General features: G+C 68.5%; 54 protein-coding genes (1 of these 54 cut by a window edge). 21 read left to right on the top strand and 33 right to left on the bottom strand.

Annotated features, from left to right (window positions below; all coding sequences use genetic code 11):
* The 9 genes from ABZV44_RS38840 to ABZV44_RS38880 form a co-directional block, all read right to left on the bottom strand.
* On the bottom strand, positions 1-817 hold an 817-nt coding region (locus tag ABZV44_RS38840; protein WP_354848092.1), incomplete at its 3' end, for an AMP-binding protein.
* A gap of 113 nt (positions 818-930) precedes the next feature.
* Positions 931-1722 (bottom strand): ethanolamine ammonia-lyase subunit EutC, encoded by a 792-nt coding sequence (gene eutC, locus ABZV44_RS38845; protein ID WP_354848095.1) that lies wholly within the window; start codon positions 1720-1722, stop codon positions 931-933.
* The gene (locus ABZV44_RS38850; RefSeq protein ID WP_354848097.1) at positions 1719-3131 is read right to left on the bottom strand and encodes an ethanolamine ammonia-lyase subunit EutB; all 1413 of its coding nucleotides are present in this window, start codon (positions 3129-3131) and stop codon (positions 1719-1721) included. Before ABZV44_RS38850 ends, eutC begins: the two co-directional genes overlap by 4 nt.
* Positions 3128-4558 (bottom strand): ethanolamine permease, encoded by a 1431-nt coding sequence (gene eat, locus ABZV44_RS38855; RefSeq protein WP_354848100.1) that lies wholly within the window; start codon positions 4556-4558, stop codon positions 3128-3130. Before eat ends, ABZV44_RS38850 begins: the two co-directional genes overlap by 4 nt.
* Positions 4559-4583: 25 nt before the next feature.
* The gene (locus ABZV44_RS38860; RefSeq protein WP_354848103.1) at positions 4584-5141 is read right to left on the bottom strand and encodes a DUF779 domain-containing protein; all 558 of its coding nucleotides are present in this window, start codon (positions 5139-5141) and stop codon (positions 4584-4586) included.
* A complete protein-coding gene (gene adh, locus ABZV44_RS38865) occupies positions 5141-6664 on the bottom strand; it encodes an aldehyde dehydrogenase (RefSeq protein WP_354848106.1) in 1524 nt (507 codons plus the stop codon). The genes ABZV44_RS38860 and adh overlap by 1 nt, the downstream gene beginning before the upstream one ends.
* Before the next feature lie 92 nt (positions 6665-6756).
* Positions 6757-7944 carry a transcriptional regulator gene (locus tag ABZV44_RS38870; protein WP_354848109.1) on the bottom strand — a complete coding sequence of 396 codons (1188 nt, stop codon included), beginning with the start codon at positions 7942-7944 and terminating at the stop codon, positions 6757-6759.
* Between the two features lie 265 nt (positions 7945-8209).
* The gene (locus ABZV44_RS38875) at positions 8210-8332 is read right to left on the bottom strand and encodes a hypothetical protein (RefSeq protein WP_354848112.1); all 123 of its coding nucleotides are present in this window, start codon (positions 8330-8332) and stop codon (positions 8210-8212) included.
* Positions 8333-8612: 280 nt separating this feature from the next.
* Positions 8613-9650: a beta-ketoacyl-ACP synthase III gene (locus tag ABZV44_RS38880; protein ID WP_354848114.1), complete on the bottom strand. Its 1038-nt coding sequence runs from the start codon at positions 9648-9650 to the stop codon at positions 8613-8615.
* 97 nt (positions 9651-9747) lie between these two features.
* On the opposite strand from ABZV44_RS38880, the gene ABZV44_RS38885 reads away from it, so the two are divergent.
* From ABZV44_RS38885 to ABZV44_RS38895, 3 genes are all read left to right on the top strand, one after another.
* Positions 9748-10332 (top strand): TetR/AcrR family transcriptional regulator, encoded by a 585-nt coding sequence (locus ABZV44_RS38885; RefSeq protein WP_354848117.1) that lies wholly within the window; start codon positions 9748-9750, stop codon positions 10330-10332.
* Positions 10333-10444: 112 nt separating this feature from the next.
* Positions 10445-11428 carry an aldo/keto reductase gene (locus ABZV44_RS38890; RefSeq protein ID WP_354848120.1) on the top strand — a complete coding sequence of 328 codons (984 nt, stop codon included), beginning with the start codon at positions 10445-10447 and terminating at the stop codon, positions 11426-11428.
* Between the two features lie 33 nt (positions 11429-11461).
* On the top strand, positions 11462-11938 hold the full coding sequence (locus ABZV44_RS38895) for an RpiB/LacA/LacB family sugar-phosphate isomerase (protein ID WP_354848123.1): 477 nt from the start codon (positions 11462-11464) through the stop codon (positions 11936-11938).
* Here the strand turns inward: ABZV44_RS38895 and ABZV44_RS38900 are convergent.
* The 4 genes from ABZV44_RS38900 to ABZV44_RS38915 form a co-directional block, all read right to left on the bottom strand.
* A complete protein-coding gene (locus ABZV44_RS38900; RefSeq protein WP_354848126.1) occupies positions 11900-13495 on the bottom strand; it encodes an acyl-CoA synthetase in 1596 nt (531 codons plus the stop codon). The two genes, ABZV44_RS38895 and ABZV44_RS38900, sit on opposite strands and share 39 nt — an antisense overlap.
* Positions 13496-13529: 34 nt before the next feature.
* Complete coding sequence (locus ABZV44_RS38905) at positions 13530-14033, bottom strand: gamma-glutamylcyclotransferase family protein (RefSeq protein ID WP_354848129.1); 504 nt, start codon at positions 14031-14033, stop codon at positions 13530-13532.
* Positions 14030-14806: an MBL fold metallo-hydrolase gene (locus ABZV44_RS38910; RefSeq protein ID WP_354848132.1), complete on the bottom strand. Its 777-nt coding sequence runs from the start codon at positions 14804-14806 to the stop codon at positions 14030-14032. Before ABZV44_RS38910 ends, ABZV44_RS38905 begins: the two co-directional genes overlap by 4 nt.
* A gap of 163 nt (positions 14807-14969) precedes the next feature.
* Complete coding sequence (locus ABZV44_RS38915) at positions 14970-15878, bottom strand: hydrogen peroxide-inducible genes activator (protein WP_354848135.1); 909 nt, start codon at positions 15876-15878, stop codon at positions 14970-14972.
* Between the two features lie 108 nt (positions 15879-15986).
* Here ABZV44_RS38915 and ABZV44_RS38920 point away from each other — a divergent pair, with 108 nt between their 5' ends.
* The 3 genes from ABZV44_RS38920 (at position 15987) to ABZV44_RS38930 (ending at position 17999) form a co-directional block, all read left to right on the top strand.
* Entirely contained in the window at positions 15987-16574 is a 588-nt protein-coding gene (locus ABZV44_RS38920) for a peroxiredoxin (RefSeq protein ID WP_354848138.1), read from the top strand.
* Between the two features lie 23 nt (positions 16575-16597).
* Entirely contained in the window at positions 16598-17137 is a 540-nt protein-coding gene (locus tag ABZV44_RS38925; RefSeq protein WP_354848140.1) for a carboxymuconolactone decarboxylase family protein, read from the top strand.
* Between the two features lie 169 nt (positions 17138-17306).
* Complete coding sequence (locus ABZV44_RS38930) at positions 17307-17999, top strand: PhzF family phenazine biosynthesis protein (protein WP_354848142.1); 693 nt, start codon at positions 17307-17309, stop codon at positions 17997-17999.
* A gap of 45 nt (positions 18000-18044) precedes the next feature.
* Here the strand turns inward: ABZV44_RS38930 and ABZV44_RS38935 are convergent, their stop codons facing one another.
* Positions 18045-18410 carry a VOC family protein gene (locus tag ABZV44_RS38935; protein WP_354848145.1) on the bottom strand — a complete coding sequence of 122 codons (366 nt, stop codon included), beginning with the start codon at positions 18408-18410 and terminating at the stop codon, positions 18045-18047.
* Positions 18411-18536: 126 nt separating this feature from the next.
* Between ABZV44_RS38935 and ABZV44_RS38940 the strand changes: the two genes are divergently transcribed.
* A complete protein-coding gene (locus ABZV44_RS38940; RefSeq protein WP_354848148.1) occupies positions 18537-20096 on the top strand; it encodes an MFS transporter in 1560 nt (519 codons plus the stop codon).
* A 26-nt stretch (positions 20097-20122) separates the two neighbouring features.
* On the opposite strand, the gene ABZV44_RS38945 is transcribed toward ABZV44_RS38940, so the two are convergent.
* Complete coding sequence (locus ABZV44_RS38945; protein WP_354848151.1) at positions 20123-21349, bottom strand: aminotransferase class III-fold pyridoxal phosphate-dependent enzyme; 1227 nt, start codon at positions 21347-21349, stop codon at positions 20123-20125.
* Between the two features lie 105 nt (positions 21350-21454).
* Positions 21455-22075, bottom strand: a complete 621-nt coding sequence (locus tag ABZV44_RS38950; protein ID WP_354848154.1) for a DUF5134 domain-containing protein — start codon at positions 22073-22075, stop codon at positions 21455-21457.
* A 472-nt stretch (positions 22076-22547) separates the two neighbouring features.
* On the opposite strand from ABZV44_RS38950, the gene ABZV44_RS38955 reads away from it, so the two are divergent.
* Positions 22548-23615 carry an MspA family porin gene (locus tag ABZV44_RS38955; RefSeq protein WP_354848157.1) on the top strand — a complete coding sequence of 356 codons (1068 nt, stop codon included), beginning with the start codon at positions 22548-22550 and terminating at the stop codon, positions 23613-23615.
* A gap of 29 nt (positions 23616-23644) precedes the next feature.
* On the opposite strand, the gene ABZV44_RS38960 is transcribed toward ABZV44_RS38955, so the two are convergent.
* From ABZV44_RS38960 to ABZV44_RS38970, 3 genes are all read right to left on the bottom strand, one after another.
* On the bottom strand, positions 23645-24193 hold the full coding sequence (locus ABZV44_RS38960; RefSeq protein WP_354848160.1) for a hypothetical protein: 549 nt from the start codon (positions 24191-24193) through the stop codon (positions 23645-23647).
* 266 nt (positions 24194-24459) lie between these two features.
* Positions 24460-25188, bottom strand: a complete 729-nt coding sequence (locus ABZV44_RS38965) for an IclR family transcriptional regulator C-terminal domain-containing protein (protein WP_354848163.1) — start codon at positions 25186-25188, stop codon at positions 24460-24462.
* 5 nt (positions 25189-25193) lie between these two features.
* Positions 25194-26633 (bottom strand): APC family permease, encoded by a 1440-nt coding sequence (locus ABZV44_RS38970; protein ID WP_354848166.1) that lies wholly within the window; start codon positions 26631-26633, stop codon positions 25194-25196.
* 278 nt (positions 26634-26911) lie between these two features.
* Between ABZV44_RS38970 and ABZV44_RS38975 the strand changes: the two genes are divergently transcribed.
* Both ABZV44_RS38975 and ABZV44_RS38980 read left to right on the top strand, forming a co-directional pair.
* Entirely contained in the window at positions 26912-28429 is a 1518-nt protein-coding gene (locus ABZV44_RS38975; protein WP_354848169.1) for an APC family permease, read from the top strand.
* A 374-nt stretch (positions 28430-28803) separates the two neighbouring features.
* Positions 28804-29265: a GNAT family N-acetyltransferase gene (locus ABZV44_RS38980; protein ID WP_354848172.1), complete on the top strand. Its 462-nt coding sequence runs from the start codon at positions 28804-28806 to the stop codon at positions 29263-29265.
* A gap of 21 nt (positions 29266-29286) precedes the next feature.
* On the opposite strand, the gene ABZV44_RS38985 is transcribed toward ABZV44_RS38980, so the two are convergent.
* Positions 29287-29910 (bottom strand): Pr6Pr family membrane protein, encoded by a 624-nt coding sequence (locus ABZV44_RS38985; protein WP_354848175.1) that lies wholly within the window; start codon positions 29908-29910, stop codon positions 29287-29289.
* A gap of 137 nt (positions 29911-30047) precedes the next feature.
* Here ABZV44_RS38985 and hrpA point away from each other — a divergent pair, with 137 nt between their 5' ends.
* Entirely contained in the window at positions 30048-34460 is a 4413-nt protein-coding gene (gene hrpA, locus ABZV44_RS38990) for an ATP-dependent RNA helicase HrpA (RefSeq protein WP_354848178.1), read from the top strand.
* Between the two features lie 180 nt (positions 34461-34640).
* Here hrpA and nrdR read toward each other — a convergent pair whose 3' ends face one another.
* From nrdR to ABZV44_RS39005, 3 genes are all read right to left on the bottom strand, one after another.
* A complete protein-coding gene (nrdR, locus tag ABZV44_RS38995) occupies positions 34641-35117 on the bottom strand; it encodes a transcriptional regulator NrdR (RefSeq protein WP_354848181.1) in 477 nt (158 codons plus the stop codon).
* Positions 35118-35223: 106 nt separating this feature from the next.
* Positions 35224-36447, bottom strand: a complete 1224-nt coding sequence (locus ABZV44_RS39000) for a hypothetical protein (protein ID WP_354848184.1) — start codon at positions 36445-36447, stop codon at positions 35224-35226.
* A gap of 187 nt (positions 36448-36634) precedes the next feature.
* Positions 36635-37039 carry a hypothetical protein gene (locus tag ABZV44_RS39005; RefSeq protein ID WP_354848187.1) on the bottom strand — a complete coding sequence of 135 codons (405 nt, stop codon included), beginning with the start codon at positions 37037-37039 and terminating at the stop codon, positions 36635-36637.
* 318 nt (positions 37040-37357) lie between these two features.
* Here ABZV44_RS39005 and lexA point away from each other — a divergent pair, with 318 nt between their 5' ends.
* A complete protein-coding gene (gene lexA / locus ABZV44_RS39010; RefSeq protein ID WP_354848357.1) occupies positions 37358-38050 on the top strand; it encodes a transcriptional repressor LexA in 693 nt (230 codons plus the stop codon).
* A 70-nt stretch (positions 38051-38120) separates the two neighbouring features.
* On the opposite strand, the gene ABZV44_RS39015 is transcribed toward lexA, so the two are convergent.
* The 5 genes from ABZV44_RS39015 to ABZV44_RS39035 all read right to left on the bottom strand — a co-directional run bounded on the left by ABZV44_RS39015 (position 38121) and on the right by ABZV44_RS39035 (position 43000).
* Positions 38121-38585: a DUF2231 domain-containing protein gene (locus ABZV44_RS39015; protein ID WP_354848190.1), complete on the bottom strand. Its 465-nt coding sequence runs from the start codon at positions 38583-38585 to the stop codon at positions 38121-38123.
* Positions 38586-38715: 130 nt separating this feature from the next.
* Complete coding sequence (locus ABZV44_RS39020; protein ID WP_354848192.1) at positions 38716-39507, bottom strand: hypothetical protein; 792 nt, start codon at positions 39505-39507, stop codon at positions 38716-38718.
* A 255-nt stretch (positions 39508-39762) separates the two neighbouring features.
* A complete protein-coding gene (locus tag ABZV44_RS39025; protein WP_354848194.1) occupies positions 39763-41334 on the bottom strand; it encodes an alpha/beta hydrolase in 1572 nt (523 codons plus the stop codon).
* A gap of 305 nt (positions 41335-41639) precedes the next feature.
* Entirely contained in the window at positions 41640-41948 is a 309-nt protein-coding gene (locus ABZV44_RS39030; RefSeq protein WP_354848197.1) for a hypothetical protein, read from the bottom strand.
* Between the two features lie 104 nt (positions 41949-42052).
* Positions 42053-43000 (bottom strand): acyl-ACP desaturase, encoded by a 948-nt coding sequence (locus tag ABZV44_RS39035; protein ID WP_354848200.1) that lies wholly within the window; start codon positions 42998-43000, stop codon positions 42053-42055.
* Positions 43001-43505: 505 nt separating this feature from the next.
* Here ABZV44_RS39035 and ABZV44_RS39040 point away from each other — a divergent pair.
* Entirely contained in the window at positions 43506-44543 is a 1038-nt protein-coding gene (locus ABZV44_RS39040; RefSeq protein WP_354848202.1) for a lysylphosphatidylglycerol synthase domain-containing protein, read from the top strand.
* Between the two features lie 34 nt (positions 44544-44577).
* On the opposite strand, the gene ABZV44_RS39045 is transcribed toward ABZV44_RS39040, so the two are convergent.
* Positions 44578-44832, bottom strand: a complete 255-nt coding sequence (locus ABZV44_RS39045) for a hypothetical protein (protein WP_354848205.1) — start codon at positions 44830-44832, stop codon at positions 44578-44580.
* Positions 44833-44924: 92 nt separating this feature from the next.
* Between ABZV44_RS39045 and ABZV44_RS39050 the strand changes: the two genes are divergently transcribed.
* Positions 44925-45278, top strand: a complete 354-nt coding sequence (locus tag ABZV44_RS39050) for a YggT family protein (protein WP_354848207.1) — start codon at positions 44925-44927, stop codon at positions 45276-45278.
* On the opposite strand, the gene ABZV44_RS39055 is transcribed toward ABZV44_RS39050, so the two are convergent.
* Positions 45268-46515 carry an MFS transporter gene (locus ABZV44_RS39055; RefSeq protein ID WP_354848209.1) on the bottom strand — a complete coding sequence of 416 codons (1248 nt, stop codon included), beginning with the start codon at positions 46513-46515 and terminating at the stop codon, positions 45268-45270. The two genes, ABZV44_RS39050 and ABZV44_RS39055, sit on opposite strands and share 11 nt — an antisense overlap.
* Positions 46516-46640: 125 nt before the next feature.
* Between ABZV44_RS39055 and ABZV44_RS39060 the strand changes: the two genes are divergently transcribed.
* The 3 genes from ABZV44_RS39060 to ABZV44_RS39070 are packed head-to-tail and all read left to right on the top strand — an operon-like array spanning position 46641 to position 48551.
* On the top strand, positions 46641-47573 hold the full coding sequence (locus ABZV44_RS39060) for a LysR family transcriptional regulator (protein ID WP_354848212.1): 933 nt from the start codon (positions 46641-46643) through the stop codon (positions 47571-47573).
* A 29-nt stretch (positions 47574-47602) separates the two neighbouring features.
* Positions 47603-48115: a DUF664 domain-containing protein gene (locus tag ABZV44_RS39065; protein ID WP_354848215.1), complete on the top strand. Its 513-nt coding sequence runs from the start codon at positions 47603-47605 to the stop codon at positions 48113-48115.
* 31 nt (positions 48116-48146) lie between these two features.
* A complete protein-coding gene (locus ABZV44_RS39070; RefSeq protein WP_354848217.1) occupies positions 48147-48551 on the top strand; it encodes a VOC family protein in 405 nt (134 codons plus the stop codon).
* Positions 48552-48564: 13 nt separating this feature from the next.
* Here the strand turns inward: ABZV44_RS39070 and ABZV44_RS39075 are convergent, their stop codons facing one another.
* On the bottom strand, positions 48565-49542 hold the full coding sequence (locus ABZV44_RS39075) for an oxidoreductase (protein ID WP_354848220.1): 978 nt from the start codon (positions 49540-49542) through the stop codon (positions 48565-48567).
* 297 nt (positions 49543-49839) lie between these two features.
* Between ABZV44_RS39075 and ABZV44_RS39080 the strand changes: the two genes are divergently transcribed.
* On the top strand, positions 49840-50007 hold the full coding sequence (locus ABZV44_RS39080) for a hypothetical protein (RefSeq protein WP_354848222.1): 168 nt from the start codon (positions 49840-49842) through the stop codon (positions 50005-50007).
* A 288-nt stretch (positions 50008-50295) separates the two neighbouring features.
* Here the strand turns inward: ABZV44_RS39080 and ABZV44_RS39085 are convergent, their stop codons facing one another.
* Positions 50296-51072 (bottom strand): GntR family transcriptional regulator, encoded by a 777-nt coding sequence (locus tag ABZV44_RS39085; RefSeq protein WP_354848225.1) that lies wholly within the window; start codon positions 51070-51072, stop codon positions 50296-50298.
* 155 nt (positions 51073-51227) lie between these two features.
* On the opposite strand from ABZV44_RS39085, the gene ABZV44_RS39090 reads away from it, so the two are divergent.
* Entirely contained in the window at positions 51228-52676 is a 1449-nt protein-coding gene (locus ABZV44_RS39090; protein WP_354848228.1) for an AarF/ABC1/UbiB kinase family protein, read from the top strand.
* A gap of 84 nt (positions 52677-52760) precedes the next feature.
* On the opposite strand, the gene ABZV44_RS39095 is transcribed toward ABZV44_RS39090, so the two are convergent.
* On the bottom strand, positions 52761-54194 hold the full coding sequence (locus ABZV44_RS39095; protein WP_354848231.1) for a DUF1254 domain-containing protein: 1434 nt from the start codon (positions 54192-54194) through the stop codon (positions 52761-52763).
* A 347-nt stretch (positions 54195-54541) separates the two neighbouring features.
* Here ABZV44_RS39095 and ABZV44_RS39100 point away from each other — a divergent pair, with 347 nt between their 5' ends.
* Together ABZV44_RS39100 and ABZV44_RS39105 are read left to right on the top strand one after the other, a co-directional pair.
* On the top strand, positions 54542-55108 hold the full coding sequence (locus ABZV44_RS39100) for a DJ-1/PfpI family protein (protein WP_354848234.1): 567 nt from the start codon (positions 54542-54544) through the stop codon (positions 55106-55108).
* A gap of 117 nt (positions 55109-55225) precedes the next feature.
* Positions 55226-55990, top strand: the 5' portion of a protein-coding gene (locus tag ABZV44_RS39105; protein WP_354848237.1) for a TDT family transporter. It continues 384 nt past the right edge of the window; only the first 765 of its 1149 coding nucleotides appear in the window; it begins with the start codon at positions 55226-55228; the stop codon falls past the right edge of the window.

The raw sequence follows: 55990 nt of genomic DNA on the forward strand, positions 1-55990 counted from the left end.
GCAGGATGCCCTTGGGCTTTCCGGTGGTGCCGGAGGTGTAGAGGATGAACAGCGGGTGCTCGGCGTCGAAGGCCTGCGCCTCGTGCTCGGGGGAGGCGTCGGAAACCGTGTTGTGCCACCACAGATCACGCCCCTCGGTCCAGGGCGTCTCGATTCCCGTGCGCTGCACTACCAGCACGTGCTCGACACTCGAATCACCCTCGGCCAGGGCTTCGTCCACGGCAGCCTTGAGCGGGGCCGGCTTGCCGCGCCGCCACTGGCCGTCGGTGGTGACGACCAGCTTGGCCGCGGCATCGTCGATTCGCTGCCGTAGCGCACTCGCCGAGAAGCCCGCGAACACCACCGAATGCACCAGACCGAGCCGGGCGCAGGCCAGCATCGAGACAATGGCCTCGGGCACCATCGGCATGTAGATGGCGACGCGGTCGCCCATGGACAGCCCGAGGTCGGTGAAAGCGTTTGCCGCCCTGGATACTTCAGCGAGCAGCTCGGCATAGGTGATGTCGCGGGAGTCGCCGGGCTCGCCCTCCCAGTGGATGGCGACCCGGTCGCCGTGCCCGTCGAGCACGTGCCGGTCCACGCAGTTGTAGGCGACATTGAGCTTGCCGTCGGCGAACCACTTCGCGAAGGGCGCGTCGTCCCAGTCCAGCACCTGGGTGAAGGGCTGATGCCAGTGCAGGCGCCGGGCCTGCTCGGCCCAGAACCCGTCCCGGTCCGCTTGGGCTCGAGCATAAAGAGAGGCGTCGCCGTTGGCGGCGGCCGCGAACTCAGCGCTGGGCGGATAGGCATCCAGGTGGTCGGCGGTGGTTTCGGTCATCTCGTCTCTTCTTCTCTCGCATGCAGGCCACGTGGGGGTGACGGCGGCACTACAACACTGGATGGCGATCATGTCGGCTGCCGCCGTGTCCGGGGTCGGCGGCGACCCTTCTTCTATTCGGCTGTATCCAAAATCGTCAGCGCCGCAGTGGAAGCCAATTCTTGGGCGCGGGAGGTGTCCTTGAGGTCCACGCCGGATCTGCCGAGCTTCCGCGCGCCGGAGATCAAGCTGGACACCACCTTTGCCGCCTGGTGGTAGCCGAGGCCTTCGGGCGGATGAATATTGGAGATGCAGTTGCGGTCGGCGTCGGCTCGGCCGGGCCGTGGTAGGTGAGTGAGGTAGATGCCGAGGCTGTCGGCCACCGAGAGGCCGGGGCGTTCACCGATGAGGACGACCAGGGTGCGTACGCCCATGGCGGTGGCGATGTGATCCCCGAGGGCGACACGGGCCTGGGTGGCGATGACCGGTGGCGCGATCGAATAGGTGTCGGCGAGTTCTTCGGCGATGGCGGCAAGAAGAGGTGCGCCGTGGTTCATGAGGGCGCGCGGTGACAGTCCGTCGCCGAGAACGAAGCCGAGGTCGGCACCGGTGTGGGGGACGGCGGTCAGGTCGTCGGGGAGTCGGCCGAGGTCGGGGCGGCGCAGGTATTCGGGACGAGAGGTGGCCCGGCTGCGAATGGTCACGGGTGTGCCGAGGCCGACCGCTTCGACCCGAGCTGCCAAGACGGGCACGTCGAGTGGCAGGTGTACTGCATCGCGGGCCGCAGCGTGTGCCGAGCGGAGTTCGAGCACATTCGCCGTCGGCAGTGCGTCGCCGACGCGGCCCAGACCGATCCTGGACTGGGTGCTCGGGCGCAGCATGTCCCAGAAGTCTTGCGGCGTTCGGTCTCCGCGTTCGACGCTCATAGCGCTCCGGTCAATTCGCGTAATGGGGAGGAGGCGATTTCGACAGGCAGTATCCGCCCGCACGCGTCGGCCATGCCAAGTCCTTGCAGCCACGTCTCGAACTCCGGTGCGACGCGCAGGCCGAGTACCCGCCGCGCGTATAGGGCATCGTGGAAGCTGAGGCTCTGGTAGCCGAGCATTACGTCATCGGCGCCTGGCACCGCGATAACGAACGCCGCTCCGGCCGCGCCGAGGAGAGTGACCAGGGTGTCCATATCGTCTTGGTCGGCTTCGGCGTGGTTGGTGTAGCAAACATCGACGCCCATGGGCAGGCCGAGCAATTTGCCGCAGAAGTGGTCTTCGAGGCCGGCGCGGATGATCTGTTTGCCGTCGTAGAGATACTCGGGGCCGATGAAGCCGACGACGGTATTCACCAAGAGCGGCTGCAGATCTCTCGCCACGGCGTACGCGCGGGCCTCCAGGGTCTGCTGGTCGACGGGTTTGCCATCGGTGCCCAGATGCGCGTTCGCCGACAGCGCCGATCCCTGTCCGGTTTCCAGGTACATCACATTGTTGCCGACGGTGCCGCGATGCAGCGATCGCCCCGCTTCGTTGCCTTCGCGCAGCAGCGCAATATTCACTCCGAAGCCGGTATTCGCACCTTCGGTGCCCGCGACGGATTGGAAAACCAGATCCACCGGAACACCTTTCTCGATCAGCTCGATCGTCGTGGTCACATGCGAGAGCACGCACGACTGGGTGGGAATGGCGAAGCGCTGACGGATCTCGTCGAGTAGATGGAGCAGATCCGCGGTGGCATGCGGGGAATCTGTCGCCGGATTGATGCCGATCACCGCGTCACCGCAGCCGAGGAGCAGTCCATCGAGAGTCGCGGCGGCGATACCCCGCGGGTCGTCGGTCGGATGGTTGGGCTGCAGACGAGTGCTCAGTCGCCCGGGCAGCCCGATCGTTGTACGGAAGCCCGCCGTCACCTCGGTGGCACGGGCTACCGCAATCAGGTCCTGATTGCGCATGATCTTGCTGACCGCGGCCACCATTTCCGGTGTCAGCCCCGGGGATACGGCCCGCAGCCTGGCGGCGGCATCGTCGCGGGCCGATGTCTCCATCAGCCAGTCCCGCAGGCCGCCGACGGTCAGATGCGAGAGCGCTTGGAAGGCAACGCGATCGTGCGAGTCGATGATCAGTCGGGTGACCTCGTCGTCCTCATAGGGCACCAAGAGTTCTCGGAGGAACCGGTCGAGCGGCACCTCGGCGAGCGCCCACTGCGCGGCCGCGCGTTCGGCGTCCGATGCCGCCGCACAGCCGGCCAGTTCGTCGCCGCCACGCCGTGGCGTCGCCTTGGCCATCAATTCGACGAGACCGTCGAAGGTGTAGTTGGTGCCGCCGATCTGCTGGTGGTAGACCGTCATTCGAGCTCCTCCTCCGCCTTGGCCAGGGCGGCGAATTCCTCGTCCGGCGAGTTGGCGACCAGGTGATGGCGGCTGTAGAGACCGAAGTAGGCCATGAACCCGGCGAAGGCGAGCAAGGCCCAGGTCGCGGCCGTGCGGTCGACGAGGAAGGTGGCGATGACGGCCGCGCAGGCGATCACGAGGGCGAAGGCCGTGGTGAGAATCCCGCCTGGGGTGCGATACGGCCGGGGCATGTTCGGCTCCCGGAGGCGCAGCACGATGTGGCTGATCATCATGAGGACGTAGCTCAGCGCCGCGCCGAAGACGGCCATGTTCAGCAGCATCGCGCCCTCACCGGTCAGCGAGAGTGCGAATCCGATGATGCCGGGCACGATGAGCGCGAGCATGGGCGCTTTGCGCGCGTTGGTGACCGACAGGCTCGTCGGCAGATATCCGGCTCGCGAGAGCGCGAAGGTCTGCCGCGAGTAGGCGTAGACGATCGAGAAGAAGCTCGCGACCAACCCGGCCAGACCGATGTAGTTGACGAGCTTGCCGGCACCCGAATCCCCGAGCGCCGCGACCAGCGGGTTGCCCGAACTCGAAATCGCTTTGGCGCCGAGAGCCCCGGTCGCAAGGAACAGCACCGTCGCGCCGGTGGTGATCAGCACCAGCATGCTGATGATGATGCCCTTGGGCACGTTCTTCTCCGGTTCCCGTGCTTCTTCGGCGGCCAACGGCACACCCTCCACCGCCAGGAAGAACCAGATCGCGAACGGCACCGCAGCCCAGATCCCGAAGTACCCGAACGGCAGGAACGACGAACTGCCCACCGCCGCAGGATCTGCCGGAATGTCGGTCAGGTTCCCAGCGTCGAACAATCCCCACGCCGACACCACGAAGACGGCCAACCCGACCAACGCGATCGCGGTGATGACGAACATCGCCTTGAGCGCCTCACCGGCACCGGTGAGATGAATGCCGATGAACAGCGCATACACGGCCAGATAGACCCACCAGCCGTCCGTGATCCCGAACAGATTCAGCGATTCGACATACGCACCGATAAAGGTCGCGATGGCCGCGGGCGCGATGGCGTACTCGATGAGGACGGCCGCGCCAGTGGCGAATCCGCCCCAGGGCCCGAGCGCGCGCCGGGCGAAGGTGTAGCCACCGCCCGCCGCGGGCAATGCCGAGGACATCTCGGCCATGCCCAGCACCATGGCCAGATACATGCCCGCGATCACCACGGTGGCGATGAGCAAGCCTCCGAAACCGCCCTGCGCCAAGCCGTTGTTCCAGCCGGCGTAGTCGCCGGAGATCACATAGCTGACGCCGAGACCGGCGAGAAGCAACCAGCCCGCAGACCCCGATCTCAGGGTTCGCTTCGCAAGGTAAGCACTGTCCTGGTTGTGGTCGTCGTGGGTGGGCTGATCAGTGGGGATCGCCATCGCGACCTCCTTCTTGCTGGATGAATCACACAGAGTTCTTGGGTGTTCCGCGAACGGGAACAGGACACGCATCGGCCGCTCGGCCGACGACCTGGGGTTGGGCTGGTGTTGTCGGACGCGCGCCGCGCTCCCAGTCCGCACCTGTCAAGGTTTCGGTCCCGGCCAGCGCGAGTAGTTCGGCGTGCTCGAAAACCCTTCCGCGACTGAGGAATCGAAGTCCTTCCGGCGATTCCAGGCTGAATCCGGAACCACGTCCCGGTACGGCGTCGAGGACGAGCTGGGTGTGCTGCCAGGCGGCGAACTGCGGACCCGAGATCCACACCGGCGCAGTATCGTCCGGTGCGGGAGGAGTGTCGGGCAGTTCGTCGACCAGCAACCGCAGATCGAGCAGTCCGAGTAGGACATCGTGGCCGCCGACCACGAATTCGCCTGCGGGATAGCACATCGGGGCCGAGCCATCACAGCATCCGCCGGATTGGTGCAGCATCAGCGGTCCGTGCAGACCGCGGAGGCGACGGAGCAGATCCATCGCCGCCACGGTGGCAAGCACCCGCCGGGGGATTACCGCAGCGGCATCGACCATCAGAAGAAGCCTTGCGCCTTCGACGCGTAGCCGACCAGGAGGTTCTTCGTCTGCTGGTAGTGGTCGAGCATCATGTGATGGTTCTCGCGGCCGATCCCGGACTGCTTGTACCCTCCGAACGCCGCATGCGCGGGGTACTGGTGGTAGGTATTGGTCCACACCCGCCCGGCCTGGATGTCGCGGCCTGCCCGGTAGGCTACCGCGCCGTCGCGTGACCATACGCCCGCGCCGAGCCCGTACAGGGTGTCGTTGGCGATCTTGATGGCATCGTCGTAGTCGGCGAACGAAGTCGCCGAGACGACGGGGCCGAAGATCTCTTCCTGGAAGATCCGCATTGCGTTGTGTCCAGCGAACACCGTGGGCTGCACGTAGTAGCCGCCGGACAGGTCGCCGCCGAGGTCAGCGCGCTCACCGCCGGTGAGCAGAGTTGCGCCCTCGCCCTTGCCGATCTCGATGTAGGAGAGGATCTTTTCGAGCTGATCGTTGCTGGCTTGCGCGCCGATCATGGTCTCCGTATCGAGCGGATTGCCCTGTCGCACAGCCTTGGTGCGCACCACGGCAGAGGCCAGGAATTCGTCGTAGATATCAGCCTGGATGAGCGCACGCGATGGACAGGTGCAGACCTCGCCCTGGTTGAGCGCGAACATGGTGAAACCTTCCAGGGCCTTGTCCTGGTAGTCGTCGTTCGCGGCGAGCACATCGGAGAAGAAGATGTTCGGGCTCTTGCCGCCGAGCTCCAGGGTGACCGGAATCAGATTCTGGGAGGCGTACTGCATGATCAGGCGGCCGGTAGTGGTCTCGCCGGTGAACGCGATCTTCTTGATTCGTGGACTCGACGCCAGCGGTTTGCCTGCCTCGACGCCGAAGCCGTTGACGATATTGACAACGCCGGGCGGCAGCAGATCTCCGATGAGACTGATCAGGAACAGGATCGAGACCGGCGTCTGTTCGGCCGGCTTGAGGACAACGGCATTGCCTGCGGCGAGGGCAGGTGCGAGCTTCCAGGTGGCCATCAAAATTGGGAAGTTCCACGGAATGATCTGGCCGACCACGCCGAGCGGCTCATGGAAGTGATAGGCGACGGTGTCGACATCGATCTCCGACAGCGAGCCCTCCTGGGCGCGGATCGCGCCGGCGAAGTAGCGGAAGTGGTCGATCGCGAGCGGGATGTCGGCGGCCAGGGTCTCGCGGATCGGCTTGCCGTTGTCCCAGGTCTCTGCGAGGGCGATCGCGTCGAGGTGCTGCTCCATCCGGTCCGCGATCTTGTTGAGGATGATGGCGCGCTCGGCAACCGAGGTCTTGCCCCAGGCCGGTGCGGCGGCATGGGCGGCATCGAGAGCGAGTTCGATGTCCTCGGCGGTGCCACGGGCGACCTCGCAGAACGGCTGACCCGTGACCGGGGTCGGATTCTCGAAGTACTGCCCCTTGACAGGTGCTACCCACTCGCCGCCGATCCAGTTGTCGTAACGAGCTTGGAACGACATGACGGCATCGGGTGTTCCTGGGCGGGCAAAGACGGTCATCGAATGCTCCTCGGTCTTGTGACATTTCCTGCAGCAGGTGTGACCCGGAACACTAGGAGCAACCATGTTGCACAACAGTTGCAAGAAACTGGTCAGATGCCCAGCCTGCGGTCCAGCAGCGCCAGCTTGGACTTGACCTGGGCATACATCGAGGACTGTCGGTCGAGCGAGGCAAGGTAGGCGGTCCACGCCGCAACGTCGTCGCGCCCGTCGACCGAACTGGTCCACTGGCCGAGGAGTCGGCGATCGCCCGCCGTCAGCAGAGCGGCGCGCAGGCAACCACGCAACTCGGTGCGCAGCTCGGTAATGCCGGGCGCCAGCGAGCGGGGCAGAATCGGGCCCGGGTAGGCGCGCATTGCCGCCGCCGCGTCGCCGCGCCCCAGTGCCCGTCGAACCTCGTTGACATCGGTGTCGAGCTCCATCAGCAGTCGGTATGGTCGCGAGCCGAGGCTGTTGACGCCCAACAGCTTTCGCACCCGCGACAGCTCCGCACGCACCGTTACCGGATCCAACTCCGATTCGTCGAGCAGCATGGCGAGGTGGTCGGCGCTCAAACCCTCCGGATGGTCGGCCAGCAGCAACAGGATCTCGGCATGCCGCTGCGACAGGCGGATGCGCTCACCGCCGCGGGTCAGAGACGGCCGATCCGAGCCGAGCACCCGCAGTTGCGTCGTCGTGTCGAGCGGTTCGGGCGAATTGAGCAGGTGTAGCCGTAGCTCGGATTCCGCAGCCAGCACTGTCGCCCTGATCAGCGACAACACCTCCACCGCGGCGACGCGCGGGCCACCGGTGATGTCGATGGCGCCGATGATCTGGCCGGTCAGCGGATCGTGCACAGGGGCGGCCGAGCAGCTCCACTCGTGCACGGCGCGGCTGAAATGTTCGGCCCCGAAGAACTGCACGTGGTGATCGAGGGCGAGCGCGGTACCGGGGGCATTGGTACCGACCCTGTCTTCGCTCCAGTCGGCGCCCTCCACGAAGTTCATGGCAAGGGCTCGATCCTTGGCCTTGGAATCGCCCTCGACCCAGAGCAATCGCCCCTCGGCGTCACTGATCGCTACGAGCAGCCCGGCCTCGGCGGCGTCCTCGACCAGCAGCTTTCGCACGACCGGCCGGATAAGCGCCGTTGGATGCGCGGACCGATACCGCTGCAGGTCCAGACCATCGAGATCCACCCCGTCTCCGAAGTCGTCGGGGTTGACACCGTTGCTGCGGCTGCGACGCCAGGAATCGAGAACCACCGGCCGCACCGAGTAATACTCGGGGCGCAGGGTCGGCATCTGGTCCACACCTTCGAGGAAAGAGCGGTGAGCGGACGACACTCGCTGCGTCAACTGTGTGAGGTCATCATCCGGCCTGACGGCGACCCAGGGGTTGCCGCGCGCTGTTGTGTTCAATCCGTTTCCTTCGCGTTTGCCCGCCAGGCATTGTAATACTGGTCACAGCGTTGGTTCACGGTGGTGGAGCTGTAGACAATCACTCCATGCATGCCCGCTTGGTCGACGTGCGGGTGGAGGAAACAGGTGCCGCGGCGGGGACGGTGATCTAGTAGCGGAACGTGCCGCCAGGCGTCACCGCAGGCTGGGTGAGGTCGGGCATGCCGTCCATATCGTTACGCGGTGCGACCGGGCTGACCGCGGAGTCCAAGGCGTCGCCATTGGCGTGCACGGCAGGGAAGGCGGAGGCGAAGGCGAGCTCATCGTTTGCTGGACCGCTGCTATCGGGTTCCAGTCGAAGTAGTCCGGATCGACACCGAAGTAGTCGGCCAGCAGGGCCGGCCGGTCACCGAGCCGGGCCACATCCTCCAGAACGACACGATCGCCGCAACCTCTCCAATCGAGAGTGTCGCGACGACCGTGTGAACCCGCGACTTCCGTGCGGGGGCGCTTCTCATTGCTACGGTTTCCGTCGCTTCACACAACGGATTTCGTTGTCCGCGAGCCGATCGTCAGGCGATGGCGGGGAGTTTGACCACCTGACCGGCGTAGGCCAGGCCCGCGCCGAAACCCAGCAGCAGCGCGGTGTCGCCGGGCCGGGAAGCGCCGGAGCGCAGCAGCTGCTCCATGGCCATCGGGATCGAGGCGGCGCTGGTGTTACCGGTCTCGGCGATATCCCTTGCGACAGCGATGCTTTCGGGCATGTGCAGGGTGCGCACCAGCGCATCGGTGATGCGGCTGTTGGCCTGATGCGGCACGAACGCGTCCAGATCCTCGACGGTGACGCCCGCCTGATCCAGCGCGTCCCGGCACGCCTTCTCCAAGAACGTGACGGCCCAACGGAATACGGCCGTACCGTTCATCCGGATGTACGGCCGCACCGTGCTGCCGCCGGTCGCCTCGGCCTCGGCCACCTCGGCGAAGTACTGCTGAAAGTCCTTGTCCTGCTTGATCGCCGCAGTCTGACTGCCGTCCGAACCCCAGGCCACCGGCCCGATGCCCTCGGCCTCCGACGGTCCCACCACGACCGCGCCCGCACCGTCGGCGAAGATGAACGCGCAGGTCCGGTCCTCCTGGTCGAGCAGGTCCGAGAGCCGTTCCACGCCGATCACCAGCACATGGCGGGCCTGTCCGGCGCGCACCAGGTTGGCGGCATTGGCCAGCGCGTAGCAGAAGCCCGCGCAGCCGGCGGAGACGTCGAAGGCGGCGGTGTCGTGCATGCCGAGTTCGGTGGCGACCACGGCGCCGGCCGACGGTCCCAGCACCATCTGCGAGGACGTGGCCAGGATGACCGTGTCGATCTGCTGTGCGGTGACGCCCGCGGCCTCGAGCGCGTCGACGGCGGCGGCGGTGCTCATGCTCACGATGGTCTCGTCCGCTTCGGCCCAGTGGCGGGCCTCGATGCCGGAGCGGGTCCGGATCCATTCGTCCGAGGAGTTGATGCGGTCGACGATCTCGGCATTGGGGACCACCCGGCGTGGTCGGTACACGCCCAGGCCGAGCAGCGCGGCGTGGGCGACCGGGGTGGCGGTGGCGATCTGGGCTGACATGCGCGGAATTCCTCTTTTCCCATATGAACCGATCGGTCCACATGGGAAAGGTTTAACATGGACCGATCGGTTCACACAAGGGCTGGAGGGATTTGCAATGACGGCGGGACCGCGCGCCCGATTGATCGCGAGCACCATCACCACCGTCCAGGAGCACGGCGTGCACGCGGCCGGGCTGAACGAGCTGCTCAAGCGCAGCAATGCCTCCCGAAACTCGCTCTACCAGCACTTCCCGTCCGGCAAGGGCGAATTGGTGGCGACCGCCGCCCGCATCGTGTCCCGCATGGTCTACTCGCACGTGAGCCGCATGTCCGACGCACTGCCGGGCGCGCCCTCACTGGCGGCGTGGGTGGACGAACTGCTCGGCTTCTGGCGCGGCCAGCTCGAGACCAGCGAGTTCCGGGCGGGCTCGTTCATGATGGCCGCCGCTCTCGACGAACTCGACCCGGCACTGCAGTCCGCGGCCGGGCAGGCGTTCTCCGAATGGACCGCGCGCCTGGCCGACGGATTGGTGGCGGCCGGGGTCGAGCGGGCGACGGCGTGCTCGCTGTCGGGTTTCGCACTGTCGGTGATCGAGGGCGCGATCGTGCAGAGCCGGGCGCTGAAATCGGCCCTGCCCTTCACCGACGCGGGCACCCAGCTCACCGTCCTGCTCCGCCACCACATGCCGACCCGCCGGTGAGGGTGCGACACCGCGTATTCCAGGTTGACCTGGAGCACACTCCAGGTCGTAGCGTCATGTCCGTGCGCGGCTCCCGCCGCGAATTCCAGTCCTACCGAGGAGGATTCACCGCATGATCGCGACCAGGAAGCTCGGCGAACTGACCGTCGGCGCGCAGGGCCTCGGCTGCATGGGCATGAGCCACGCCTACGGCGCGCACGACAATGACGCCGAGTCCATCGCCACCATCCACCGCGCTCTGGACCTCGGCGTCACCCTGTTCGACACCGCGAATGTCTACGGCCCCGAGACCAATGAGCGCCTGGTGGGCCGCGCCATCGCCGACCGCCGCGACAAGGTCGTCCTCGCAACCAAGTTCGGCATCGTCTGGGGCGACGAGGGCGCTATGGGCGCCCGCGGCGACGCCGCCTACGTGAAGCAGTCCTGCGATGAATCCCTCGCGCGGCTCGGCGTCGACCACATCGACCTCTACTACCAGCACCGCGTCGACCCGAACGTGCCGATCGAGGAGACCTGGGGCGCCCTGGCGGAGCTGGTCCAGGCGGGCAAGGTCCGCTACCTCGGCATCTCCGAAGCCTCGGTGGACAGCATCCGCCGCGCCCACGCCGTCCACCCGGTGACCGCGCTCCAGAGCGAATGGTCCCTCTGGACCCGCGATATCGAGGCCGAGGTCCTCCCCGCCTGCCGCGAACTCGGCATCGGCATCGTCCCCTTCTCCCCGCTGGGTCGCGGCTTCCTCACCGGCGCGATCACCTCGACCGCCGACCTCGCGGCCGACGACCTGCGCCGCCGCCTGCCCCGTTTCGCCGACGGCAACTTCGACGCCAACCTCGCCATCGTCGCGGCACTGCGCAGCCTCGCCGACGAAAAGGGCGTCACCCCCGGTCAATTGGCGCTGGCCTGGGTCCAGTCCCGCGGTCAGGACGTGGTTCCCATTCCCGGCACCAAGCGCCGCACCTACCTCGAGCAGAACGTCGCGGCCACCGAGATCACGCTGACCGCCGAGGACCTGGCCCGGATCGAGGCCGCCGCCCCCTCCGGCGCCGTCGCGGGCGCCCGCTACCCCGAGGAACTGGCGCGTGCGGCCGGGCGATGACCGTCCGCGCGCCGCAGCGGCGATACTGCATCCATGAGGTTTTCGGTTGCCGCTGACGAGGACACCGGCGTGGCCGCGGCCGTGGTCGAGGAGCTGCGGGCCCGCGGGCACGAGGTGACCGTGCACGGCGCGCTGGAGCCCGCGGAACGCGACGACTGGGCCTGGGCCAGTGAGGCCGCGGCGCGGGATGTCGCGGAGGGACGGGCCGAGCAGGCGGTGGTGTGCTGCTGGACCGGGACCGGCGCTTCCATTGCGGCGAACAAGGTGCCGGGGGTGCGGGCGGCGCTGTGCGTGGACGCGTATACCGCCGAGGGAGCACGGAAGTGGAATGACGCCAACGTGCTGGCATTGAGTCTGCGGCTCACCTCACGGGCGCAGCTGGCCGAGATTCTGGACGCCTGGTTCGCCGGGGCCCCGAGTGCGGACCCCGGCGATCGCGCGAATGTCGCGCACCTGGACGAGATCGCGGGATCAGGCCTCGGTGGCGAGATGGGCGTGGGCGGTGCGTAGTTCGCGTTTGAGGATCTTGCCGCTGGGGTTCTTGGGGAGCGCCTCGACGAACGTCACGTACTTGGGGACCTTGTAGCCGGCGAGCCGCTGCTTGCAGTGCGCGATGACGGTGGCGGCGTCGGGGTCGGTTCCATTGCGGGCCACCACGATCGCGGTGACGGCTTCGATCCAGTGCGGGTGCGGGATGCCCACCACGGCGGCCTCGGAGATCTCGGGGTGCTCGTAGAGGACCTCTTCGACCTCGCGGCTGGCGACGTTCTCGCCGCCGGTCTTGATCATGTCCTTCTTGCGGTCGACGACGCTGAGGTAGCCGTCGGCGTCCAGGACGCCGAGGTCGCCGCTGTGGAACCAGCCGTTGCGGAAGGCTTCCGCGGTTTTCGCGGGGTCGTTCCAGTAGCCGAGCATGGCTTGCGGGGAGCGGTGCACGATCTCGCCCACCACGCCGACGCCCACCGGGATGTCGTCGTCATCGACCACGCGGGTCTCGACATTGAGGGCCGGGCGGCCCGCCGAACCGGGCTTGGTCAGCTGGTCCTCGGGCGCGAGGACCGTGGCAAGCGGCGCGAGTTCGGTCTGGCCGTAGAAGTTGGTGAGCCCCACCCCGGGTAGCCGCTCGGAGAGTTCGGCCAGCACCTCGACGGGCATGATGCTGGCGCCGTAGTAGCCCTTGCGCAGGGAGGACAGGTCATAACCGTCGAAGTCGGGATGCCGCAGCAGCGACACCCACACCGTAGGCGGGCAGAACAGTTTGGTGGCGCGCTCCGTCTCGATGGTGCGCAGGATCGTCGCGGGATCGGGGCTCGGCAGCAGAATGCTGGTCGCGCCGAGCCACAGGTCGGGCGTGAGGAAGCAGTGCAGCTGGGCGCAGTGGTACAGCGGCAGCGCGTGCACCTCGATGTCGTCGGCGCTCATGCGCCCGTCCACCACCACACTGGTGTACTGCGCGATGAGCCCGCGGCTGGACAGCACCGCGCCCTTGGGGCGGGACTCGGTGCCGGAGGTGTACATGATCTGGATGGGATCGTCGTCGCCGACGAACACCTGCGGCGCCGAGGCGTCGGGGTGGTGTTCCCACGCGCTCACGTCCTCCCACCCGGCCGTCGCGGGCAGCCCGCCCAGGCCGATCCAGCCGAACAGCCGGATCTCGCTGTGGCCCAGCTGTTTCACCGCGGCCTCGGCCTCCCTGGCCAGTCCGTCCTCGGTGATCAGTGCGACAGCCCCGGAGTGTTCGAGGATGAAGGCCACCTCGTCGGCGGTGAGCATGAAGTTGATCGGCACCGAGATCGCGCCGAGCCGGGCCAGCGCGAAGTACACGAGCACGAACTCGCGGCAGTTGTGCGAATAGATCGCGACCCGATCGCCCTGCGTCACACCGCGATCGGCCAAGCTGTGCGCGACCCGGTTCACCGCCGCATCGAGATCGGCGTAGCTCTCCCGCCGCTCTCGCCAGACCAGCGCGGTCTTGTCCGGGACCCGGGCGGCGCTGCGCCGCAGGAGATCTCCGAGCGCCTGCGATCGCACGCTCGCCACTGTTGGCTCAGTGCCCTCTGCATCCATGCGATCAACTTCTACCGCACGAGTGTGTCCGGCGTCATACAGTCTCGCTGAGCAGGACCAGATTTCGCCGCCACGCAGCGCATTTCCCCACGTAACGCGGAAGGTGCTCGGAGGCGAACGCCCCGGGCGACCACTCGAAGTCCTCGACCTCGGCGGTCCAGGCATAGGTCCACGCGTAGCCGACCCGCTTCCCCGCGTGCACGGACACCGGCAGCAGATCGTATTCGTCGTCCTCGAAAGCATCGAGCACCCGCCACTCGTCGGCGGTCAGCCCGGCGAGCAGGTAGCCCTCGGTCACGGAGCCGGTCGCGGTCACCAGTCCCGGATACGCGCGGCCGGGCAGCGCGGCCGCCCGCCGCCCGATCGAGCGCGCGGGTTCCATTGCCGGTACCCGCCCGATCAATTCGGTCAGCACCGGGCCGAATTGCAGAGTCCCGTAGACGAACAGGGGCTCACCCGCCGCCGGTAACCGCGATCGGCTCCACCTCGAACCGCGGGGCGGCGGCGCGGGAAGTTCCCGAGAGCCGGGGCCGGTCATCTGCCGGCCGTACGGGCGAAAATACCCGCGTCGTGCGAGTTGATGATGGTCACCTGGTCACCGTGCAGCTTCCTGAGTTCCCGCAGCCGCCGCTGATTGGCCCGATACGCCTCGCCCGCAATGGCTCCGGTCTCGTACACCTTCCACCAGAACGGCGTGAACGGCTCCTCGGGATGGATGCTGGACTCCGCGAAGAACGAGTCACCCGCGTGCAGCAGCCACCCGTTGCCATGGTCGATCGCGACCCCGGCGTGCCCGCGGGTGTGCCCCGCCAGCGGCACCACCAGGATCTCCGGCGGCAGTCCGGGCAGGTCGCGCACCGCGGTGAACCCGAACCAGTCCACACCGCCCTCGACCTCGTTCACCATCCACTTGGGCCCGTGCGCCCACTGCGCGGCCCGGTAGCGCAACCGCTCGGACAGGGTGGGTGTGGCGGTGGCGGCGCGGAATTCGGGTCCGTGCACGTGCACGGTGGCCTCGGGGAAGTCCGACAGCCCGCCGGAGTGGTCCAGGTCGAGATGGGTCAGGATGACGTGGCGGACATCACGCGGGTCATAGCCCAGGCGCTGGATCTGGCGCACCGCTGTCTCGGCCTCGGCCGGCTTCGCCCCCAGCAGGAAACGGCTGGCACCCACCATCTTGCCGGGCTGCCGCACGGCCTCCAGCCCGAACCCGGTGTCGACGAGCACGAGCGCGTCCCGGGTCTCGATGAGCAGGCAGTGATCGATCAGGCCGAATCCCATGGTGCCGCAGTTCAGGTGGTGAATCCGCATAGGCCCGAGCGTTTCAGACACCCTGTGGTGACGCAACCGCGCAGGTTGCCGGAATTGCCGGGGTCGCCGCCGTGCACCGCACGAGGGGTCAGCGCCGTGCACCGCACGAGGGGTCAGCGCCGTGCACCGCACGAGGGGTCAGCGCCGTGCACCGCACGAGGGGTCAGCGCGGCCGGCATTCCCGGATGATCTCGGCGAGCTGGTCGTAGTCGTCGCCCCGGGCGGTGGAGGAGCGGAACGCCAGTCCGACCGTGCGGCCCGGCGCGGGCGCCGCGAAGGTCGCGATGTCCAAGGTGCCGCGCGCGGTTTCGGCGGCCACCGCCATGGCCGGGATCAGCGTGACGCCGAGATCGCCCGCGACGCACTGCACCACCGTGGCCAGCGAGGCCGCGCGGGTGTCGCCGACCGCACCCGGCTGCGCGTCGTGCGCCCGGCACAGTTCCAGGGTCTGGTCGCGCAGGCAGTGGCCCTCGTCGAGGAGCAGCAGCGGCTGCGCGTCCAGGTCGGCGGGTGTCAGGTCGGTGCGCCCGGCCAGTTCGTGCTCGCGTGGCAGCACTAGCACGAACTCCTCGGTGTAGAGCGGTATCTCGACCAGTCCGGCGACATCGGTGGGCAGCGCCAGCAGCGCCACGTCCAGGACGCCCGAGCGCAGCCCGTCGAGCAGCCGGGCGGTCCGGTCCTCGATGACGTGCGGCACCAGAGCGGGCACCCGCGTACGCAATTCGGGCAGCAGCCGGGGCAGCACGTACGGCGCGATGGTCGGGATGATGCCGAGCCGCAGGGTGCCGCGCAGCCCCTCACCAGCAGCGGAGGCGACAAATCGGTCGGCGGCCTCGAGGGTGGCAATGGCTTGCGGCAGTAGCCGTTTGCCGTCGGCGGTGACCAGGACCCGGCGCGTACTGCGCTCGATCAACTGGAGCCCCAGTCCGTTTTCCAATGATGCCAATGCCTGCGATAGCGTGGGCTGGCTCACGCCGAGCCGCGTCGCCGCGGTGCCGAAGTGCCGGTATTCCGCGATGGCAGCGAACGCACGCAGCTGTGACAGGGTGGGCTGATAAGTTTGATCAGTCACGCCTATCAGTATAGTGCGACCGATCACGTTTACCTCTCACCGCAGTTCGGCAAAGATCGTATATACGTCTCGACACAATCGGCACGACTACATATGAGGAGAGCAAGCATGGCCCTGCTGACCATCGGCGATCAGTTCCCCGCCTACAACCTGAAGGCTGTCATCGGCGGCGATCTCTCGAAGGTGAACGCTCAGCAGCCCGACGACTACTTCACCCAGATCTCGAGCGACGACTACGCCGGCAAGTGGCGCATCGTCTTCTTCTGGCCCAAGGACTTCACCTTCGTGTGCCCGACCGAGATCGCCGCCTTCGGCAAGCTGAACGACGAGTTCGCCGACCGCGACGCGCAGGTGCTGGGCGCCTCTGTCGACAACGAGTTCGTCCACTTCCAGTGGCGCGCCCAGCACGAGGACCTCAAGACCCTCCCGTTCCCGATGCTGAGCGACCTCAAGCGCGAACTGGCCACCGCCACCGGCGTTCTCAATGCCGACGGCGTCGCCGACCGCGCCACCTTCATCGTCGACCCGAACAACGAGATCCAGTTCGTGTCCGTCACCGCCGGTTCGGTGGGCCGCAATGTCGAGGAGGTGCTGCGGGTGCTGGACGCGCTGCAGTCCGACGAGCTGTGCGCCTGCAACTGGAAGAAGGGTGACCCGACCATCCAGGCCGGCGAGCTCATGACCGCTTCGGTGTAACAAGGCTCGCAAAGGAATTCGTCGTGACCATCGAAAATCTCAAGAACTCGCTGCCCGAGTACGCCAAGGATCTGAAGCTCAACCTGTCCTCGCTGGCGCGCACCACCGTGCTCAACGAGCAGCAGCTGTGGGGCACCCTGCTGGCGTCGGCCGCGGCCACCCGCTCGGCGACCACGCTGCGCGAGATCGCCGAGGAGGCGGCCGACGTGCTGTCCGCCGAGGCGTACAACGCCGCGCTCGGCGCCGCGTCGATCATGGGCATGAACAATGTGTTCTACCGCGGCAAGGCATTCCTGGAGGGCCGCTACGACGATCTGCGCGCGGGCCTGCGCATGCAGATCATCGGCACGCCGGGCGTGGACAAGGCCGATTTCGAGCTGTGGTCGTTCGCGGTCTCCTCGATCAACGGCTGCCAGCACTGCCTGGAGGCGCACGAGCACACGCTGCGCGAGGCGGGCGTCTCGCGCGAGGTGATCTTCGAGGCGCTGCGCGCCGCCGCGATCGTGGCGGGCGTGGGCCAGGCCGTGGCATCGACCGAGGCGCTGGCCACCGCCACCGTCTAGTCGAGTCCAGCCGAAAGGGCTGTACACCTGCGGGTGTACAGCCCTTTTCTGCATTTGCTCATCGATTGCCGCAATACGGTCGCCGGTCGGATCGGAAACCGCCCCGGCCAACAAGCGAGGCATATGCGGGCCTCCCGCGAATCGATAACTGTCGGTAAGCTCGCTTGACATGACCGTTCCGGAAAGTGATGGCGCTCAAATCGAAGTCGTGCGCGTGTTCACCGACGCGGCCGGGCGTTTCGGCAATCTGCTCGGCATCGTCCGCCGCTCCGCCGTCGAGAATGCCGACCATCAGGCGCTGGCGGCCCGCGTGGGCTACAGCGAGACCGTGGTGGTCGACGACCCGGTCGACGGGCGAGTGAAAATGCGTATCTACACCCCCGCCACCGAGCTGCCCTTCGCCGGGCACCCCACGGTCGGCACCGCGTGGTGGCTCAATGACCAGCTGCAACCCGTGAAGATCATCGACGTGCCCGCCGGGCCGGTCGAGGTGACCCTCGCCGAGGGCCTGACCTGGGCCCGCGCCCGGGCCGAATGGGCCCCCGCCTTCGAATTCCACCAGTTCGAGGATCCGGCCGAGATCGCCACCCTGGATCCGGCCGACTTCCCGGCAGGCCAGCACTACTGCTGGGCCTGGGCCGACGAGCCGCGCGGCGCGGTCCGCGCGCGAATGTTCGCCCCCGCCATGGGACTTCCCGAGGACCAGGCCACGGGCGCGGCCGCCATCGCGCTGACCGCCCTGCTCACCCGCGGGCTGAACATCACGCAGGGCGAGGGCTCCCAGATCTTCACCGAATGGGATTCCGATGGCTGGGCCCGGGTCGGCGGCCGCGTGGTCGCCGATCACCCGATTCTGATCTAGCGGCAAAACCCTTTCGGCACACCGTGACCCGATCGGCCCGACGGCCTAGGCCGCCGGGCCGATGCGCTGTCCGAAGGCGAGCCGATGGCCGCCCGGGATGCGCAGCACGAAATCCCGCAGCCCCCACGGGTGTTCGGTGAGCTCGGTGGTGATCTCGCCGCCGTGGCGCACGCAGTGCGCGTAGAGCGCGTCGACATCGTCCACGCCGACGTATCCGGCGGTGGTCTCGTTGACGGCCGGGCGGGGCGTCCGCACGATGCCCAGGCCCACTCCGCCGCGGCGCAGCAGCGCCAGCCCCATCGCGGGCTCGTCGACCTCGACGACGAACCCCAGCACATCGCGCAGGAAGTCGACGGTGGGCGTGAGGTCGGCCACCTCGAGGTTGGCGCGGTAGCTCTCGAACTCGGCCATTGCCGCAGCCTACCGCCGGTGCGGCGGCAAAATCGGTTGCGCGGCTGTCGGGGGGCGGTGGGATGGTTGGGGGCGCGCCGCAGCCATCGGCCGCAGCTGATCACCCCCTGGAAAGGACATTTCGCCGTGGACACCTCCGTCGAGTCACCGACCGCGCCCGAGCGGTCCGACCGGGCGGGACGGCGCGAGTGGATCGGCCTCGGGGTGCTGGCGCTGGCCTGCCTGGTCTACGCCATGGATCTGACCGTGCTGCACCTGGCGGTGCCACAGATCAGCGCGACACTGCATCCGAGCAGCACCGCACTGCTGTGGATCATCGACGTCTACGGGTTCATGCTGGCCGGTCTGCTCATCACCATGGGCACGCTCGGCGACCGCATCGGGCGACGGCGGTTATTGCTGCTCGGCGGGGCGCTGTTCGGCGTGGTGTCGGTGGTCGCGGCCTTCTCCCCCACCGCCGAATTCCTGATCGGGTGCCGGGCGCTGCTGGGCATCGCGGGCGCGACCATCGCGCCGTCGACACTGTCGTTGATCTTCAACATGTTTCGCGATCCCCGGCAGCGGTCGCTGGCCGTGGGCACCTGGGTGAGCGCGTTCTCCGCGGGCGGTGTGGTCGGCCCGCTGCTGGGCGGCATACTGCTGGAGCATTTCTGGTGGGGTTCGGTATTCCTGCTGGCCGTACCGGTCATGGCGCTGTTGCTGGTGCTCGGGCCGCGGGTGCTGCCGGAGTTCCGTGATCCGGAGGCCGGGCGGCTCGATCTGAGCAGCGCCGCACTCAGTGTGGTCACCATGGTGGCGCTGGTGCTGGCCATGAAGAAGCTCGCGCAGGATGGGCCGGGGACAGTGCCGCTGGTGGCCGCGGTGGCCGGGCTGCTCGCGGGCGCGCTGTTCGTGCGCCGTCAGCTCACCCGTCCCGATCCCATGCTGGATCTGCGGCTGTTCCGGCTGGGCGCGTTCCGCACCGCGCTGGGCATCAATGTGATCGCCATCTTCGTGGCGTTCGGCTATTTCCTGTTCGTGGCCCAGTACTTCCAGCTGGTTCTGGAAATGACGCCCATGCAGGCCGGTGCGGCCATGGCGCCGTCCAGTGTCGGCTTCATCATCGGTTCGCAGGCGGCCCCGCGTATCGTGCGGGTCGTGCGGCCCGCCTACCTGATCGGCGCCGGAATGCTGCTGGCCGCACTGGGATTGGTCATGCTCACCCAGCTGTCGGCGCACGGCGGCCCGGTCCTGGCGGTGATCGCCTCGCTGCTCATCGCCCTGGGGCTGGCCCCGGTCTTCGGCATCACCACCGAGCTGATCGTCGGCTCCGCCCCGCCGGAGCAGGCGGGCGCCGCCTCGGGGGTGTCCGAGACCGGCGCGGAACTCGGTGGCGCCCTGGGCATCTCGATCCTGGGCAGCATCAGCCTGGCCATCTACCGCGCCGATCTGGCCGACGCGCTGCCGCGCGAGCTGCCAGGTGCGGATGCGGTGCGCGAAACGCTGGGGGAGGCGGTCCAGGTGGCCGCGACGCTCCCCGGCGATATGGGTTCCGCGGTCCTGACCGCGGCCCGCACGGCGTTCATCCACGGTGTGCACATCACGGCGGGAGTCGCGGCGGTGGGCGCACTCCTCGTAGGTGTGCTGGCCGTGGCCAAGCTACGCCACGTGCCCGCCGGTGAACTCTCCGGCGGGCACGGTCACTAGCGGTCGGGCACTCCGCCCGGTCCGGTTCAGCCCAGGGCGCGGGCGAAGCGGTCGGCCATCTCCGCGACCTGGGCCTCGGTGATGACGAACGACGGCGAGATCTGCAGGGCACCCTGACCGGCGGCGCGGGTCGAGACACCGTGGGCGCGCAGGGTTTTCACCATGGCGAGGGCCTCGGCCGGATCGGCCAGCTGGACCGCGGCGACCGCACCCAGGCCGCTGCGCACCTCGGCGACCCGCGGGTGCTCGGCCAGCGGCGAGAAGTACTGGTGCAGCAGGGATTCCAGGTTCTTGCTGGCATCGAGCAGATGCTCGCGCTCGACAATGTCGAGGTTGGCCATGGCCGCGGCGGCCGCGCCGGCGTGACCGCCGTAGGTGTAGCCGTGCCGCCACCAGACGCCGCCGGCGAAGAACGGCTCGGCGACGCGGGGCGCGACGAAGACCGCGCCCATGGGGACGTACCCGGAGGTGAGGCCCTTGGCGGTGGTCATGAGGTCGGGTTCCAGGCCGAAACGCGAGGAGGCGAACCAGGATCCGCCGATGCGGCCGAAACCGGTGACGACCTCGTCGGCGACGAAGAGGATGTCGTTGTCGCGGCAGATCCGCCGGACCTCGGTGAGGTAGCCCTCCGGCGGCAGATACACCCCGCCCGCGCCGATGATGGGCTCGGCGAAGAACGCCGCGATCCGGTCCGCGCCGACCTCCTCGATGAGCGCGGTCAGTGCCTTGGCCTGATCCCATTCGATGGTGCGGGTGTCGGGCATCAGGACACCGGTGTAACCCTCGGCGTTGACCGGGATGCCGGACAGCGCGGTGCCGCCGACATGCATGCCGTGGTACGCCTTCTGACGGCCGACCAGAATGGTCTTCTCGGGGCGGCCCAGCTCCTGCCAGTACCGGCGGGCCAGCTTGGCGGCGGTGTCGACGCCGTCGGATCCGCCGGACGTGAAGAAGATCTTGCTGCCGGGCACCGGCGCCAGGGCCGAGAGCCGCTCGGCCAGATCACGGGTCACCGGTGAGGTCAGATCGCCGAAGTTGGAGTAGTGCGCGACCTGGGTCAGCTGGGCGGCGACCGCGTCGGCGATCTCGCGGCGGCCGTGCCCGATATTGGCGAACCAGAGACCGCCGGTGGCATCGAGGTACTGTGCCCCGCCCTCGTCCCAGATGTACGCGCCCTCGCCGCGCGCCACCACGAACGCCCCGTCCCGCTCGACCGCACCCATATCGGCGAAGCCATGCCACAGCGAACCCATCCAGAGCACCTCCATCACCCGATATCGGCCACGCCCATCCGGGCGAACCGACCTTTCTTCACCATCTCACCATCACGACGGTGAACAGGTCGAACGGCCCCCGGGTCACCCGGCCGCGGCGGCGACGAGCATGTAGGCGGTGCCGAGATCCATTACCAGGTGCGGCACCACGGCCAGCGATCCGGCCATGCCCATGGGATGAGGGAACACCCGTGGCAACCGGTGGCGCAGCGCCGGCACCGCCATGACCGCCGCGTCCGCCGCGAACAGCGTGGCCAATATCAGCACCGCGCCGGGCGCGGGCCCCGAAGGCCCGTGCCCACCGTGTTCGTGCGGCTCGTGCCCGCTCATCGCGTACAGCATCGCCGCGGCCCCCAGCACGTGATACGCGAACGCGCCGACCGTGCCGCCCCCGGTGTCCGGGTCCGAAATCCCGCTGCGCCACCGCAGCATCCGATCTGCCAGCAACAGCGTGTACACAACCACCATGGCCGTCAGCACCCCGCGCACCGCGTGCGGATCGGCGACCGTCGGAAACACGAGCATTCCCAGCATGACCAGGCACATCACCAGGTGTGCGGCGTCCGACTCCCGATCCCCGCGCGACCCGGCGCACGGGCCCTGGCGCGCCGTGCCCAGTCTGGCGGCCACCAGGGCGGCGGCCAGGCAGAAGGCGATCACCGCGACCCACCGCACCACCCCGTCCTGCTCCATGAATACCGCCACACCCCACCACCTCTCACCGCGGCGACCGGCTCCCCCTTCCATGCTGACACCCTCCGGCCCCGGCTCCCCCGCCTTTCCCCTGCCGAATCCCCCGCCCGGGCACCGCCACTGGGTGACCGATTCCCGGCCGAGCGCGAACCTGAACCTGCTGCGCTATTCGGTCGAGCAGAGGCGATGACAGGGATCCCCCGCGAGATGCGGAGCTTCGACGCACGACTGCGCACACTGGACGGTCCCGGCAATCCTGCAGCGAACGAGAAGTAGTGCAGCCCGAAACCTTTTTCCGGCAATGTATTTCGTGGCGGATATTTCCTGGTCAGCAGGAATTCCCTGGTCGACACGCCTTATCGCCGCGTTCGCTACCCGACCCGATGTCTCCGATACGCTCTATTTGCCAGCCAATAGCGGCTGTTCCTGCGATATCGAACTCTGGAAGAAACGCTAGCGCACATCTTCGAGAAAGGATCCAGGTTTGCGGCGTCTACTAATCGTCGCCGCGGCGGGCACGGCCGTGGCAACCCTGGGGGTCCTGGGCGTGTGGGCCTGGGGTACCAACCCGGGCCGAGCCCAGCCGCCCGGCTCGGATGTAACCGGTTCGGGAGTTCATGTGACGGCATCCGTCGACAGCGTCGGGGTGAATCCGCCCGGCAACCGGACTCCGAACTACCTTATGACGTTCTCGCATGCCGCGCAGATGTCCGGCGATTACTCGGTCAATGTGGAGGGTGACCCGATCACGTCCGGCCAGGCCGTCGCAGGGTTCATCCTCGGCTGCGGGATCAGTGTGGCCGGCGGCTTCACCGTCGGAATCGAGCCCAATCAAGGCTGGGCCGGCGCCCTTGCCCCGACAGTGAGCCCCGCGACCCCTGCGAGCCCCGCGAGCGATGTCAGCGCGCCGATCGCGACGGTCACGCCCATCCCGAGTACGCCCATCGCCTCGGTCACCACACCCAGCGCCATCACACCCACTACCAGCCCAGCACGCGTTGCCTTACGCACTACCAGCCCAGCCCGCGCCGCCTTGACCGCTACCAGCCCGGCCAGCGCCGCCCCAACCACCACCAGCCCGGCCAGCGCCGCCCCAACCACGACCACCCCAACGACCCCAACCACACCAACCACTCCGACCACCCCGACCACCCCGACCACCCCGACCACGCCGACCACCCCAGCCAGCGCCAGCGAAACCACCCTGACCACCCCGACCACACCAACGACCCCAACTACCACGACCACGACCACCCAGACCAGCGCCAGTCCGCCCAGCATCGACCTCGGACCCAGTGTCGGCGGGGCGCTGGGCCTGACAGAGGTCTTGACGGCCACCTTGGGGCCCGGCCAGGTCACCATCGCGACAACGGCAACGTCGGCCCTGGACGACACCACCGTGTTCCCGTACCGCATCACGTTCAACAACGCCGCGTTGAACGTCGCCCAATGCGCCTCGCCGGTGTCGGCCGTCCCCTTCGTCACGACCACGGTGAGTACCGTGCAGGGGGTGGTGCAGACCACCGCCTACGGCGATCAGTTCACCTTCTGAGATAAAGCCGATCCGAGAAATGTTGGGGGTCAGCGGATCCGGAAGACCGGTCCGTGGGGGCGGAACGGCAGCGCGGGGCCCGCGGGGATCAGGAAGGCGTGTTCGTGGCGGATGCGCAGGACATCGATCATGCCGTCGGTGATGACCAGAATCGGTCCGTCGGCCGGGAAGTCGTCGGCGCGTTCGAGCAGCCGGATGCCCGGTTGCAGCACGATGCCGCCGCGACCGCGCACGCGAACGCGGGAGGCGATCTCGTCGACCGGCAGGTATCCGGCATCGTGGGCCAGCTGCGCGCACTCGACCGAGATCTCGGCCAGTTCGGTGAGCATGGTCTTGGCGCGCAGCGAGAACCGTTTCACCCCGGGCGACGCGTGCTCGCGGGATGCGGGGAGTTCCTCGACGAGCCGGGCCCGGAACGCCTCCGACAGGAAGTACGGCAGGTCACGGTCGGCGGGATTGCGGGGCCAGCCCGCCTCACCCTTGACGACGGCCTCCAGGTCGTAGGCGTGCCGTACGGTCTTGACGAAGGCGCGGAAGCCGGAAGCGTGTGCGGCGGTGAGGATTCCGGACGACAACACCGCCAGGTGGTGTCGTCGATGTCGTCGCCGTAGGAGTGCAGGGCGTCGGAGAGCATGTGCCAGCCGCGCGGGGTGGAGAACGGGAGTTCGGTCTTGGGCGGCTGTGCCCACAGGTGATCGGGCCGCTGCATGACGTACTCGATCACCCAGGCATGAATGCCACTATCGTCCTGTCAGGTCGGATGTGGACCCAGGTCAGGAGCGCACACCCGAGGGCGGCCAATGATTGTCGGCGCGGGACGACGTCGATGGAGCAGCGGGGCGAGTCAGTAGAGCAGCGGGCCCAGGCGGGCGGCGCAATCACGGGCCGGATCGCGGTGGGTCTCGAGCGCCGGCAGCCGGTTGCTCGGGCCGCTCAGGCACAGCGCACCCGCGAGGCTGCCCAGAGCGTTGTAGATGGGGAGCGCCAGACAGGCGACGCCGGGCACGAGTTCGTCTGCGGCCCTGGCATATCCGGACTCACGGACGGTCCGTAGATCCTCGGCGAGGGCGGTGTGATCGATCTTGGTGCGCGCCGCGATCCGCACCGGGTGCGCGACCAGCGTGCGCCATTCGGTCCGTGCGGCGAGCAGTAGTTTGCCCGCGGCGGAGGCGTGCAGATGCCGTGACAGCTCCCGCTCGCCCGGAATCGGATGGTCCGGGTCCTCGCTGAGCACCTGGACCGCGGCCGGGCGGAAGTTCATGAGGTGCACCGCGAATCGGGTGGACGCACGGAATTCGCCGAGCAGCCCGTCCGCGGCCGCAGGCACCACCGGCATCCGGATGGCGGCCGCGAACCCGTGCAGCCGCGCACCCAGCGCGAAGCCGCGCAGATCGGCGGTGCGGACCAGATACTCATCGGCGACAAGGGAGTTCAGCAGCCGATAGGTGGTGGCGGGGGCGATGCCGAGGCGTTCGGCGATCTCCTTGGCGGTGACGCCCACGCCGCAGTCGGCGACCGCCTCGAGAATGGCGATGGAGTTGGAGACGGTGGTGGTGCGGCGGGAGTCCTTCATCGCGCCTACCGGAAGGTCGCGGTGGGCAGCAGGTCCGCGCGCTGCGGCTCGTCGTAGATGCCGAGACCGCGCAACCGATCCGGCGCGCAGACCCGCAGCGCGACGGTGAACAGCGCGGCGGCCGCAAGCACCGCGGCGTAGGCGATCACGACGGTGACATTGTCGTTGCGGGCGGATACCGCGGCGGCGACCATGAGGATTCCGAGCAGGGCCGCGGTGACCGTGCCGAGCAGCGCCATGCCACGGCTGGGTTCGCCTATGCGGCGCAGCAGCGCCGGAGTGGCCAGGCAGGCGGGCAGATACGAGCCCAGATAGCCGAGCGCGCTCAGGGTGAGGAAGCTCCGAATCCCGTCCTGCGGTTCGGCTCCCGACAGCAGGTACCAGACCGCGCAGGCCGTCACCGCGCCGACCACCGCGACGATCGCGGGCGCGGGCGTGTGGAAACGCGGGTGCGTGCGACCGGCCGCGGCCGGGGCGATGCCCTCGCGGCCCATGGTGAACAGCACACGGACCAGGGCATTGATCGAGGCGACCGTGCAGGCGAAGAACGACGCCGCCACCCCGAGGTCCAGCACCGCGCTCAGGAAACGCGAATTGTCCTGCAACACCAGGTCCGTCACCGGTGTGGAACCGGCGGCCAGGCCCGGCGGCGCGGCGGCCAGCGCCACCGCCTGCGCGGACACCGTGATCAGATAAATAACCGCGGCGGCGACCGGCGTCCACGCCAGCGTGCGCGGCACCGACCGGAAGGGCCGGTAGGCTTCGGCGGACAGCGTTGTCGCACTCTCGAACCCGACGAAAGCGCTGATGGCCACCACCGCACTCATGGCGAGACCACCGGTGCCACCGTGCCATTCGAAGGCGCGGCCGGCCTGTGCGCCGACGCCGTCGCGGGTCAGCAGGTAGCCCATCAGGGCCAGGACCGTCACCACCGAGACGCATTCGATCAGCAGGGTCACCGAGGCGGACAGCCGGATCCCCCGCACCATGAGCACGGCCGCGGCCGAGGCCGCGATCAGCAGCAGCGCGACAATCGTTGCGGTCCCGCCGAATCCGCCGAGTCCGGCGGTCACCGCGACCTGGTCCAGATACGTGCCGACCGCGATCAGCCCCGCCACGCTGACGCTCGCGTACCCGGCGATCGCCGACCAGCCGACCGGTACGGCCACCGCGGGACCGAGCCCCTTGGCCACATACGTGTACAGCCCGCCGGTCACCGCCAGCCGCTGCGCCATCGGCCGGATCACCAGCGCCACACCCCAGGCCAGCAGCGCCGCCGCCAGGAACGCGGCCACGCTCGCCCCGCCGCCGGCCGCGCCGATCACGAACGCCGGGGTGACCACGGCCGTTCCCGACGGGGCGATGGCCGCGACCGACTGCGCGAACACCGGCACGAAAGGCAGTTCGCGCCGCGTCAATCCGCGCACCGGCGAACGTCCGGACACCGGGGGCCGACTCGGCGCAGCCGATCTCATCCGTGCGCCTCTCTCTGGATCGGTTCCCTGACAACGGGTTGCCACAGCGTCGCCGATCCGTATTGCACGGGCGTAAACACAGGTAACATCGGCTTGTCTCGAGGCGAGAGAAATATCCTGCGCCTTTCCCGCTGACGGTCACCGTCGCACACCCGCCGCTGTTACAGACCGCCTATAGCGTTCCGCGCCATCGGAAAAGAGCCCGCCACCCGGTGATTCCGGGGCGGGCGCAGCAGAGAGACGGATCCATGACGCAGCAGATCGAACGCGCCACCACCGCGCCGCCCGGCGCCAATCCACCCGACGGGGTGCACCGCCTCAAAGCCAATGCCGTGGGTTTGCTCGGGGTGGTGTTCATGGCCATCGCCACTGCCGCGCCGATCACCGCCATGACCGGCAATGTGCCGTTCATGATCTCGGCCGGGACCGGGACGGGCACGCCCGCCGCGTTCCTGATCGCGATGGTGGTGCTCGCGGTGTTCTCGGTGGGCTTCACCACCATGTCCAAGCACATCACCGCGACCGGCGCGTTCTACGGGTTCATCTCGTTCGGACTGGGCCGCTCGGCCGGGCTGGCGGCGGGACTGCTGGCCACCTTCGCGTACATGGTGTTCGAGGGATCGCTGGTCGGGATCTTCTCCAGCTTCGGCACGAATACCGTTGCGGCACAGTTCGGTGTGCACGTGCCCTGGTGGGTGTTCGCGATCGTCATGCTGGCGATCAATGCCCTGGGCACCTGGTTCGGGGTGGCCGTCGCGGAGAAGTTCCTGGTCGTGCTGCTGGGCACCGAGTGCGCGGTGCTGGCCATCATGGGTATCGCGGTGGCGCTGCACGGCGGTGGGCCGCACGGATTCTCGTTCGCGCCGCTGAATCCGGTCAATGCCTTCACCGGGCCGTCGGCGGGGCTGGGCTTGTTCTTCGCGTTCTGGTCGTGGGTCGGATTCGAGTCGACGGCCATGTACGGCGAGGAATCCCGTGACCCCAAGCGGATCATCCCCAAGGCCACCATGATCGCGGTCATCGGCGTGGGCGTGTTCTATGTACTCGTGTCGTGGATGGCCATGTCCGGCAACGGCATCGGGGAGTCGGCGGCGCTGGCGTCCTCCGACAACCCGATGGACCTGTTCTTCCACCCCACCCAGACCTATGTCGGGCATTGGGCGGTGAGCGCCATGCAGTGGCTCATGATGACCGGATCGCTGGCCTGCGGCATGGCATTCCACAACTGCGCCGCCCGCTACCTCTACGCGCTCGGCCGGGAGGGCGTCTTCCCCGTGCTCGAGCGCACCGTCGGCCGCACCCATCCTCGGCACGGGTCACCGCACATCGCGGGCGTGGTCCAGACGGTCATCGCCTGCGCGCTGGTCGCGGGCTTCGGAATCGCGGGCAAGGATCCCTATTCCGGCACCTACACGCTGCTGGCGATCCTCGGCACCATGGCCATCCTGGTGGTCCAGGCGGCCTGTTCCTTCGCGGTGCTCAATTACTTCCGCACCCATCACCCCGAGAGCCGGCACTGGTTCCGCACCGTGCTGGCTCCGCTGCTGGGCGGCCTCGCCATGGCCGGGGTGGTCGGGTTGCTGGTCCTCAATATGGGTACCGCCGCGGGCGCCGAATCCAGCTCCCTGGTCCTGAAGGCCACCCCGTGGCTGGTCGCCGCAATCGCCCTGGGCGGCTTCGGTTTCGCCGAATATCTGAAGCGTCGCTCCCCCGCCCGGTACGCGCGGGTCGGCCGGACCGTCCTGGCGGAAACCCACGAACGCTGACCGCCCTGATCGGGCCATTCCGGAACTCGCGGCATGTGAGGTCCGGCGGCGTGGAAACGGCCCGGAGCCCTGCGGCTTCCGGGCCGTCTTCAGCTTCGAGCCGGCGTGCACGTATCCGACGCCCCGCGGCAGCACCCTCGGAACCGTGCCATTGCGTTGCGCCCACGACGGCCCGAACAGCCGAGCCGGAAAACCCGAAATGTTCACGAAATCCGGCCGACCACACCGAGTCTCACCGGTCGCAGGAGTGCACACGCACCACACTGGAACGGACGGCACGGTAGGTCGGCGGGTTGGCGCGTGCGGTCAGTGCCCGGAACCGGCGGCGCGGCCCATGCAGTCATGGTCCCGAGCTCGGCGGATAGCCTGACGGCATGCGCATTGTGATCGACGATCTGAGCGGGGACGAGGTGATCGGACTACTCGAGGCCCACGTTGCCGAGATGCTGGCGAACTCGCCCGAGGACAGCATGCACGCCCTCGATGTGGCGGCGCTGCGCAAGCCCGAGATCACCTTCTGGTCGGCGTGGGCGGGCACGGAACTGGCCGGGTGCGGGGCGCTCAAGGAGCTGGATCCGATGCACGGTGAGATCAAGTCCATGCGGACGGCGGCGAGTCACCGGGGGCGCGGGGTGGCCTCACAGTTGTTGCGGCACATCCTCGCCGAGGCCGCCACGCGCGGATACGCGCGGTTGAGCCTGGAGACCGGGGCGTCGGAGTTCTATCGGCCCGCGGTGCGGCTGTACGAGCGCTACGGGTTCGAAGAGTGCGGGCCGTTCTCGGATTACGCTGCGGACCCGCACAGTGTCTTCATGACCCGCGCAGTGTCTTCGTGACCCGGGCGCTCCGAGCCGGAGTCAGCGGCCGACGGCCCTGGGTACCAGCCCGTTCAGCGCCGCCGCGAGCACGCCCAGGATGGCGAAGATCACGGCCATGATCACCAGCCCGCCGGACAGCTGGGCGTAGCCCTGGTCGCGGGGGTCGATGAACGGGTAGGGGTACCAATCGGCGAACGGCCCGCGCGACAGCGTGTAGGCGCCGTAGGCCAGCGGGTAGGCCAGCCAGCCCAGGATGAGCCGGATGGTCGGCTTCAGACCGGCGGCCACCAGCAACCAGTCCGCGATCAGCACGATCGGGATCACCCGGTGCAGGGTGTCGTTGATCCACCGCTCGGTCAGCTGCACATCGATATCGGCCAGCAGCACCGCGTAGATGACGAGGGTGATGGTCAGGTAGAGGGTGGCCGCGCCGCGCAGCACCTGCCAGCGCCGGCCGGCCGGGTCACGCAGCCCGCCGACCAGCAGCACGATGATGCCCAGGATGTTGGACTGGATGGTGAAGTAGCTGAAGAAGTTGAGATACGAATAGTTCGGGTTGCCCACATTGCGCAGCGGAATCCAGACCAGCGCGACCAAGCCCAGGATTCCGAAGACGATGCGCAGCACCCGGATCCACGCGGGCGTTCCACCTCTGACGGCCATGGCCCGATGGTCGCATGCCGAACCGCCCGACCGCGGACGATACGCCGGTGCGGCACACTTCGGGCAAGCGCGAGATCGGGCCGCCGGATACCGCGCCGACCGGCCCGGACCGACTCTTCGCTATCGTTGACGATGCAATGACCAGGACCGCCGCCACCTCTCGCGAGCTTCGTACCCGCCTGGCCGATCTCTCGATCCGCGACGAGCACCGGTTGCGTCGCAGGCTCGACAAGGCCCGCGGCGGCGATCTCACCGACCTCGAAACAGATATCGACGCCGCGCAGCGCCGGGTGGACGCCCGCCGCGCCGCCGTCCCGGCCATCAGGTATCCCGAGCAGCTACCGGTCTCCGCGCGCCGCGACGACATCGCCGACGCCATCGCCGCACACCAGGTCGTGATCGTGGCCGGTGAGACCGGCTCCGGCAAGACCACCCAGATCCCCAAGATCTGTCTCGAACTCGGGCGCGGGATCCGCGGCACCATCGGTCACACTCAGCCGCGGCGACTGGCCGCACGCACCGTGGCCGAGCGCATCGCCGAGGAACTGGGTACCGAACTGGGCGACGTGGTCGGCTACACGGTCCGCTTCACCGATCAGGCGTCGGACCGCACGCTGGTCAAACTCATGACCGACGGCATCCTGCTCGCCGAGATCCAGCGTGACCGGCTGCTGCGCCGCTACGACACGATCATCATCGACGAGGCGCACGAGCGCAGCCTCAATATCGACTTCCTGCTCGGGTATCTCGAGCAGTTGCTGCCCAAGCGGCCGGATCTGAAGATCATCATCACCTCCGCGACCATCGACCCGGAGCTGTTCGCACGGCACTTCTCCGACGAGAACGGCACGCCCGCACCGATTGTCGAGGTGTCGGGACGGTCGTATCCGGTGGAGGTCCGATACCGGCCGCTGTCGCTGGAGCTTCCGGTCACCTCCGAGGACCCCGACGACGAGGACACCCGGATCGTCGACCGCGACCCCACCGACGCCATCGGCGACGCGGTGCGGGAACTGCAGGCCGAGGGCGACGGCGACATCCTGGTCTTCCTCTCCGGCGAGCGCGAGATCCGCGACACCGCGGATTCGCTGCGGGACATGCGGCTGCCGCGCACGGAGATTCTGCCGCTGTACGCGCGGCTGTCCGCGGCCGAGCAGCACCGGGTATTCGAATCGCACACCGGCCGGCGCGTGGTGCTCGCCACCAATGTGGCCGAGACCTCGCTGACGGTGCCGGGCATCCGCTACGTGATCGACCCTGGCACCGCACGCATTTCGCGCTACTCCATGCGCACGAAGGTGCAGCGGCTGCCCATCGAGTCCATCTCGCAGGCATCGGCGCGGCAGCGGTCCGGTCGCTGCGGCCGTGTCGCGGACGGTATCGCCATCCGGTTGTACGCCGAGGACGACTTCGAATCCCGGCCGCAGTTCACCGAACCCGAGATCCTGCGCACCAACCTGGCCGCCGTCATTCTCCAGATGACCGCGCTCGGACTCGGCGATATCGAGAGCTTCCCGTTCGTCGAGGCCCCCGACGCCCGCGCCATTCGCGACGGCATCGCGCTGCTCGAGGAGCTCGGCGCGCTGGCCCGGGCGGAGGCCGAAGCCGGTGCGCGCAAGGACATTCCCGACGCCGGTCTGATCCTCACCCCCATCGGCCGCGAAATGGCGCAGATCCCGGTCGATCCGCGCATGGCCCGCATGCTGGTCGAGGCCAACCGCGGCGGCTGCCTCGCCGAGGTCCTCATCATCGTCGCGGCCCTGTCCATCCAGGACGTCCGCGAACGCCCCGTCGAACACCAGCAGGCCGCCGACGCCAAACACGCGCGCTTCACCGTCGAGGGCTCCGACTTCCTGGCCTACCTGCGCCTCTGGGACTACCTCCGCGAACAGCGGAACGCCCTGTCCTCCAACCAGTTCCGCCGCCTGTGCCGCGACGAATTCCTGCACTACCTCCGCATTCGCGAATGGCAGGACCTGCACGGCCAGCTCCGCACCATCACCCGCGGCCTCGGCTGGAACACCGCGGGCTCGGACGCCCAATTCGACCGCACCGCAACGTCTTCCGACGACGCCGGAAGCAACCCGCGCAACCGCCGCGGCCGTAACCCAGGCCGTGGCAGCGGTACCGGCAGTGCCGGGCGCGACGGGAACGGCTCCGGAACCGAATCCGCCGAGCGCGGCGGTGCCGCCGCAAGCTCAGTGCAGGGCCGCAACATCAACGGCGGCAATGCCACTCAGCGCGGTGGGCAGAGCTCCGAGGCCGCGCGAGCGGAGTCGGCATCGGTCGCTGACGACACGCGTCGCAGCGGATCGGTGCGCGGCCGGGATTCGCACCGCGCCGATGACCGCGGGCGCGGCAGTTCCAGCGGACGCGGCAATGATTCGGGCCGCCGGGGCGGCGGCGCGGGATCGAGCGGGCAGTCCGGCCTGGCCGAGACCCTCGCGGCGAAGGCGGGGCTGGACAACGACTCGCTGCCGTGGGATGTGACGTCGATCCACCAGGCGTTGCTGGCCGGCATGCTGTCGCATATCGGTGTGCGGGAGGCGGAGACCCGGGAGTTCCTGGGCGCCCGCAATGCCAAGTTCATGATCTTCCCCGGATCGTCGCTGGCCAAGAAGCCACCGCGGTGGGTGATGGCGGCGGAATTGGTCGAGACCTCGCGGTTGTGGGGACGGACGGCGGCCCGGATCGAACCCGAGTGGGCCGAGCGGCTGGCCGGGGACCTGGTGAAACGCACGTACTCCGAACCGCACTGGTCGGCGAAACGGGGTGCGGCGGCGGCCTACGAGCGGGTGACGCTGTACGGCATTCCGCTGGTGACGCAACGGCGGGTGGACTTCGGGCGGATCGATCCGGAGTTGTCGCGGGAGCTGTTCATCCGGCACGCGCTGGTGCAGGGCGAGTGGCAGACCAAGCACGACTTCTTCGCGCGGAACCGCGAATTGCTCGACGACGTCGCGGATCTGGAGCATCGGGCGCGACGGCGCGACATCCTGGTCGACGACCAGGTGCTGTTCGACTTCTACGACCAGCGCATCCAGTCGGACATCGTGTCGGTGCGGCACTTCGACAGCTGGTGGCGCAAGACCCAGCGCACCGATCCGAACCTGCTGGACTTCACCGCATCCACGGTGGTGAACGAGGATGCGGCACTGCTGGATCCGACCGCCTACCCCGACAGCTGGCGGCAGGGCGAGCTGACCTTCCCGCTCACCTACCAGTTCGAGCCCGGTCAGGCCGACGATGGTGTCACCGTGCACATTCCGATCGCCCAGCTCGCGCACGTGCGCTCGGTCGGCTTCGACTGGCTGGTCCCCGGCATGCGTGAGGAGCTCGCCGCCGCGTTCATCAAGACGCTGCCGAAACAGCTGCGCCGCACCGTGGTTCCCGCACCCGACTTCGCCAAGGCCGCCCTGGACCGCCTCACCCCGCGCGCCGAACCACTGCGCACCGGGCTGGCCCGGGAACTGTCGCAGCTCGGCTCGGTGACCATCGCCGCCACCATGCTCGATCCGGCGGGCCTGCCCGACCACCTGCGCATGACCTTCGCCGCCACCGACCCGACCGGCGCCGTCGTGGCCCGCAGCAAGAGCCTGGCCGAACTGAAATCCAGCCTGGCGGAACAGGTCTCGAAGTCGGTAGCGCGCGCCAACAACGCCGCCGAGCGGGCCCCGTCGACGGTGTGGACCTCCGAATCCCTGGGCACTCTGCCGTCCTCGGTGAAGCGCCAGGTCAGCGGTCAGACCATTACCGGTTATCCGGCCCTGGTCGCGGAGCCGGACGGCGTGGCGGTACGCGTCCTCAGCTCCCCCGCCGCCCAGGCCACCGCCATGCGCACCGGCACCCGCGCCCTGCTGCTGGGCGCGATCACCACCAATACCCGCGCCGTCACCGCGGGCCTGCCGCCCACCGATCGCCTTGCGCTGAGCCAGAATCCGTACGGCACCCTCGACGCCCTGGTCGAGGACTGCCGCGCCTGCGCCGCCGACGAACTCATCGCCGCCAATGGCGGACCGGTGCGCAGTCCCGAGCAATTCCAGGCGTTGGTGGAGAAGGTCCGCCCGCGGTTCACCACGGCCGTCGCGACCATCGTCCGCTCGGTCGTCCCGGTTCTCGCCGAGGCGCACCGGCTGCGTGCCGCCCTCGCCGAATCCCGCGACCGGGACGCCACCGACGATGTCACGCACCAGCTCGACGACCTGATCTTCCCCGGATTCATCGCCGAGTGGGGCAGCGCCCGGCTGCGGGAACTTCCCCGCTATCTGGAAGCCGCCCGCCTGCGCCTGGAGGCGCTCCCCGCCTCCGCCAACCGCGACCGCGCCGGCCTGGCCGAACTAGACCGCGTCCACGCCGCCTACGACCGCCTCGTCGGCAATCTCCCCGAGGCGCGCCGGGGCGGCCGCGACATCGTCGAAATCTGGTGGATGATCGAGGAACTCCGCGTCAGCCTCTTCGCCCAGCAACTCGGCACCCCCTACCCGGTGTCGGCGAAGCGCATCGAGAAGGCGATCGACATCGCCCGCCGCCCGCCCCAGCAAAAGCGCTGACGGGCACGATCTTTCGTGCAACACCACGGGCATGCGCACATGCCTTCTCGGAAGCCGGTTGCGGGCCGGCGCATCGCCCCTCCGCCGGACATGAGACGCCGGGAAATGAAGCGGTCCGGCTCCGAATTGCTCGGGGCCGGACCGGGAATCGATGTGGGGTGACCGGTAGCGGTCGCCCGTTTACTTGGTTGCCGCGCCCACGGTGTGGTCGGCGCGGTGCTTGCGCAGGTCGGCGATCTCGCGTTCGAAATCCTCGGCGGAGCTGAAGGATCGGTAGACCGAGGCGAATCGGAGGTAGGCGACCTCGTCGAGATCACGCAGCGGGCCGAGGATGGCGAGGCCGACCTCATGGCTGGGCACCTCGGGGGAACCCTTGGCGCGCACCGCATCCTCCACCTGCTGCGCGAGCAGGTTCAGCGCATCGGAATCGACCTCGCGGCCCTGGCAGGCGCGGCTGACGCCGCGGATGACCTTCTCGCGGCTGAACGGCTCGGTGACACCGCTGCGCTTCACGACCGACAGGATCGCGGTTTCGACCGTGGTGAACCTGCGCCCACACTCCGGACAGGCACGTCGCCTCCTGATGGCGGTGCCTTCCTCGGCCTCACGCGAGTCGACCACCCTCGAATCGGGATGACGACAGTACGGGCAATGCATCCGGGATCCTTCGTCGATGCCTGGGCTTCCACAGCAACCTCGAGCAATCTCGAGGATACCGTGACGGACCCGGTCGGCGGCGTCCGCCCGTATCCACAGGCCGGAATCAGGTGGTCACCTGCCACTGCGAGGTCAGATCGGCGAGCAGATCCGGCAAGCGCTGCACCAGCCGCCCATTGGTCAGCATGACCGGGAACGGCACGGCCAGAACCGGTCTCGCGGCGGCCGGATTCGTGCACAGTTCCAGGTAGCGCGGCAGCAGGTCGTGGGTGATGTAGTTCCACCGCGCGTCGCGGTCGGCCCAGTTGAAGTCGGGCAGCGGAGCGCGCAGCGACATCGCGCCCGTGGTCAGGGTGGTGGGCGCGAAGACGCCGGGCGCGCGGACGCCGGGAACGGCGGCCTTGCCCGCGATCGTGCTCACGTAGGTCATGACCCGGCCCATGTCGCCGCGGCCGTGCGAGGTGACATCCCACTGGTCGGCGATGATCTGGTTCTGTTCCCGGTCGGTCATGCGCAGCGCGGCGTCGGCCAGGCCCTCGGGGGTGCCGGAATCGATCTCGCGCCAGGCGGTGATGGCGTTCTCGTCCAGCACGCCGGCCCGGTACATCTCCTCGACACCGGCCAGGCCCGCGGTTGCGTAGGCCTCGTGCATGGGTACCTGGTCGATGAAGATGTGCTTCTGCATGATCATCAGCCGGGTCTGGTACCAGGCCAGATCGTCGGCGGTGAGCCGCTCGCCCGCGGTGCCGAGGGTCCGGATGTCGGCGGGCAGGATGTCCAGCAGCTGCGGCGGGGTGCCGCGCAGCAGATCGGCCACCGCGTCACCGAGCTGATGGATGCCCGGCACGGTGACAATCGCCGACACGTCGCCCATGTCGAAGAAGCCCGACGCGAACGACCCGCCGGCGAGCCCGGCCAGTCCGGTCCACCAGTAGTCCGGGTGCGCGTTGTCGAGCCGCAGGTAGTTCACGTAGACCTGGGTGAAGGTGCGGGTATTCGCCGCGACGCCGCGCCCGGGATCCCAGGCCGCCAGGTCGATGTCGGCATTCTGGGTCGCCGTGACCAGCCAGTACTGATGCAGCAGGGTCGCGTAGTGCCGCGGCTCGACACCCGCGGCGCGCGCGTCGTCGAGCGCGGCACGCAGGGTGTCGGGATCCAGGGGCAGTGCGGGATTCAATCCGCCGCCGCCCGCGCCGTCACCATTGACCGACGGCAGATCCAGATACGCGGCATACGCGAACTCCGCATGCGCGGCCGGTGCGATCACCAGCCCGATCATCAGGCAGATGAGGACACCGGCCACCCGGATCAGCCCTCGAACTCTCGGCATTTGACGCCCCCTGTCGCTGTGCGCGCGGGCCGGACCACGGGCCGCGCGGATGTAGCCTCTGTCACATCCAGGGGGACGCTAGCAACACGTTTCAGTTTTCAATCTGCATTTCCGGCCACGCCCATGGCCGTCGAGCTCTATCCCGAATAACGGCTATGACCGGGCAACTACCACAGCAGCGGGCTCGCTATCGCACCGGCGCCTGGACCAGCTGGACCGAGGGCGGGGTGGTCTGCGAATCGAAGTCGCCGGAACGCAAGTGGGCCAGACCGATCAGACCGGCCACGGCCAGCGCGCTCATCAATGCGGTGACGGCCAGGGCCGCGAGACCGACCTGGGCGCGCTGCACCCGGTCCAGCGGATGCGCGCCACGGGCGCGCCGGGCCGCGTGTCGCACGACGACATGGTCGCGTCGAACACCCGCGCCGCCGACGGGCCGGACCCGCGCGCGGCAGGGGCGGCGGTCCAGGACGGGACGGCCCGCAGCCGCGGGCGTCCCGGTCCGGAACCGATCCGAACGCAGCTCCCAGGGGATGCTGTCGAATCCCAGATCGCTTCCCAGAGTGTCGATTTCGCTGACCACGGCGCGCATCGAAGAAACCTCCAAAGTAGGGCGGACCGAATGATGCTGGACAACTGACTCGATCATGTGTTCGAAGAACTGATGTTCGAATTTCTACCACGGCCCACCGACAATGTCACTGATTTCCCCGACATGCGTCGAACAGATGTTTGATCACACGCGTCACACGGACTACAGTCGAGACACGAGTTCCCCGGACGCACGATGAACCGCATCCGGGAACGAATTCCGGTGAGCGACAGCAGTGAACGGAGGACGGCGGCGGTGAGCGAACACGGCGGCGCGGATGGTGAGAACGGACCCCTTGGTCCCGGCGGTGACGGCCCCCTGTCCGAATCGTCCGGTGTCGGCGCCGATCTGACCGTGCGCCAGCGCAAGGTACTGGAGGTCATCCGCACCTCGGTGCACGACCGCGGCTATCCGCCCAGCATCCGCGAGATCGGCGATGCCGTCGGCCTCACCTCGACTTCCTCGGTGGCACACCAGCTCCGGGCGCTCGAGCGCAAGGGCTACCTACGCCGCGACCCCAATCGCCCACGCGCCGTGGATGTCCGGGGCCTGGACGAGACGGCGGTGCGCGCCACCGCCGGCGTGTCGCAGCTGCGCGCGGTCAATACCGAGGCCGACGCCTCCGACGAGCACCCTGCCCCGACCTACGTCCCGGTGCTGGGCCGGATCGCCGCCGGTGGCCCGATCCTGGCCGAGCAGGCGGTGGAGGACGTCTTCCCGCTGCCGCGCGAACTGGTCGGCGAGGGTTCGCTGTTCCTGCTGAAGGTCGTCGGCCAGTCGATGATCGACGCCGCCATCTGCGACGGTGACTGGGTGGTCGTGCGGCAGCAGAACGTGGCCGACAACGGCGACATCGTGGCCGCCATGATCGAGGGCGAGGCCACCGTGAAGACCTTCAAGCGCACCGGATCCCAGGTGTGGCTGATGCCGCACAACCCCCTGTTCGAGCCGATTCCGGGCAATGACGCCCAGATTCTCGGCAAGGTCGTCACGGTCATCCGCAAGATCTGACCGTGCCCGCACTGCCGTGGCCCGGCGACCGCCCCGCAGACCGGCCGCCGGGTCACGACAGTCGTCTCCGTCAGTGGTTGAGCACGCCGTTCCACACCGCGTGCGCCCCCGAGTCCCCGACCCGGTAGGTCTGCCACCCGGCCGCCGCGCCGCTCGCGATCACCAGCAGTGCGATCACCGTCGGCACCACCCGGCCCAGCGGCTTCCCGCGGCCGCGCCGCAGGTGCACGAAGACCAGCAGCACGGTCGAAACCAGCAGCGGCGCAACGAAATACAACATCTGATGGCCGAGCCGCGCGTGCTCGTCCACCACCGGGGGGTTACCGAGCTGCCGCTGGAACCACTCCCCCGCCTCCACGGTCACCGGCGTCAATGCCGTCACCAGCACCGCCAGGACGGAAGTCGGCCAGATCAGCCGGGTGCGGGCCGCGGGCCACAGTGCGCACAGGATCAGCAACCCCGCGGTCAGCGGGACCAGCACGACAACCACGTGCACCAGCAGGACATGGGCGGGCAGCCCATTGAATGTCGACATATATCGGCTCTTTCGAACTCGGCGAACGAAGCCCGGCGTATCAGAACAACGTAAGCCGGGCCCGGCCGGTTCGGTTCGGACCCACGGTCGTCCGGCGAGTTCGGATCGGGACCGTGGGTCGCGCGAGCAGTCAGTCGGTTTCGGTGGGCACCACGATGCGAGAGATGAGCTGGGTGGGCGCCTCGTCGCGTCCGGGCATCGGCTGGGTGGCGACCGGCGCCGCGCCCTCCGGGGCGACGGTCTCGGGCGCCGCGGGCGCGGCCGGCTCGAGCGCCGCGGGCTCGGGGGCGGCGACCGCCTCCGGCGCGGGAACCGGTAGCACATCCACGATCTGGGGGGCCGGCTTGTCCTGGGCGGGCGTCGCGGGCAGATCCGGCATGGAGGCCAGCGCAGCGGCCGGGTCCAGGTCGCGGGCGGCGGGTGCGTCGGAGTTCAGCGCGGCCAGGCGGCGGGCCCGCAGGTCGCCGCTGAGCGCCGTGGTCACCTGATCCGGCGATCCGGCGGGGGCCTGGACGATACGGCGGGTCGGGACGTCCTCGACCGGCGCGGCCTCGGCCCCGCTCGGCAGGCCGGAGCCGGCGACGAAGCCGAGCACCTCGTACTGCGTGCCGATCGTCATGACGGCCGAGTTCTTGTCGTGCGCAATGTATCCCTGGTTGGTGCCCATGACGCGACGCAGCGACTCCAGCCAGCGATGGTCGAGGACGCGGCAGTCGGCCCAGGGGAAGTACTCCAGCCCGGTCCGTAGATAGAAGCGGTCGCCGATGCGCGCACCGCGCAACAGCTCCAGCAGCCAGGCATCGATGAGATTCGGCTGCGCATTGCGATAGATGCGGGACTGCGGGGGCACGGAGCCGTTCGCAAATTCCCCGAAGGAGTTCAGCAACTCACCCGGAAACTCTTCCAGCTTCCCAAAACCCACGACATCTAAACCAAGAAGTTGCTCTGGAAGTTGGGCGGCGATCCTGCGCTCGTCGTGGAGTTTGAACTTTCTATTGATGTTCTCAGTGCGCATTTGTCTCCGACTTCCCATTCCAACCTGACGGAACCCTAGCATGAACCCGACCGTTTCAAACCAGTTTGGTCGGCCGCCCAGAGCCGTGCTACCGGCACTCCCGCAACTAATCCGCAACCAGCAGTTACGGCTATCACGACGCAACGAACCGCCCGTTCGGGATCATTGGCTATAGCGTCCGGCGATGATTTCCCCTTGATGCCGCAGTCCCGGATTCGCAGGCTCCCAGTAGTTTCCGTGTGACACGACATCGAACGGCAGGGCCCGCAACACCGGAAGGTCGATAGTGGCTCCGGAAGAAGTGAAAGCCGTTGCGCGAAATTCGCGATCGACCGGATCGACCCCATGGAGAAACTGTCCGAACCTGGGCACCGGATCAGCGGGGTCGGCCGTGGCATAGACATGCGCACCGTTGTGGCCCGCAGGAATACCCGTCAAACGTAATTTCGAAACATCATCAACACCTACCCCAGGACTTCCCACGAACACCACGTCGTCGGCCGCCAGAGAGTTCGCTCCGCTGGCCGCCGCTCCGATCACGGCGCTCCCGTAGCTGTGCCCGACGACCGTCTGATGGGCCGCGAGCCCCGGGTGGCCGGCCCGCAGGCCACTCTCGAACCGATCCAGCGCGGGCGCGCCCGCCCGAGCCCGGCGATCACGCGCCGCCTCGGCCAGATCCGGCGGTGCGTCGTACCCGTACCACGCGATGACCGACGTCCGCGCGGCCGGATCGGCTCGCTCGGCCGCATCGAGCAGCGCACGCGCCCGGTCGACACCGACACCGATACCGGTCAGCGACGATCCGGTACCGGGAACGAAGGTCGCGACATTGACGGCGAGATCCGGATTGTTCAGTGCGATCGCGCCGTGCCCGTTCCGGTCCACCGCCAGTACCAACCGGCCCGAGCCCGGATCCCCGGCCTGATTCGCGAGCGCCGCGTATCCGGCATCGCGCTGCTGCGCCTCCTCCCGCGCGGCTTCCCACTCCCGCAACCGAATCCAGCCCGCGCTGGTGGTCGGCAGGTTCTGGTGCCGCGTCCAGTCCCGGTGCCGGTCGGCCAGCCGCCGATCCTCCGCCGCGGCTTCGGCCCGCAACCGCCGTAAGGTGATCCGGTTGTAGTGGTCGCGGGCCAGTGCCGGCATCCCATCGCGGTCCCCGAGCAGCGGATCGGCCGCGAAAAGCGCGTCCTGATCCGCGGGCGTGAGCGACTTCCACAGCGCGCAGAGCACTGTGGGATCTTCCGGAAGACTCGCGGTCCCGTCGAGAATCCCGGCGATCCGAGTGCTCGGCCCGCCGCCCGTCGGATCGACGGCCAGCCCCGCCAGTGCCTCCGTCGCCGCGCCGAGCCGGGCCCCGACCCGCTCGTCGATCTCCCCCGCGAGATCCAGCAGGGGCACCAGCCGGGCCTGCACCTGCTTCGCCTTCGCGTCGAAGCCTGCCTGGAAGATCAAGTCCAGCGCCGAGTTCCCGGTATCGGAGCGCGGCCCGCGGACCGAGCCGTCCTCCGCGATCCGGCAGCCGGTGGCCCGGGCCTCGTCGGCGAGCTGCCCGACCAGCGCGCACACCCGCTCGAGCGCGCCCGCCTCGGCGAACGCGTCGGCGATGTCGAGCAGTGCCGCACCGATATGGTTCGCCGCCAGCTGCGACTCCCATGCCCGCAGCGCGGCCGCCGTCCCCGCCGCCCCCTGCCACCCGGCGACCGCGACATCGGCCAGGCGCCCCACCCGTGTCATGGCCCCGGAGAATGCCGAATCAGCCGCCGCCACACCCGAACTGGCGCGGATCGCGGCGCCCGGCTCCCACCCTCGCACTTGCGAAAACCCCGCTCGCACCATCGCGCCTCCCCACGCAATCCCTTCCGATTCGCGAAATCCGCACTGCCGCCGGGCACGAGCGTCCCGCGCTGGGCGCCCGACTCTGTCCAACGCGCCACCGGTCACCCTCGGCGCGGAACGCCGCGTCGGTAGGTGCCAACGGCGAATACCGTTCAGCAGGAGGCCAATTCGTTGTTCGCGCGGCCGCCGGACCGGCGGGCCGGTCAGGAAGCGCCGTGCAGGTAGCCGTCCAGCTGGGTTTCGAGGGCTAGTTCGGTGGCCTCGTAGGTGGTTGCGGTGTGGGCGGTGGCGTCGGCGAAGGCATGGAGGTGGGTGGCCAGCCTGCGGAGGGCGGCGAGGAGCGGGTCGCCGACGGTGACGGCGGCGGCGCCGATCGCGGAATTCGGCATGGCCCGACCGACTTTCGCGATCAGGTCGACCGGGTCGATGGCCGCGATGGCCCCGGCTTCGGAGTGGATGCCCGCCGCCATGATTCGAAGCGCCGTGATGTCGGCGCGCAGCATGTCTGTCATGCCTCCCCCTTCGTGTGGACCACACCCTAGCGGCGGCGGGGCGGGAGGGCTCGGCGAAAAGGCGGGGGCTGTGGACAGCGCGGTGGCTGTTCACATGGGTGGGTTCAGGTGGTCGCGGCGGCCCGGCGGGCGGCATCGCGGGCGAGCGCACGGTCGCGCTGCTCCTCGAACCGGACCACGTCCTTGCCGAGTTTGTCCAGGTAGGTGGCCAGCCTGTCCCGGATCTGCTCGCCGCGCGCGGTGAAGTCGGTGCGCTCGAAGATGTTCCATTTGCGCAGCACCGGGAGGATCACCTCGTCGAGATGCTGGCGCAGATCGTAGATGCCGTGCTTGGCGATGAGGACGCTGTTGCGGCGGAAGTCGGGCATGCCGGCACCGGGCATGCGGAAGTTCTCGATGACCGCGGTGATCGCCGCGAGGGCGTCGTCGGGGACCAGGTCCAGGGCCGCGCCGCAGATATTGCGGTAGAAGACCATGTGCAGGTTCTCGTCGGTGGCGATACGGGCGAGCAGGCGGTCGGCCACCGGATCGCGGCAGGCCTTGCCCGTATTGCGGTGCGAGACGCGGGTGGCCAGCTCCTGGAACGTCACATAGGCGACCCCGTGCAGAACGGCGTGGTCACCGGTTCCGGTGGGGTCGTCGACGCCGGTCCCGACACAGATCATGCGGGCGTGCTCGAGCGCCACCGGATCGACGCCGCGGGTGACCACCAGGTAGTCGCGTATGGCGATTCCGTGCCGGTTCTCCTCGGCGGTCCAGCGATCCACCCAGGTGCCCCAGGCGCGCTCGCGGGTGAACGATTCGGAGATGAGCCGGTGGTAGGAGGGCAGATTGTCCTCGGTGAGCAGATTGGTGATCATGGCGGCCCGCGCCGCCGGGCTGAGCCGGGACTGCCCGGGTTCCCAGTCGATTCCACCCAGGGCGGCGAAGTTGCGCCCCTGGTCCCAGGGCACGTAGTCGTGCGGATGCCACTCCTTGGCCACCGAGAGGTGCCGGTTCAGATTCGCTTCCGCCACCGGTTCGAGTTCGGCAAGCACTGCGCTCGCGGTCATGGAATTCGCCACGTCGTGTCCCTGCCCTACGACTTGATCTCGGCACTCCCCATCGCCAGCGAGCCTACCCGGATCTGCGGTGAATCGCCCTGGCGCTCTTGGAAGACGACCGTTCTGTCGATTGGCGGAATCCGGGTGATCGATACCGATGGGCTGTAAAGATTTTCTCCGTCTGCCACACCGCACTCGTTTTCGATCTTCAAATCGTGTTCAATGAACCCGGCAATCCATTGCCTTCGGTTCGAATCACCGATGGGTCCGCGACTGCGGTCCGGACCAGGTAGTCCTCGCCCGCCAGGTGCCGGCTACACCCAACGCCAGCAGAACTTCCAGCCCGATAGGAAGCGCCGGTCCGGCAGCGCCGTGATCAGGAGGCGGGTCCCCGGCAACACGCCACGGACCACTCGGGCGACGCGAGTCCACGCGCCACCGACCGCGTTAATGTTGATCTGCGCAAATGCGATTCACCGGCGAAAAAAGATATCTGCGATACCTAGGAGGGCAGATGGCGGCCGTTCCCGCATCTGCGAGAAAGGCACTACCCCCCATCGTCTTCACCGTGCTGGTGATGGCCGCGGCGTTCTGGCAGCGGGATGCGGTCCTGACCGGAGTCCACGCCCTCGCCGGAGCCGACCCGCGCTGGCTGCTGCTGGCCGCGCTGGCCACCCTCGCCCTCTGGCCCACCTCGGTTTTCATGCTGCGTGGTTCGATACCCGCCGACACCTCCGCACGGCAGCTGTTCGCCCTCCAGCTCGCGGTACCCGCCATCGGCTTGGTGCCCGCGGCCTCACTGCTGCTGCGAATGCGGTTTCTGCGCCGCACCGGACTCAGTCATACCGGCGCGGCGGCGTCCATCGCGCTGATGGGATTCGCCGCGCTGGTGGTGCGGGTTCCGCTGGTGGTGATCGCGGCGCTGGCCGCGCCGGGCCTGATGAGCCGCAATGGCGCGCAACCCCCGTGGCACGACCTGGGTACCCGCGTTTCGGCGTGGTGGCATCACCTGATCGGCGGAAATCTCTGGCACACAGCCGCGATCATGATCATCGCCGTGCTCGCGGGAGGCATCGTCCTGGCGGTGGGCGCCCGGGCGATGAACCGCCGGGTGCAGGCGCACGGCGGCTGGCGGCAGCTGCCCGCCCGTATGCGGCACGCCCGCTCGGACGCCGAATTGGCCTGGAAATCGGTGGCTGCCACCGCGGTCCGTCCGCGCCGCGCGGCGGCCCTCTGGATCTGTGCGCTGATCCAGCCGCTGCTCATGGTGGTGGCGCTGTGGGCGGTGCTGCACGCGGTCGGCGCGAACCTCAGCCTGCCCGACACGTTCGTGGTGGAACTGGTGACCGTGGCCCTGGCCCCGCTACTGCCCTCCCCGAACGGGGTGGCCACCAAGGAGATCACCATCGCGGCCGGCCTCACCGCGGTCGCGGGCCTGACCGGCGGGGTGGCGGTCGGCGCGGCCCTGGGATTCCGGCTCCTCACCTTCTGGTGCCAGATCCCGCTGGGCCTCGCCTCCTTCGCGTATCTGAACCATCGCCGCGCCATCTGAGCGCGGCCCGGATTCGGTTACCGATCTCGCGGTATCAGTTGCCGATCTTGCAGTCGATGGTCGCGAACTTGGCGACCCCGCCCCATTTGGTCTGCGCGACGCCCTGAGCCTGATACTTCCCGTGTTTGGCCTCCACCGTCACGGCGGGCAACTGCTCCCCCGCCCAGGTCTGCGCGGTACAGGTGTAGGTCGGAACGGCGGCCTGGGCGGTCGCGGCATCGACAGCCGCCAGGACCGGTGACATGGCGGCGACGGCCAGGGGCAGGCCGACCAGATACTTCTTGCTCACGGCGACTCCTTGTGCGATCTCGGGTGAGCGGGGCGAACAGCAGCCCAGATTCTCGCACGGCTGCGGCGAGCCCGCCGCCGAACCTGCCGAGCATGGTCGACGATGAGGGCACTTTCGGCGGCGTCGCGGCGTTGATCACCCTGAGGGCGGCCACTACGAAGGAGTTCGCCATGTCATTCCTCGGTTCCCTGCTCGGGCTCGCCCTGACGCTGTTCATGCTGCTGTTGCTGGCCCGCCTCATCATCGATTGGATCGGCGTGCTCGGCGATACCCCGCCGGCCCTGCGGAAGGCCCGGGATGTCGTCCATCGCCTCACCGAGCCGGTGATCGCGCCGGTGCGCAGGGTCCTGAAACCGGTCCGGTTCGGCGGCGTCTCGATCGATCTCGCCTTCACCGTGGTGTTCATCGCGGTCCTCGTGCTGCGCGCGATCGCCTTCAACTTGTAGCGGCGGCCACGGGTTCCGCGGCGGGGAGGTCGGGAAAACTGTTGGGGCGCAACAGCGGAATCGTGGCCAGCATGAGCAGTCCGGCGAGCGCGATGGCGGTGCGTGAGCCGGTGACGGCGGCGAGGACGCCCCAGAGTGCCGTCATGGCCGCGGTATTCATATTGCTGGTGATCGACCAGGCGGAGAGCATGCGGGTGGTGCGGTCGGGTGCCGCGCGTTCGAGGCGGAAGGTCGCGTAGACCGGGTTGAAGACTCCGCAGCAGGTGATGAGGCCGAATTCCACCACGATCACCACGAGCAGGCCGGCGAGGCCGGGGCCGATGCAGGCGAGGACGGGCACCCAACAGGCCCGCAGCATCCCGGCGGCGACCAGCACCCGGCGCTGACCGAACCGGCCGACCAGCGGTGTCGCCAGCCGCGAGCCGATCAGGCCGCCGAGGCAGGGAATGCCGAACGCGAGCCCGTACTGCCAGGGCGCATAGCCGAGATCGCGCAGCATGATGACGGCCAGCAGCGGTTGGGTCGCCAGGATCAGGCCGTTGACCAGGATCGTGTTGACGAACAGCGGCCGCAGCGCGCGGTGGGTCAGGATGTAGCGCCAGCCCTCGACCAGGTCCCCCATCCGGAAGCCGGCGCTCCCGCTCGGCGCGGGCTGCGGCTCGCCGCCGCCGATGGCCCGAATTCCCAAGGCGGACAACAGGAAGCTGACGGCGTTGGCCGCCACGGTGACCACCGGTCCGAAGATCCCGATCGCCGCGCCGCCGAGCGGCGGGCCCAGCACGCTCGCCGTCCACATGGTCGATTCGAATCGCCCGTTCGCCAGGAGCAGGTCCTCCTTGGGCAGCAGGGTTTTCAGGTATGCCCCCGACGCTGCCCGGAATGCGATGTCCGAGGCCGCGACGATCACCGAAACCACCACCAGCTGTGCGAAACTCAGCACGCCCGCCGCGAATGCCAGCGGCACGCTGAGCACCACCGCGAAGCGCGCCAGATCGGTGGCGATCATGACCGGCCGCTTGCGCCGGAATTCCATCCACGGTCCCAGTGGTATCGCCACCACCGCACCCACCGCCAGTCCGGCGGCCGCCAGCAGCGACACCTGCCCGGGCCCGGCGTGCAGGACCAGCACCGCGATCAAGGGGAAGGCGTCGAAGGCCAGCCACGATCCCGCCGTGCTCACCGCGAAAGCCGTCCACAACCAGCCGAATCCGCGTCCCAGTGACCGCCTGCCCGTCATACCGCCCGCCTCGTGCTGTCCCGCCGTCGTTGTCCGGCAAGATCGAAGCAGACCCGCGACCTCGGGATCAAACAACCGAACCGCCCGCGAGCCACAACCGGACGTTGTGCGCATACTCTCGTCGCATGGATCTCGAGGCCGTGCGCACCTTCGTCGCGGTGGCGGACACGGAACATTTCCAGGACGCCGCCACGGATCTGTCGATCAGCCAGCAGGCGGTCTCGAAACGCATTGCGGCCCTGGAGAAGACGTTGGGCGCCCGGTTGTTCACCCGCACGGCGCGCGGCGCCCGCCTGACCCTCGACGGGCAGGCCTTCCTCCCCCATGCCCGCACCCTGCTCCACACCGCCGAACGCGCCCTGGCCTCGGTGAGCCCGGGCCGGCGGGCGCTGCGCGTGGATGTGGTGGGTCGCCAGCTCGCCCCGGCCGGGCTGCTACGCGACTTCCACCGCGCCCATCCCGATTTCGAACTGGACGTGGTGCGGCTCCCGCACGCGGGCGCGGCCATGGAGGCGCTGCTGGAGGGCTCGGTCGACGCCGCGTTCCGCTGTGTGCCCGCGCCGGGGCACGCACTGCCCGAGGGCCTGCAGGCGACGCCGATCTTCGACGAGCCACTCGAACTGCTCGTCGGCCCCGCCCACCGGCTGGCCAGGGCGCGGACAGTGTCGCCGGAAGATCTGGCCGGCCATCGCATCTGGATGCCGAGCCTGGTGAGCGGAACCGAATGGTCGGCCTATTACGCGTCACTCGCCGCGGCCTTCGATCTCACCATCGATTCGGTCGGCCCGAACTTCGGCCTGGAGCCGCTGCTGGACGCGGTCGCCGACTCCCCGGAGGTCGCGACGCTGGTCGGCGAGGACACCCGTTTCCTCTGGCCCGACACCCACGGTCTGCGGCGGGTGCCGTTGCGTGATCCCACGCCCGTCTACCCGCACTCCCTGCTCCAGCGCGCCGCGGATCCCCATCCCACGCTGGCCGCGCTGCACGGCCATCTGGCCGGCGCGGATGTGGACCGTCCCGGCACCTGGGTTCCGGATTGGGCGCGCGCCTCGGAATAACCTCCGGCCCGTGGTGATTGGATGAGGGCATGACGAGCGCTGACTTGCTGGTGGACGCATTCGGGCGGATCAAGGAGAACGTGCACGGCGCGGTGGAGGGGCTCACCCCGGCGGAACTGGCCACGCGGCCGGACGGGGATGCCAATTCCATCGCCTGGCTGATCTGGCATCTGACCCGCGTGCAGGACGATCACATCGCGGATGTCGCGGGCCTCGAACAGGTGTGGACGGCGCAGGGCTGGGCGAAGCGATTCGACCTGCCCTTCGACGATTCCGCCACCGGATACGCGCACAGTTCCGCCGAAGTGGCGCGGCTGGACGGCGTTTCCGCCGACCTGCTGCTCGGCTACTTCGACGCGGTGCACGATCAGACCATCGGGTACGTGTCGGCGCTCACCGACGCCGATCTCCCCCGTATCGTGGACACCCGCTGGGATCCGGCGGTCACCCTGGGAGTTCGCCTGATCAGCGTGGTCGACGACGATATTCAGCATTCCGGCCAGGCGGCCTACATTCGCGGAATGCTGTTGCGCCGCCGTTGATCTTGCCGCGGGACGTACGGAGAATGCGAACATGGCATTCACCGTGGACCGTTTCGATCATGTGGTCATCAACTGTGTCGACCCGGTGGCGACAGCCGACTGGTACGCCCGTGTGCTGGGCATGAGCGTGGAGCGGTTCGGCCCCGCCGCGCGGCTCGCGCTCACCTTCGGGAATCAGAAGATCAATCTCCGCCCGGTCGGTGCGCTGGACACCGACCCGAACTGGACCACCGGGGCCACCGAAGCCGCTGGGGCACAGGACCTCTGCTTCGTGACCAGGGCCGCGCCCGAGGCGGTCGCGGAGCACCTGACCGCGTGCGGGGTCGAGATCGTCAACGGCCCGGTGGTCAAGATCGGCGCGCTGGGCGAGATGGTCTCGCACTACTGCCGCGATCTCGACGGGAATCTCATCGAGATCGCGGTCTACCCGTCCTAGCTCCGGCCGCCGGTCAGGCCCATCGGTAGTCGACGCCGGTCAGCTCCGCACTGAGCTCCCAGAGCTTACGGGCTTGGAATCGGCTGTAGGCGAGGGGATTTCGCAGGGTGCGGCGAGGATATCCGAAGGCCCCGAAGGCCGGGCCGCAGTAGGAGTTGCCCACCAGACCGGGCATGGTCGCCGCATACAGTTGCGGCAGCGCGCCCTTGGCGTCGGATTGCGCCAGCGAGAACAGCATTCGCTGCTGGACGGCCGCGAAGGCCGCCGCCACGCCCTTCTCCGGGCCGGAATCGTAGAGATTGGTCGCCGACAGTCCCGGGTGCGCGGCCACTGCGGTCAGCGTCGATCCGGCGGCGCGGGCCCGCCGCTGCAGTTCGGCGGTGAACAGGAGGTTGGCGAGTTTGGATTGGCTGTAGGCCAGCCAACGGCTGTACACCACACGCCAATTCGGATCCAGCCAGTTGATCAGGCCACCCCAGGCGGCGATGGACGACACGGTCACCACGCGTGCTTCGGGTGCGCGCAACAACTGGGGCAGCAGTAGTCCGGTCAATGCGTAGTGACCCAGGTGATTGGTGCCGAACTGCGCGTCGAAACCGTCGGCGGTGCGCTGATGCCGCGGCAGGGCCATCACGCCCGCGTTGTTGACCAGGATGTCGATCGGTGTGCCGCGCACGTCGAGGTGGTCGGCGGCGCGGCGGATGGAGGTCAGGTCGGCCAGATCCAGTGGCAGCACTTCGGGTTTGGGGCCGGTGGCCGCGGCACCCACCCGGTCCAGCGCGGCCGCCGCCTTGAGCTCGTTACGGCAGGCGAGCAGGACGTGCGCGCCCTTGGCCGCCAGGGCTTCCGCGGTGCGCAGACCGAGTCCGCTGTTGGCGCCGGTGACCACGGCGGTCCGGCCGGTCTGGTCGGAGATGTCGTCGATGGTCCAGCGGCGGGCGAGCAGGGGCGGTCTGGTTACTGTCGGCCGGTCGGGCAGCGCCTCGGTCATACGGTCGTTCTCCTCCTCCTCGAATTTCCGTCTCAGACAATGTACCCGGCGATGCGGGACCACGCAGTTCGGCGCGCGGGGTCGACTAGCCAGGATCAGATCCCGTCTCCATTCTGTCTGGGACAATCCAGGGGAAGGAGAGTCCATCCTGCTCGGCTTCGCACTGAGCAATTCGTTCGGTTTCGGCGGCCACACTGCCGCGGTGCTGTTCGGCCGCTATTGAGCACGAAACCTACCGACTGCGCTCGATTCTGCGGGCCGGATGGTCGTCGAGACGGGTCGGCGCGCCGTCAGCTCGTGGTCGAGGGCATGAGCCTGCTCGGCATGCACCCTGACCGGACCGGCCGCCGGATCGTCGCCGCGGTCGCGCGCAATCGTGCCCTGCTGCCGCTCCGCGCCGAATCCTGGCTGGTCTACCGGCTCACCAGCGCCTGCCCCGCATCTGCTGGGTCCCCATGGGGGTGACGACCGGACCCGAGGTCGAGCGGGTGGCGCGTTTCCTGATCGGCCACCCGGTTTCCTCGGCGTGGCCCGGGAAGCGGCCGAGATAATGCCCCAACGTCGAGGACTCCAAACATATTGGGAGCCCCCGGAATACGATGGCCTCCACCACCCATATCGACAGGAGACAGATCCATGACCGTCCATCCACCCGCCGAGCCACCCACCAAAGGCAACCGGGTGATCCTGGCGGTGCTAGCGCTGGCCATCATCGGCGCGCTCGTGGCGGCGGCCATGGCGACCGCCGTCTGATCAGGCGGACGCGCTCTGCCGGTGCACCGCGGAATCCAGGCCCATACCCAGCAGTTCGTCGAATCTGACAAGTACCTTCTCGTGGTACATGGCGAACAGATCCTCGAACAGCGCCAGCTGCGCCTGGGACGGACCGGCCGTGGATTCCCACACCGCCAGCAGCGCCCGCCACACCAGTACGTGCAGATCGGCGGAGGCCGCGAAGTACGCCTGCACCGCCTCCGGCACCTCGAACAGCATCTCCCCCACCGAATTGAGCACCGCGCGCTGCATGGTGTGGCCCAGATCGGTGAGCACCAGGCGCACCAGGCCGACCTCGAGCTCGAGCATCCGGGCGTGATCGGGTTCGGCGCTGCGAGCCTGGGTTTCGAGTTGATCGACCGCGGCGGTCAGCACCGCGGGCTCGATGCCGCGCTCGGTGGCGGTGTAGTCGAGCAGTGCCTCCAGCACGATGGCGCGCTCGGCCGCCACGATATTGCCGAACATCTCCGCGGCCACCTCGGGCGCGTGCATGGACAGCCGGAACAGCCGCCGATACACATCCACCCCGCCCGCGCGGCGCACATCCCGGACGGTGAAACCGCGGCCACGATGCGCGTCCACGAAGCCGTAGGACTCCAGCCGGCCCAGCACCAATTGCGCTGTGGCCCGGTTCATATCGAATTCCTCGGCGACCTGGCGGACCGACGGCATCAGATCACCGGGCGCGTACTCACCGGTCGCGACGCGGCGAGCGAGCTCCTCCGCGACATCGGACACGACCGTCTGGGCACCCATCCTGTCACCTTTCGACAACTTTCGGATACGTCCCAGACAGTTTAGACTTTCGTGTGCCAAACTGCACGTGCATGCGCCGTGACGGGCTACTCATCGGACCTGGTGAGGGCCATACCGGACGCCGGCGCGGTGCCGCGCACACGACGAGGTGAGCAATGTCGATTCGGCGTATCGGGGAACGGTCGGGGGACGACGGGGGCAGGCCGCCGGTTCGCGGCGCGGTCCGCAATGCGCGAATCGCCGGTCTTCCGGTCGCATTCGCGGGCCGCCAGGCCGCCGGGGTCGGCAAGCGGGCCCTCGGCCGATCCGCCGCCGAGGTGGACTTCGAGATCCGGATGCGCACCGCCCAGCACATTTTCGAGGTACTCGGCGAATTGAAGGGCTGCGCCACCAAACTCGGGCAGCTGCTCTCGCTCTACGAACTCGCGCTGCCCTCGGAGATCGCGTCGCCGTACCGCACCGCGCTCGCCCAGCTGCAGGATGCGGTGCCCATCATGCTGCCCGGCACCGTGCGCGAGGCCATGGCCGCGGGCATGGGCGAGAACTGGCGCTGGCACTTCACCGAATTCGACGATCGGCGGGCCGCGGCGGCCTCCATCGGACAGGTGCATCGCGCGGTGTGGCGCGACGGGCGGCCGGTGGCGGTCAAGGTCATGTATCCGGGCGCGCACCAGGCGGTGCTCGCCGATCTGGAACAGCTGCGCCGGCTCTCGGTGCTGGCCACGGTGTTCGCGCCCGGCGCGGACGTACCCGCGGTGACCGAGGCCATCTGCACCTGTGTGGCCGACGAACTCGACTATGCGGCCGAGGCCGACCATCAGCGGCGCTTCGCCGAGGCGTACGCCGACGATCCGGATTTCATGGTGCCCGGCGTGATCACGCAGCGCGGCGATGTGATCGTGACCGAATGGCTCACCGGCACACCGGTTTCGCGGATCATCGAATCCGGTGCGCCCGAGGAGCGCAGCCGGGTCGGGATGCTCATCATCCGTTTCCTGCTGTCGACCTGGTCGCGCACCGGCCTGCTGTACTGCGACCCGCACCCGGGCAATTTCCGGGTGCTGCCCGACGGGCGGCTGGGCGTGGTGGATTTCGGGGCCTGCACGCCCTGGCCGCCCCCGGGCTTCGAGGCGCTGGTGGGCGAGGTGATGGAGGCCGCGTTCAACGGCGGCATACCGGAATTGGACGCGGCGGTGCGTCGGCACGGCTTCGTGCGACCCGGACGCAACTACGACGTGGCCGCCTTGGCCGAGGGTCTCGACGCGGTCGGCGAACCGCTCACCGTGCCCACCTTCCGGCTCACCACCGCCTGGCTGCGTGGGCACGTCCGCTCGGTGCTGGCGCCGCGGTTGTCCAATGTCCACCGGCAACTGGACATGCCCGCCTACTTCACCCCTTTCGCGCGCTGCTTCCTGACCGCGTTGGGCGTGGTGTGCCAATTGGAGACCGAGGGGCCCATCCGAGCCGAATTCGCGCGCTGGTCACCGGAATTGGCCGCGGTCTTCGACCGCTACGACACCCGCCACGCCCAGCCCACCGACCTGGCCGTCGTCCGGCACCTGCGCCCGGCCCCGCCGGATCGCCGTGCCTCGATAGTCGGCTGAACTTCCCACCCTCGCAACGTGTCTCGCGCATCGGCCGACATGAACGCGACTCCTGGCTCGCGCCCATGCCGGCATGCAGGCGGTTCAGCTGTTCGGGGTGAGCGCGGGCGGCTGCCAGCTTCCATTGGCGGCGTCGTCGCGCGGTGCGTAGAGGCGCATGGCGAGATCGAACGTCCCCGAGGATGGGATCGGCAGCCAGTTCCCCTGGGGGACTTCGGGTCCGGGCTTGGCGGCCTGCAGGACGAGATCCACCGAACCATCGGGGTTGGGGGTGACGGCGGGCTGGTGGCCGACGGAGTAGATGTTGTCCGGGTTGGAAACCAGGAAGTGGTCGGCGGTGTAGGCGGTCAGCGACCAGAAGGCGTCCGCGGGCGGCAGCTGGCCGGCCGGAAAGTGGCATCGGTAGGTGCGCGGGGCGCCGCCGGAGTCGGCGGGAACATTGCCCATCATCGGATAGATCGCGTCGGCGGGCAGATTCGCGCCGAGGGCGGTCAACGCCGTGTTGGCGCGCAACGGGTAATCGGTGCCGTAGGTGCCGAGGTTGGTGGCATAGCTCCAGCCGTTGACATCCTTGGCACTCGGGTTCTTGTAGTCGTGGATCCGCTGCTGGGCGTCGCGGACCGCGGAGTTCAGGGTGTCGGCGTCGATGCCGGTGACCGAGCCACCGGGCTTGATGCCCAGGCCGGCGAATCGGGCGAGCGCGTCGGCGTCGGCGGGTGCGGGAGCATCGGCCGCCATCAGTTCATTGAGCTTGGCGAAAAAGGCTGCACCGTCCATGTTCTGGACCTGCTTGGCCGGGCTGTCGGACATGCTGCCCGGTGCACCGTTGGGCGTGGGCGTGTCCGGGTTGGCGGTCCAGGCGCTCAGCGGCATGAGCTTGATCTGGTTCTGCAGAGCGACGACCGCGTCGTGGTCCTCCGGGCTGTTGAGAGCGAAACGGATGATGATCCACGTCGTACCGGTGGGCATGTCCAGGCGAGTGAGCCCATCGGGAAGCTGCCCGTTCCAACCGGGGCCGGTGACGGCGTACGTGAACGGACCGGACTGACCGCCGCCGGACACCTGCGGGCGCACGCTCGAGGGGTTGTGGACGGTATTGGTCCAGGCGTCCATCATCTGAGCCAGCCAGTAGCGGTCGGGCATGACCGGAATCTGCAACACCATCGGCTCGGCGCGCAGGTCCAGCCACGCTTGGCTGTAGAGGGTGTCGACATTCGGGGTGACGACGGTCTTGTCGTCGGGGCTGGGTGTCTTGTCGAACCGCAGCAGGGTGTTGGTCGGCGCGGCGGTGGCGCGGGTGGCGTCCATGAGGACCAGCGGGTAGCCGAAGATGTAGGCGTCGGTCGCGATCGACTTCGGATCGCTACCGCCCGCGGCGGTGGTGGTGGTGGTGGTGGACGACGTGGACGAATCCTTCGAGCTGCTGCACGCCGCCAGCGCGGCCGTAGCCGCCAATCCGGCTGCGGCACCGAACAATCCGCGTCGCGAGATCGGGAATCCGGGAACACCGTCGGGCATGGCTGCCGCTCCTGTCGGTATGGGAACCTGAAAAGGCCGTTCCCGCACGGTAGCCAATCATTAGCTAAATACCCAGAGATCTGGAAGGCCATGTCGAAATAGATGTTTCGGATTCCATACACGATCTGCGCTTCCATACCCGCAATCGCCACATCATGGTTGCCTATCGATCAGATACGACCTTCATAGCGAATCATTGGCGAACCTTCGTCCTGGAAGCTCCCCGCCATCCAGCGCGCGTGACCGCCGCGTCCGAATCGCGATACGGCACCGGATCATGCGATCAGGTGTTCCGAAAAGGGGTTGGGTGATGAGCGGTCTCGATACCATTCTCTGGGAGGTGCGCCATGACGAAGGTGCTCTTGATCACCGGGGATGCCGCCGAGGACCTCGAGGTGATGTATCCCTATCAGCGATTGCTGGAAGAGGGGTACGAGGTCGATATCGCGGCTCCGGCTCGGAAAAAGTTGCAGTTCGTGGTCCACGACTTCACCGAGGGGTTCGACACCTATACCGAGAAGCTGGGACGGACCTGGCCTGCTGATCTGGCGTTCGCGGAGGTTGATCCGAGCCGGTATGCGGCGCTGGTGATTCCGGGCGGGCGGGCGCCGGAGTATCTGCGCGGGGACCAGGACTGCCGGCGGATCGTCCAGCACTTCGCGGAAACGGACAAGCCGATCGCGGCACTGTGCCACGGACCGCTGATCCTGGCCGCCGCGGGCGTGCTGCGGGACCGGTCCGCGAGCAGTTACCCGGCACTCGAACCCGATGTGGTCGCGGCCGGAGGGCAATGGGTCGACAGCCCGGACCATGTCGACGGCAATCTGATCACCGGGCGCGCCTGGCCCGACCATCCGCAATGGATGCGCGCCTTCCTCGACGTGCTGCGCAAATCCGCTCCGCCCACCGCCTGACAATCCAGCACATCGTGGCGGCATAGAACAGGACCGGGGTCGGGCATAGAACCGATCTATGCATCCATCGAATTATGAGCGCTACCGGGGGAAGTGCCGGTCCGCGAGGGTTGAGGCATGACCACCGTGACCTTCCGCCGAACCGCTGCCGCAGCTTCCGCCGCACAGGTGAGCACCCCGACGGCGGCGGGCGCGGGCGAGAGGCGGCAGCCGCTGCGGTACCTGGCGCCGAACTGGTTCGCCGCGGTGATGGGCACCGGCATCATCGCCAATGCCGCCGCCACCCTGCCGATGCAGTTCCCCGGATTGAAGGGCGTCGCCACCCTGGTGTGGGCGCTGGCCGCGCTGCTGCTGACCGTGCTGGCCGGGGCCTGGGTCCTGCACTGGCGGCGGTATCCGCAGGAGGCCCGTGGACACGGGCTGCACCCGATCATGATGCAGTTCTACGGCGCGCCGCCGATGGCCCTGCTGACCGTGGGCGCGGGCACCCTGCTGCTCGGCAAGGACATCATCGGCTCGACCGCCGCGGTGACCGTCGACTGGGTGTTGTGGTCGGCCGGAACGGTTTTCGGGCTGATGACCGCCGCCGCCATTCCCTACCGGATGATCACCCGGCACACTTTCGATCCCGACTCGGCCTTCGGCGGCTGGCTGATGCCCGTGGTGCCGCCGATGGTGTCCGCCGCGCTGGGCGCACTGCTGGTGCCGCACACTCCGGCCGGGCAGCTGCGGCTGACCATGTTCGTGGCCTGTCTGGCCATGTTCGGACTGAGCCTGATCGCCTCGCTGGTCACCATCACCTTGATCTGGTCGCGGCTGCTGCATCACGGCCTGCTGCCGGCCGGGATGGTCGCCACCGTCTGGCTGGTGCTCGGTCCCCTG

The sequence above is a fragment of the Nocardia sp. NPDC004860 genome (genome assembly GCF_040609015.1).
Classification (GTDB): Bacteria; Actinomycetota; Actinomycetes; order Mycobacteriales; family Mycobacteriaceae; genus Nocardia.

What these genes read in the sequence shown, in the direction of transcription:
- eutC (WP_354848095.1), bottom strand. Translation starts at nt 1,722, where the DNA reads ATGAGCGTCGAACGCGGAGACCGAACGCCGCAAGACTTCTGGGACATG.
- ABZV44_RS38850 (WP_354848097.1), bottom strand. Translation starts at nt 3,131, where the DNA reads ATGACGGTCTACCACCAGCAGATCGGCGGCACCAACTACACCTTCGAC.
- eat (WP_354848100.1), bottom strand. Translation starts at nt 4,558, where the DNA reads ATGGCGATCCCCACTGATCAGCCCACCCACGACGACCACAACCAGGAC.
- ABZV44_RS38860 (WP_354848103.1), bottom strand. Translation starts at nt 5,141, where the DNA reads ATGGTCGATGCCGCTGCGGTAATCCCCCGGCGGGTGCTTGCCACCGTG.
- adh (WP_354848106.1), bottom strand. Translation starts at nt 6,664, where the DNA reads ATGACCGTCTTTGCCCGCCCAGGAACACCCGATGCCGTCATGTCGTTC.
- ABZV44_RS38870 (WP_354848109.1), bottom strand. Translation starts at nt 7,944, where the DNA reads ATGCCGACCCTGCGCCCCGAGTATTACTCGGTGCGGCCGGTGGTTCTC.
- ABZV44_RS38880 (WP_354848114.1), bottom strand. Translation starts at nt 9,650, where the DNA reads ATGTCAGCCCAGATCGCCACCGCCACCCCGGTCGCCCACGCCGCGCTG.
- ABZV44_RS38885 (WP_354848117.1), top strand. Translation starts at nt 9,748, where the DNA reads ATGACGGCGGGACCGCGCGCCCGATTGATCGCGAGCACCATCACCACC.
- ABZV44_RS38890 (WP_354848120.1), top strand. Translation starts at nt 10,445, where the DNA reads ATGATCGCGACCAGGAAGCTCGGCGAACTGACCGTCGGCGCGCAGGGC.
- ABZV44_RS38895 (WP_354848123.1), top strand. Translation starts at nt 11,462, where the DNA reads ATGAGGTTTTCGGTTGCCGCTGACGAGGACACCGGCGTGGCCGCGGCC.
- ABZV44_RS38900 (WP_354848126.1), bottom strand. Translation starts at nt 13,495, where the DNA reads ATGGATGCAGAGGGCACTGAGCCAACAGTGGCGAGCGTGCGATCGCAG.
- ABZV44_RS38905 (WP_354848129.1), bottom strand. Translation starts at nt 14,033, where the DNA reads ATGACCGGCCCCGGCTCTCGGGAACTTCCCGCGCCGCCGCCCCGCGGT.
- ABZV44_RS38910 (WP_354848132.1), bottom strand. Translation starts at nt 14,806, where the DNA reads ATGCGGATTCACCACCTGAACTGCGGCACCATGGGATTCGGCCTGATC.
- ABZV44_RS38920 (WP_354848138.1), top strand. Translation starts at nt 15,987, where the DNA reads ATGGCCCTGCTGACCATCGGCGATCAGTTCCCCGCCTACAACCTGAAG.
- ABZV44_RS38930 (WP_354848142.1), top strand. Translation starts at nt 17,307, where the DNA reads ATGACCGTTCCGGAAAGTGATGGCGCTCAAATCGAAGTCGTGCGCGTG.
- ABZV44_RS38935 (WP_354848145.1), bottom strand. Translation starts at nt 18,410, where the DNA reads ATGGCCGAGTTCGAGAGCTACCGCGCCAACCTCGAGGTGGCCGACCTC.
- ABZV44_RS38945 (WP_354848151.1), bottom strand. Translation starts at nt 21,349, where the DNA reads ATGGGTTCGCTGTGGCATGGCTTCGCCGATATGGGTGCGGTCGAGCGG.
- ABZV44_RS38965 (WP_354848163.1), bottom strand. Translation starts at nt 25,188, where the DNA reads ATGAAGGACTCCCGCCGCACCACCACCGTCTCCAACTCCATCGCCATT.
- ABZV44_RS38975 (WP_354848169.1), top strand. Translation starts at nt 26,912, where the DNA reads ATGACGCAGCAGATCGAACGCGCCACCACCGCGCCGCCCGGCGCCAAT.
- ABZV44_RS38980 (WP_354848172.1), top strand. Translation starts at nt 28,804, where the DNA reads ATGCGCATTGTGATCGACGATCTGAGCGGGGACGAGGTGATCGGACTA.
- ABZV44_RS38985 (WP_354848175.1), bottom strand. Translation starts at nt 29,910, where the DNA reads ATGGCCGTCAGAGGTGGAACGCCCGCGTGGATCCGGGTGCTGCGCATC.
- hrpA (WP_354848178.1), top strand. Translation starts at nt 30,048, where the DNA reads ATGACCAGGACCGCCGCCACCTCTCGCGAGCTTCGTACCCGCCTGGCC.
- nrdR (WP_354848181.1), bottom strand. Translation starts at nt 35,117, where the DNA reads ATGCATTGCCCGTACTGTCGTCATCCCGATTCGAGGGTGGTCGACTCG.
- ABZV44_RS39000 (WP_354848184.1), bottom strand. Translation starts at nt 36,447, where the DNA reads ATGCCGAGAGTTCGAGGGCTGATCCGGGTGGCCGGTGTCCTCATCTGC.
- ABZV44_RS39005 (WP_354848187.1), bottom strand. Translation starts at nt 37,039, where the DNA reads ATGCGCGCCGTGGTCAGCGAAATCGACACTCTGGGAAGCGATCTGGGA.
- ABZV44_RS39015 (WP_354848190.1), bottom strand. Translation starts at nt 38,585, where the DNA reads ATGTCGACATTCAATGGGCTGCCCGCCCATGTCCTGCTGGTGCACGTG.
- ABZV44_RS39025 (WP_354848194.1), bottom strand. Translation starts at nt 41,334, where the DNA reads ATGACACGGGTGGGGCGCCTGGCCGATGTCGCGGTCGCCGGGTGGCAG.
- ABZV44_RS39030 (WP_354848197.1), bottom strand. Translation starts at nt 41,948, where the DNA reads ATGACAGACATGCTGCGCGCCGACATCACGGCGCTTCGAATCATGGCG.
- ABZV44_RS39035 (WP_354848200.1), bottom strand. Translation starts at nt 43,000, where the DNA reads ATGACCGCGAGCGCAGTGCTTGCCGAACTCGAACCGGTGGCGGAAGCG.
- ABZV44_RS39040 (WP_354848202.1), top strand. Translation starts at nt 43,506, where the DNA reads ATGGCGGCCGTTCCCGCATCTGCGAGAAAGGCACTACCCCCCATCGTC.
- ABZV44_RS39050 (WP_354848207.1), top strand. Translation starts at nt 44,925, where the DNA reads ATGGTCGACGATGAGGGCACTTTCGGCGGCGTCGCGGCGTTGATCACC.
- ABZV44_RS39055 (WP_354848209.1), bottom strand. Translation starts at nt 46,515, where the DNA reads ATGACGGGCAGGCGGTCACTGGGACGCGGATTCGGCTGGTTGTGGACG.
- ABZV44_RS39060 (WP_354848212.1), top strand. Translation starts at nt 46,641, where the DNA reads ATGGATCTCGAGGCCGTGCGCACCTTCGTCGCGGTGGCGGACACGGAA.
- ABZV44_RS39065 (WP_354848215.1), top strand. Translation starts at nt 47,603, where the DNA reads ATGACGAGCGCTGACTTGCTGGTGGACGCATTCGGGCGGATCAAGGAG.
- ABZV44_RS39070 (WP_354848217.1), top strand. Translation starts at nt 48,147, where the DNA reads ATGGCATTCACCGTGGACCGTTTCGATCATGTGGTCATCAACTGTGTC.
- ABZV44_RS39075 (WP_354848220.1), bottom strand. Translation starts at nt 49,542, where the DNA reads ATGACCGAGGCGCTGCCCGACCGGCCGACAGTAACCAGACCGCCCCTG.
- ABZV44_RS39085 (WP_354848225.1), bottom strand. Translation starts at nt 51,072, where the DNA reads ATGGGTGCCCAGACGGTCGTGTCCGATGTCGCGGAGGAGCTCGCTCGC.
- ABZV44_RS39090 (WP_354848228.1), top strand. Translation starts at nt 51,228, where the DNA reads ATGTCGATTCGGCGTATCGGGGAACGGTCGGGGGACGACGGGGGCAGG.
- ABZV44_RS39095 (WP_354848231.1), bottom strand. Translation starts at nt 54,194, where the DNA reads ATGCCCGACGGTGTTCCCGGATTCCCGATCTCGCGACGCGGATTGTTC.
- ABZV44_RS39100 (WP_354848234.1), top strand. Translation starts at nt 54,542, where the DNA reads ATGACGAAGGTGCTCTTGATCACCGGGGATGCCGCCGAGGACCTCGAG.